Below are 57,671 nucleotides of genomic sequence, written 5' to 3'. Positions count from 1 at the left end.
TCGGCCTGATGTCCGACGCCGGCTGTCCGGCAGTCGCCGACCCCGGAGCCAAATTGGTCGCGCGTGCACATGCGCTTGGCATTCAGGTGATGCCATTGATTGGCCCCTCATCGATCCTGCTCGGACTCATGGGCTCGGGACTCAATGGACAGAGTTTCTGCTTCCATGGCTACCTGCCGGTCGGCGAGCAGGAGCGCGACAGCGCGCTACGCAACCTCGAAGACGAATCCCGCCGCTGCGGGCGCACGCAGATCTTCATCGAAACCCCCTACCGCAATGAGCGCATCTTTGATGCTTTGCTCAAGCTGCTCAAGCCAGACACCCGCCTGTGCATCGGCTGCGACCTCGGCACGCCGGAAGCCTGGCTGCTCACCCACAGCATCCGGGACTGGCGCAAGACCGCGCGCCCGGCAATCGCCCGCCGGCCTGCGATCTACCTTCTACTCGGCTGAATGACGGGGCGCCAGCCTCACGCCCCAAGCCTCAAATCTCACGTCTCACGAAGCAACCAATCGACCAGCTCGCGGGGGGAATCAAGGCACGACAGCGGCGTCTCGGCCTGCAGTGCCGCGCGCGGATGCGCACCGAAACTCACGGCGAGCGCCGCCGTGCCAGCATTCCTCGCCATCTGCAGATCATGCGTGGTATCGCCCACCATCAGGGTCCGCTCGGGCAGTACACCGAGCTCGCTCATGATCTCCTCGAGCATGGCAGGATGCGGCTTGGAGAAACACTCGTCCGCACAGCGGGTGCTATGGAAATACGCCCCCAGCCCGGTCCGCCCAAGGACGCGGTCGAGACCCAGGCGGCTCTTGCCGGTCGCCACTCCGAGCAGGTGTCCGCGCTCAGAAAGCGCCCCCAGAACGTCGCCAACCCCGTCGAAAAGTACCAGTTCATGATCCCGCGACAGGTAATGGTGACGGTAACGCTCGACCATGCGCGCATAGTCTTCCGGCGCCAACTCCGGCACGGCATGCTGTAGCGCATCGACCAGCCCGAGCCCGATCACGTAGCGCGCCCGATCCTCCGCCGGCTCAGGCAGACCGAGGTCACGCGCAGCGGCCTGCATTGCGCGCACGATCGCCCCGGCAGAGTCCATCAGGGTTCCGTCCCAGTCAAAGACAATGAGATCGAAGCGCTCAGCCATGCCCCCTCTCCTGAATGTCGAGATGCGTCAGAAACGCCTGTAGCTCTACAGGCAGCGCCGCCTCGAAGGACAGCACCTCGCCCGTAAGCGGATGCGCGAAGCTCAGCATTGCCGCATGCAGGAACATGCGCTTCAACCCTTCGGCCTCGAGACGCTTGTTGAGAGCGAAATCGCCGTATTTGTCGTCTCCACACAACGGGAAACCGAGATGAGCAAGATGAACGCGGATCTGATGCGTCCGCCCGGTCTTGAGTTCGACCTCGAGCAGACTGTAATCACGCCAGCGTCGCACCAGACGCATGACACTGTGCGCCGGCTTGCCGTCCTCGCTGACGCGCACCCTGCGCTCACCCTCGGCGGTGAGATACTTGTGCAATGGAGCCTTCACATGTTGCAACGCGTTAGCCCAGCGCCCGGGCACCAGCGTCAGGTAACGCTTTTCCACCCTACCCTCGCGCATCATGTCGTGCAGTGCGGTAAGTGCAGAGCGCTTCTTCGCAACGATGAGCAGCCCCGAGGTCTCGCGATCCAGCCTGTGCGCCAGTTCGAGCATACGCAACTCCGGACGCTGCACGCGTAGCTGCTCGATCACGCCGTAGCTCACCCCGCTGCCGCCATGTACCGCCTTGCCCGACGGCTTGTCGATCACCAGCAGCGCATCGTCCTCGTAGACGACCGGAAGCGGCTTGCCGGCAGGCGCCGGTGCGCTGCGCTCGGCCTGAGCGACGCGCAGCGGCGGAATGCGCACCTCGTCACCCTCGGCCAGGCGGTAGGTCTGTTGGACCCGGCGGCCATTGACCCTGACCTCACCACTGCGCAGGATCCGATAGACGTGGCTCTTTGGCACGCCCTTCGCTATCCGCATCAGGTAGTTATCGATCCGCTGGCCAGCCGCCGCATCGTCGATGCGTTCGTGCCGGACTGCGATCGCTTTGCCATCAATCATCGTCATGAAATATACTTCTGCACGGTTAACCCGGTCGCTGCCACCCAAGTGCGGCGCGTCGACGTCAAAAGCAGGTCGAAACATCTGCACCGGCGATGCGCGCAGACTGCTGGCAATGAGCCCTGAAGAGCGCTCCCGGCTTGACCGTTGCAAGCCATCCAAGGCCCAAAAGGCGCCGATGGTAACGCAACAGACCCACTTCGACATACCCATCCAGCCCACGGGTTGGATTTTGACGTGCAAGACGCACACGCAGGATCAAATGATCCGCCCGCCTGGCCTCAACGGCCTGGCGGGCGGGGTCAAGAGAATATCGACCAGCCGACCCATCACAGCCCTGAACACACACCGGATGAAAGCAGCAGTCCTCAAGAATCGCTCCTGATCCCGGAAAGCGCGATGGTGCGCGCCGTTCGTCCTGCCCGTGTGAATTGCGCGGGAGAACGATCCCAATGAAACGCATGCTTTTCAATGCGACGCAGGCCGAAGAACTGCGCGTCGCGATCGTAGACGGTCAGAAACTGATCGACCTCGATATCGAATCGGCCGCAAAAGAAGAACGCAAGAGCAACATCTACAAGGCGGTGATCACCCGCATCGAGCCTAGCCTCGAGGCGGCCTTCGTAGACTATGGCGCCGAGCGCCATGGCTTCCTGCCCTTCAAGGAAATCTCGCGCGCCTACTTCCAGCCCGGCGTGGACGCGAGCAAGGCCACCATCCGTGAAGCCCTGCGCGAAGGCCAGGAACTCATCGTCCAGGTCGAAAAGGACGAGCGCGGCAACAAGGGTGCGGCGCTGACCACCTACATCTCGCTGGCCGGCCGCTATCTGGTGCTCATGCCCAACAACCCGCGCGGCGGCGGCGTGTCGCGTCGCGTCGAGGGCGACGAGCGAGCCGAACTGCGCGAGAACATGGACCAGCTGGAAGTGCCCGGCGGCATGAGCCTGATCGCTCGCACCGCAGCCATCGGCCGTAGTGCCGAAGAGCTGCAGTGGGACCTCAACTACCTGCTGCAACTGTGGCGCGCCATCGAGGGTGCGGCCCAGGGCCAGGCCGGCGCTTTCCTGATCTATCAGGAAGGCAGCCTCGTCATCCGCGCCATCCGCGACTACTTCCAGCCCGACATCGGCGAGATCCTGATCGACACCGACGACATCTACGAACAGGCCACGCAGTTCATGGCCCATGTGATGCCGGGCAATGTCGCCCGCGTGAAGCGCTACAGCGACGACGTGCCGCTGTTCTCGCGCTTCCAGATCGAACATCAGATCGAGTCGGCCTACTCTCGCCAGGTCAATCTGCCCTCGGGCGGCGCAGTGGTCATCGACCACACCGAAGCCCTGGTATCGATCGACGTCAACTCCGGCCGCGCCACCAAGGGCTCGGACATCGAGGAAACCGCCTTCCGTACCAACTGCGAGGCCGCCGACGAGATCGCCCGCCAGCTGCGCCTGCGCGACCTGGGCGGCCTCATCGTCATCGACTTCATCGACATGGAGTCGGCGAAGAACCAGCGCGAGGTCGAAAACCGCCTGCGTGACGCCCTGCGCCACGACCGCGCGCGCGTGCAGACCGGCAAGATCAGCCGCTTCGGCCTGCTCGAACTGTCGCGCCAGCGCCTGCGTCCGGCACTGGCCGAGACCAGCTACATCACCTGCCCGCGCTGTAACGGCACTGGCCATATCCGCAGCACCGAATCGTCGGCGCTGCATATCGTCCGCATCCTCGAAGAGGAAGCGATGAAGGAAAACACCGGCGCGGTGCACCTGCAGGTGCCCGTCGACGTGGCCACCTTCCTTCTCAACGAGAAGCGCGTGGATATCGCCCGCATCGAGATGCGCCACAAGGTGCAGCTCATCATCGTGCCGAACCGCCACCTCGAAACGCCGGCGCACGAGATCATCCGCCTGCGTCACGACCAGCTCAACGCCGAGGACATCGCCTTGGCGAGCTACCAGATGGTGCAGAAGCCCAGCGAGGACGACGAGCGCCTGCCCTCAAAGGCAAACGACCGCCCGGCACGTCCCGAAGCGGCCGTGAAGGGTATCGCTCCTGCGCAGCCGGCGCCGGTGGCACCGGTTGCCGCCGAGGCCCCCACAGCCCCGGCCGCCGTCGAGAGCAAGGGCCTCATCGCCCGCATCCTCGGCTGGTTTGCCGGCAGCAAGCCGGCACCGGCCGCCGAGCCCGTGGCTGAAGCTGAAACACCTGCGAAGCGCGAGCCGCGCCCGCGCGGCGAGCGCAGCAATGGTGGTGACGGCCGTCGTAGCAACGGCAGTCGCGGCCGTCGTAGCGAGCGTGACGGCGAAAGCCAGAACGGCCGCAACAGCCGCAGCGAACGCAGCGAAAGCGACAAGCCGCAGCGCAGCACGGCGCCCACAGAGAAGTCCGAGCGTAGCGACAGTGGCCGTGGCCGCGGACGTGGGCGCGGCCAACGGACGGAGGACGCAGCCGAACGTACTGATAAGGCTGTAGATCAGCGCACGGGCGCACCTGACGACGACAAGCTGAAGCTCGCGGCTGGCCTTGCCGCTGCAGTGGTGAGCGAAGAGCGCGTACAGGTTGCCGAAGCAGCCGGCACGGTGGTCGCAGACACGCCTGCCGGCGAGGACGGCGCCCCCAGCGAGAAGCGTCGCCGCCGCGGTCGCGGTCGCGGCCGCCGCTCGGGCGAAGGGCAAGCCGCCGACCTCCAGGACGGAGTCGAAACCAGCGAAGCCGGCGAGTCCAGCGCAGACGCTGCTCAGTTCGCTTCCGGCACCACCGACGAACCTGCAACCGCTACGCCTGCAGCCGTGGGGGAGACCGTCGAGAGCGTGGCAAGCGAGACCACCGAAGCGCAGGCCATGACGCCCGTCAGCGCTGCAGCCGAGTCGGCTGCGTCCGCTGCGGATGCGACTCCGGCCGAACTCCCGGTTGCCGTTTCCGAACCGGAGACCATCGAGCCGCAGGCTCAGGATCGCTTCGCGGAAAACGCAGCAGCCCCCTTGCCTGTCAGGGTAGCGATGCAGGCCGAAGCAGAGGCTGAAGTCGCAGCCGCCGAACCAGCCGCGCCGGCCACCGAGACGGCCCCTGAGGCTGCAGCTCAGGCCGAACCGCAGGCTGCAGTTCAGGCCGACTCCGCAGCAAGGACTGAGATCGACCCTGATGTACCGACCTTGGTGGTGAGCGAGCAGGCCGAGCCTGTTGCGACCAACGAGCCGCATCGGGCGGAAGCGCCTGCGGCAGCCGTCGAGGGGCAGCCAGTGTCAGTCGCATCCGCTGTCGAAGCCGCTGAGCCGGAAGTCGTGCAAACTGCCACGGCTCAAGCGCAAGCCCCTGCAACGCCGGCGGAAACGGCCCCGATCACGCTACCTGCAGCCACGGCTGAAGGCGGCCTGATCAAGATCGAAACCGATCCGGCCAAGCGCGCCCAGTTCGGCACCGGCGCTGTAGAAGCCCCGGTTCGCCTGGGCCGCAAGCCTCGTGCAGCCGCATTCGTCGCACAGGAGCCGCTGCAGCAGGTGGAAACGCGCAAGTAAGCGCACGCGCACCCGCCCGAGCAAAGCGGGCTTGAGCGACAAGGCCATCCCACGGGATGGCCTTGTCGTTTCCGAAGACTGCTCAGGCCCTGGCCACGACGGCCTCGAGCAGCCCCCTCACGCCGTGTTCGCACATGTCGAGCACGACATCGAAGCCACGCGGCCCACCGTAGTACGGATCAGGCACCTCATCATCGAGCCGTTCGGGACCTGCGTAAGGCATGAACAACCCGAGCCGCGGACGATACACCTCGGGACACTGACGCTGCATGATCTCGAGGTGGCCACGGTCCATCGCCAGCAGCAGGTCGAACTCCTGGAAATCGCGCGCCTCGAGCTTGCGCGCGCGCAGCGCGGACAAGTCGTAGCCGCGCAGCTTCGCTGCCTTCTGAGTGCGCGGATCCGGCGCCTCGCCGGCGTGATAGCCATGGGTCCCAGCCGAATCGACCTCGACGAGCTCGCTCAAGCCGGCGGTCTCGATGAAATGGCGCGCCACGCCCTCGGCTGTCGGCGAACGACAGATGTTGCCGGTGCACACGAACAGGATCCTGGTCATGTCATCCCCTCCTCTCATTTTTGTTATTCAAACACTGCCATGCTGGTCGGCACCGAACGCTCGCTGGCGAAGCTTGAACAGCTCGTCACGCGCCGCCGCCGCCTTCTCGAACTCCAGATTGCGGGCATGCTCCTGCATCTCCTTCTCCAGGCGCTTGATCGCCCGCGCCAGCGCCTTCTCGTCCATCACCGCATAGTCTGCGTCCTTTTCCGCCACGCGTGCGGCATCGCGCTTGGCGCCATCCGAATCATAGACCCCATCGATGATGTCCTTGATACGCTTGCTCACCGACTTGGGCACAATGCCGTTGGCCTCGTTGAAGGCGATCTGCTTCTGGCGACGGCGCTCGGTCTCACCGATGGCTGCCTTCATCGAATCGGTCATGCGGTCCGCATAGAGAATGGCCGTACCATGGAGATGGCGCGCCGCGCGGCCAATGGTCTGGATCAGCGAGCGCTCCGAGCGCAGGAATCCCTCCTTGTCCGCATCGAGGATCGTCACCAGCGACACCTCCGGGATGTCCAGACCCTCGCGCAGCAGGTTGATGCCCACCAGTACGTCGAACTCTCCCAGGCGCAGGTCACGGATGATCTCCACCCGCTCCACGGTGTCGATGTCCGAGTGCAGGTAACGCACACGGATCGCGTTGTCGGCGAGGTAGTCAGTCAGGTCCTCGGCCATGCGCTTGGTGAGCACGGTGACCAATACACGCTCATTCACCGCCAGGCGCTTCTTGATTTCGCCGAGCAGGTCGTCCACTTGTGTCATCGCCGGACGCACCTCAACCACCGGATCGACCAGCCCGGTCGGGCGCACCACCTGTTCCACAACCTGCCCCTGGTGCTCGGCCTCGTACTTCGCCGGTGTTGCAGAGACGAAGACGGTCTGCGGCATCAGGCGCTCGAACTCGTCGAACTTGAGCGGGCGGTTGTCCAGCGCCGAGGGCAGGCGAAAGCCGTAGCCGACCAGGTTCTCCTTGCGCGAGCGGTCGCCCTTGTACATGCCGCCCACCTGGCCGATGGCAACGTGCGACTCGTCGATGAAGAGCAGCGCGTCCTGCGGCAGGTAGTCGATCAGGGTGGGCGGCGGCTCGCCGGGGCCTCGGCCGGAGAGGTGGCGCGAATAGTTCTCGATGCCCTTGCAGAAGCCCATCTCGTTCAACATCTCGAGATCGAAGCGGGTGCGCTGCTCGATGCGCTGCGCCTCCACCAGCTTGCCCTCGCGCTGAAAGGTCTCGATACGCTCGCGCAATTCATCCTTGATCGCCTCGATCGCCTGCAGCACGGTGGCGCGTGGCGTCACGTAGTGGCTCGACGGATACACCGTGAAGCGCGCCAGCTTGTGCTTGAGGTGCCCGGTAAGCGGGTCGAACAGGGTCAGGTGCTCGATCTCGTCATCGAACATCTCGATACGCACCGCCAGTTCGGCGTTCTCTGCCGGGAACACATCAATGACGTCGCCGCGCACGCGGAAGGTGCCGCGGCGGAAGTCGATGTCGGCACGGGTGTATTGCATCGCCACCAGGCGCTGGATGAGGTCGCGGTGCGCCATGCGCTCACCCTCGCGCAGATGCAGGATCATGGCGTGGTAGTCGACCGGGTCGCCAATGCCGTAAATGCATGACACGGTAGCGACGATGACTACGTCGCGCCGCTCCATCAGGCTCTTCGTCGCCGACAGGCGCATCTGCTCGATGTGCTCGTTGATCGACGAATCCTTCTCGATGAAGAGGTCGCGCGAAGGCACATAGGCCTCCGGCTGATAGTAATCGTAGTAGCTCACGAAGTACTCGACCGCGTTCTCGGGCAGGAACTCCTTGAACTCGGCGTACAACTGCGCCGCCAGCGTCTTGTTGGGCGCCAGCACCAGCGCCGGGCGCCCCATGCGGGCAATGACGTTGGCCATGGTGTAGGTCTTGCCCGAGCCGGTCACGCCCAGCAAGGTCTGGTACATGAGGCCGTCTTCCACCCCTTCGCACAACAGGCGGATCGCCTCGGGCTGGTCACCCGCGGGCGGAAAAGGCTGATGCAGGCGGAAGGGGCTGCCCTCGAAACCGATCACCTTGCCGCCTTGCTGCGGCGCATCGTTTCCGGCGCTATTGCCTTGACTCGTCATGCTAAAATCCCGCTCCATTCCGGTGCATCGCCACCCGGCGAGACCGGACTAAAACACCGATTATTTCCCAAATCGCGTGACAAGGCACGGCCCGGCGCCGTTCCCGCCACGCGCACCCACCGCTGCCCTACTGGAACGACTGGAGTCCTCATGTCCGCTTCGATCTTCGCCGCCGTCGAGATGGCGCCCCGTGACCCGATCCTTGGCCTGAACGAGGCCTTCGCCGCCGACACCCGCGCCGAGAAGGTCAACCTCGGCGTTGGCGTGTACTACGACGACAACGGCAAGATCCCGCTGCTCGCCGCCGTGCGCGCTGCCGAGAAGGCCCGCCTCGAAGCCATGCCGCCGCGCGGCTATCAACCGATCGAAGGCCCTGCCGCCTACAACAACGCGGTGCAAGGCCTGCTGTTCGGCAAGGACTCGCAACTCGCCACCAGCGGCCAGACCGTCACCATCGAAGCCCTGGGCGGCACTGGCGCCCTCAAGGTCGGTGCCGACTACCTCAAGCGTCTGGTGCCCGGCGCCACCGTCTATATCTCCGACCCAAGCTGGGAAAACCACCGCGCACTGTTCGAATCCGCCGGCTTCCCGGTCGAGAACTACCCCTACTACGACGCCGCCTCCCGTGGCGTGAACTTCGCCGCCATGAAGGCCAAGCTCGACAGCCTGCAGCCCGGCTCGGTCATCGTGCTGCACGCCTGCTGCCACAACCCGACCGGCGCCGACCTGTCGGACGCGCAGTGGGACGAAGTCGTGGCGGTATGTCGTGAGCGCGGCCTGATTCCCTTCCTCGACATGGCCTACCAGGGCTTCGCCGAAGGCATCGACGCCGACGCCGTGGCCGTGCGCGCCCTGTCGTCCAGCGGCCTGCAGTTCTTCGTGTCGAGCTCGTTCTCGAAGAGCTTCTCGCTCTACGGCGAGCGCGTTGGCGCGCTCTCAATCGTCACCGCCAGCAAGGAAGAGGCGGGCCGCGTGCTGTCGCAGGTCAAGCGCGTGATCCGCACCAACTACTCCAACCCGCCGATCCATGGTGGCGCCATCGTCGCCGCGGTGCTGTCCTCGCCCGAGCTGCGCCAGATGTGGGAAGACGAGCTCGGCGGCATGCGCGAGCGCATCCGCGCGATGCGCACCGGCCTCGTCGACCAACTCAAGGCCGAAGGCGTGGCGCAGGACTTCTCGTTCGTGATCAAGCAGCGCGGCATGTTCTCGTACACTGGCCTGACTGCAGCCCAGGTCGAGACGCTCAAGGCCGACTTCGGTATCTACGCCGTATCGACCGGCCGCATCTGCCTGGCCGCGCTCAACTCGAAGAACATCGGCTACGTCGCCAAGGCGATCGCACAGGTGGTCAAGGGCTGAGCCCAATCGCACCAAGGCGACGGAGCAGCAAAAAAACGCTTCTTCGCCTTGACGAAGGCGCGCCCTATGCCTAAAATGCGCGCCTCTGTTCCCCGATAGCTCAGTCGGTAGAGCGCCGGACTGTTAATCCGTAGGTCCCTGGTTCGAGCCCAGGTCGGGGAGCCAAGTTTTAGGACTTGGTGTTTCTCCAAGGAACAGCAGGTCGCAGCAGTAGGCTGCAAAAGGTAATTCCCCGATAGCTCAGTCGGTAGAGCGCCGGACTGTTAATCCGTAGGTCCCTGGTTCGAGCCCAGGTCGGGGAGCCAGCATCAAGCAAAAAAGCCAATCCTTCGGGGTTGGCTTTTTTGCTTGCTTTTCCAACCCCGAAGGTCAGTGACTTCGAGGCAACAACACCGACCAGCTGAACGCCTGGGCCTCGGGGCCTGGGTGAGCCGAGTAAGGCTCACGGGACTCGCGACGAGCCCCGGTCGGGGAGCGAGCCCCCCTCCAATCACACCCCGTGTCGCCGCCGATGCTGGCGCGAACCCGCGGAACCCTCGCCGTCTGCATAAGCATGGCGGGCCGCAGTCATTTCGGCCAGTACCGTCGCAACCTTGTGGTTGAGGGTACCCTTGGGGATCACGCCCTTTGCGTCCGGCTCGCCCGCCTCGACACCGGTCAGTACGGTCATCGCCTCGTCCACCGTCGACACGGCGTGGATGTGGAACCGGCCTGCGGCAGCCGCCTGCACGACGTCCTCGCGCAACATCAGGTGGCGTACGCTGGCCGCGGGGATCACCACCCCGTGCGAGCCATCCAGGCCGCGGGCACTGCACAGGTCGAAAAAGCCCTCGATCTTCTCGTTGACGCCACCAATTACCTGCACCTCACCAAACTGGTTCACCGAGCCAGTGATCGCGAAGCGCTGCTGGATCGGAATCTGCGTCAGCGCCGACAATAGCGCGCACAACTCGGCAAGCGAGGCAGAGTCGCCCTCGACCGGCGCGTAGGACTGCTCGAATACCAGGCTCGCCGACAGCGACAAGGGCTGGTGACGGGCGTAACGTGCGGCGAGAAAGGCGGACAGGATGAGCACCCCCTTGGAGTGGATGGCGCCGCCGAGTTCGGTCTCACGTTCAATATCGACCACGTCGCCCTCGCCCATACGCACCGTGGCAGTGATGCGCACCGGATGGCCGAAGCGTTCGCCGGCGAGTTCGACAACGACCAATCCGTTGATCTGGCCGGCACGCTCGCCATCGGTGGAAATCAGCGTCGTACCGTCAAGGATGGATTCGCGCACCCGGGTCGGATAACGGCTGCAGCGACGCACGCGCGCCGCCAGTGCATCCTCCACCTCGACGCGCGTGCTCGTGTCTCGCCGCTTGAGCCGGGCATGGTGGTCGGCCTCGCGCATCAGATCCGACAGCGAACGGGTGTTCAGCGACAGGCGGCCGGAATCTTCGGCGAGGCGAGAGGCCTCCTCGACAAGGCGGGCGACACCGCTGCTGTCGAAGGGCAGCAGGCCGGCGCTGCGTACGAGCAGCGCGATCAGGCGCGCATACTCGCGCTCGTTCTCCGGCGTACGCGGGAGATCGTCGTTGAAATCGGCTGCGACCTTGAACAGGTCGGCAAACTCGGGATCGTGCTCCATGAGCAGGTAATACACGTCACGATCGCCGATCAGCACGACCTTGAGTGCGCTCGGCACTGCCTGCGGCTCCAAGGTCAGCGCACCACTCCAGCCTTGCGCCTCGGCAGGCGGCTCGATGCGGATCTCTCCCGCACGCAGGCAGCGCTTGAGCCCCTCCCATGCGAATGGCTGCGACAGCAGGCGCTCGGCGTCGAGAACCAGGTAACCGCCATTCGCGCGGTGCAGCGCCCCGGCACGGATCAGGTTGAAGTGGCTGACCTGGTTGCCCTGCTGCACCACATGCTCGATCCGGCCGATCAGGTTGCCATAGCCAGGATTGTTCTCGAACACCACCGGCGCCCCTTGCGAGGCCGAATGATCGACCAGCAGCTTGACCTGGTAGCGGTGGTAACGCGTGCTCTCCTCCGGCTCGGAGACATCGTCCTCATCCTCTTCGAGCATGGTGCCCTTGATCGCGCTGTCGAGCACATCGTGCTGCACGGCATCGACGAAGGCCAGCACCTCGGGCAAGTCGGCATGCGCCTCGCGCACCTCACGCAGCAGGTGGGACACGGCAGGCCCCAAGACCTCGTGCTCGGCGCGCTCGATCGACTCGCGCACCGCCTTGCGCCAGCCCGGGAAGTCGTTGAGCAGGTCCTCGAGCTTCTCGCTCCAGGCCGTCACGCGCGCTTCGATCTGGTCACGCTCGGCCTCGGGCAAGGCCTCGAAGGCTTCTGGCGACATCACCTCGCCGTCGCGGATCGGCGCGAAGACAAAGCCTTCCGGGGTCTGCAACAACGATATCTGCTCCGCGGCACAGGCCTGCCCCAGCTCGCGCAGAGCCCCCTCCTCGCGTGCCTTGTGCGCGTTCTGCAGGGCCTCGACACGCTCGCTGTGCGCATCGCTGTCCAGCGCTGCAGCAAGCGCCGGGCCGAGATCGCGAATGAAGGTCTGCATGTGCGCCCGCAGCGCTGCGCCCCGCCCGGCGGGCAGGGTGAGCAGGCGCGGCTTGAGCGATTCGTCGAAGTTGTGCAGATAGCACAGGTCGGGCGGTACCGGCTCGCTCGCCGCACGTTCGCGCAGCAGGCGAAAGGTGGTTGCATGCTTGCCACTGCCCGCCTCGCCGAGCACGAACACGTGGTATCCGGTGTGTCCCATCGCCAGCCCGAAGCGAATCGCCTCCACGGCGCGCTCCTGGCCAAGGTCGCCGGCATGGTCGGCGAGCGCCTCGGTGGTATCGAAACCAAGTGAATCGGGGGTGCAGTGCTTACGCAGTGCCGTTGCCGGCAGTGGCACGAGGTCGGCCATGTTCGAGTATTCTCCAGATGCCGCAAGTCGCGTCGGCGCGCCATGATACACCCTGGCTCCGCCGGCTCATTGAGCGCGGCCCGCTGCCCGTGGAGGTCGCATGTGGCACCAGCCCTCCCAACCAGCCTTGCACCCCCGCGCCAGCGTGCCGATAATCCAGTCACACCACTGCGCAACGACCATGAAAGTCATCCCGATCCAGCACGCAGCGGCGGCGCCCTCGCCTGCCGACCCTGCAAACAGGCCCGCTCCCGGTCTTGCCCTGTTCGACCGGCGCGGGCGCAATGTGCGTGATCTGCGCATCTCGGTCACAGATCGCTGCAACTTCCGCTGCGTGTACTGCATGCCGCGCGAGGTGTTCGGTGATGACTACCCCTTTCTGCCACGGGCAGACTTGCTGTCGTTCGAGGAGATCGTTCGCGTGGCGCAGCTGTTCGTTGCCCGCGGCGTGCGCAAGATCCGCATCACCGGTGGCGAACCGCTGCTGCGCAAGGACATCGACCGTCTGATCGGCATGCTGGCCAGGCTCGACGGCGTCGAGATCACACTGACTACCAACGGCGTGCTGCTGCCCAAGCTGGCGCAAAGGCTCAGGAACGCGGGTCTGCACAGGGTCACGGTCAGCCTTGATGCACTGGACGACACGCTGTTCCGGCGCATGAACGACGCCGACTACCCGGTAGAGAAGGTTCTCGAAGGTATCGAGGCCGCGCGTACGGCCGGTCTCGGGCCGATCAAGGTCAACATGGTGGTCAAGCGCGGCACCAACGACAGCGATATCGAGGCAATGGCGACCCACTTCCGCCACAGTGGGCACATCCTGCGCTTCATCGAGTTCATGGACGTCGGCGCGTCGAACGGCTGGAAGATGGACGAAGTGCTGCCCTCGCGGGACGTGATCGGGCGCATCGACCGCGTCCATCCGCTCGAGCCGATCGACCCCAACTACGAGGGCGAAGTTGCCGAGCGCTGGCGCTACAAGGATGGAGCGGGCGAGATCGGCGTGATTTCCTCGGTCACCCAGGCCTTCTGCTCCACCTGTACGCGCATCCGCCTGTCGACCGAGGGCAAGCTCTACACCTGCCTGTTCGCGCAGGCGGGGCATGACCTGCGCGCCCTGTTGCGCAGCGCGGACGAGGCGGCAAGCGTCGACGCCCGCCTCGATGCCGCGATCGCCCAGGTGTGGCAGCAGCGCGACGACCGCTACTCGGAGATCCGCACGGCCGAGACCGCAGCCCTGCGCAAGATCGAGATGTCCTACATAGGCGGCTGAGACGCCCCCGTCCGCCGCCCAAGCCCGCTCACTCGCGGATCGCCTCCAGTTCGAACAGCAGTTCGACCTCGTCGCCGACCATGCCGCGCTCGATGCCGTAGGTCATGCCCCACTGGCTGCGCAGCAGCGTGGTGCGCGCCGAGATGCCCAACGTATGCTTGCGGTGCCCGAACGGATACACCGCTGCCTTGTTCAGCGCCACCTCGAGGGTCACCGGGTGGGTCTGGCCGAGCAGGGTCAGCTTGCCGCTGAGCTTGCCGGTGTTGTCTGCGTTGGGCTCGAACGCGGTCGCCTCGAAGACGATCTCGGGGAAGCGCTTGGCGTCGAGGAAATCGCTGTCGCGAACATGGCGATCGCGTGCGCCGTGGTTGCTGAACACGCTATCGGCGCTCACCACGACACGCCCCGAACTCAGCGCACGGGTTTGCTCGTCGTAGACGAAGTTGCCACTGGCTTTCTGAAACAGGCCTATCACCTTGGCGTAGCCGATGTGATCGACCTTGAAGGCGATCGCAAAGTGGTCGGGGTCGATACGGTAACTGTGCGACTGCGCCCATGCAGGGCTCGCTAACGCCGCGGCGAGCAGCGTCGCGGCGCCGATCAGGGCGTTGCGGGCACAGCGGATCGGTTCGGTCTTCATCCTTCTCTCCTCCGGTTGTCAGCGGTCCCGCCCCGGACTGCGCGGTGCAGCCAGTGCACATCGACCGCGAAGGACCACGCCAGCAACGCCAGCGCGGGCAACAGCAAGGCCGTCGCCAACGAGGCGTCGACCAGCGGCAGCAGGCATAGAAGCAGGCTCGCGACCTGCACGACGCACACCAGCTTGCGCCTGTCGCTGTCGGGCAAGGGAGCGCCCAACCACGGCCAGCGCAGCATGGCGGCGACGAAGCCGTAACGCATCAGTCCGATCGCGAGCACCCAGGACCCGGCCTTGCCCATCTGCAACAGGTGCGCACAAAGGACGAGGATCAGCAGGGCATCGAGTTCCATGTCGAAGCGTGCCCCGTACGCACTGGCGCAGCGCCAGCGTCGTGCCACCCAGCCGTCGACGCCATCCAGCACCAGCGCCAGCATACTGATGGCGGCCAGCAGCCACGCCCATTGTGCCCCCCAGGCAGGCGCGAACAGCGCCCCGACCAGCATGCACACCAGCACTGCGCGCACCAGCGTGACCTGATTGGCGGGCCCCAGACTGCGCTGGGGATCCCCCCAGAAGCGGGCGAGCAGCAGGACGATGACTGCGAGCGCCACCGTCGCACCCACCAGCGCTTGCACCGGCATGGCAGCGAAGACGCAAGCCACGATGCCTCCGCCCAGCAACATCAGCAGTGCGAGCCCCAACTCCTGCCAGAGCCTTGGCATGTACCCCCTCCCGCTCGACACCTCGCCGAGGCCACCACGCTGCACGCTTCACCTCCCACTTGTCGCCACGACTGACCGCTCCCGACACCGTCGCCCGCTGGCCCGCGAGGACCCGCGAGCCGCCTGCTAACATACCGCTTTCGATCACCAGATTACGCATCGGGTTCGCCCGCGCGACCAATTTACGCATGCCCGTTCCCAACCTCGCGTTCTGGAGCCTGCCACCGGATCGGGGCGAGCTTCGCCCCGCGCCACTGCCGCCGCTCGCCGACGGCGACGTTCTGGTGCGCGCGCTGTACAGCGCGATCAGCCGCGGCACCGAAAGCCTGGTGTTCCGTGGCGAGGTTCCGCGCTCGGAATACCAGCGCATGCGTGCGCCTTTCCAGGAGGGCGAGTTTCCCGGGCCAGTCAAGTACGGTTACATCAGTGTCGGCATCGTCGAGGACGGCATCGGCTCCCAGGCCGCCGCGCTCCGGGGGCAGACCGTTTTCTGCCTGCACCCCCATCAGCAGCGCTACATCGTCCCTGCCAGCGCCGTGCTGGCGCTCCCCCCCGGAGTGCCACCCGCGCGTGCGGTACTTGCCGCAAACATGGAGACGGCGATCAACGCCTGTTGGGACGGCAGCCCAGCCGTCGGCGACCGTATCGCGGTGATCGGCGCCGGCGTGGTCGGCACCTTGATCGCCTGGCTGTGTGCACGCATCCCCGGCACCGAGGTAGAACTGATCGATGTCGACGCCGAGCGTGCAGCGCTCGCCACGGCGCTCGGCCTCGTCCATCGCGCACCCGGGGCGGCGCGCCCGGAATGCGACCTTGTCTTTCACGCCAGCGGCAATCCAGCCGGCCTCGCGCAAGCGCTCGAACTCGCCGGCCAGGAGGCCAGCATCATCGAGGTGAGCTGGTACGGCCAGCGCAACGCCACGCTCGCCCTCGGCGCCGCCTTTCATTCGCGCCGGCTCGTCCTGCGCGCCAGCCAGGTCGGCCATATCACTGCGCCGCGCGCGCCGCGCTGGGACTACCGCCGCCGCCTGGAACTCGCGCTCGCGCTACTCGTCGACGATCGGCTCGATGCACTGATCAGCGGCGAGCACCCTTTCGCAGCCCTGCCCGCACTCATGGCACGCCTGGCGCACACGCCGGCTGGCGCCCTGTGCGAGCGCATCCGCTATGACTGACCAACCGGAGCACCTGCATGTACAGCCTCAGCGTCCGCGATCACATCATGATCGCCCACAGTTTCCAGGGCGAGGTTTTCGGCCCCGCCCAGCGCGTCCACGGTGCCACCTATGTCGTTGATGCATGCTTTCAGCGCCCCGAGCTCGACGCCGATGGCCTGGTGGTCGACATCGGTCTCGCCAGCGATACGCTAAAGGCGGTGCTCGCCGAACTCAATTACCGCAATCTCGACGATGAGCCGGCCTTCAGCGGCCGCAACACCACCACCGAGTTCATGGCACGGGTGATCTTCGAGCGCATGGCCGCAGCCGTCCGCAGCGGCCGCCTTGGCGAGGGCGCGCGCGGGCTCGAGCGGCTGAAGGTCACCCTGCACGAATCGCACATCGCCTGGGCAGCCTATGAGGGCGGGCTTTGAACCAGACGCCAGCCTTGACATGGGACCGATCTCCATGAGCCGCCGCGTCGATCTCGTCGTCCCGGGCGACCCCGCCCAGCTCACCGGCGGCTACCTGTACGACGCAAACATCGCTGCCTCGCTGCGCGCACAGGGCTGGACGGTCACCGTGCACGGGCTGCCCGGGCGCTTCCCCGACGCCGATGCCCAAGCGCGCGAAGCCTTCGATGCCACATTGTCGGCGCTGCCTGCGGGCCGCCAGGTGGTCATCGACGGACTTGCTCTGGGTGGGCTACCTGAGCTTGCGCATGCCCACGCCGGTCGCCTGGACCTCATCGCCCTCATCCACCACCCGCTGGCCGACGAAGGCGGACTATGCACCACGCTGCAACGCTGCCTTCTGGCCTCGGAGCGCGCAGCCCTGGCCGCAGCCCGTACCATCATCACTACCAGCCGCCACACCGCACGGCGGCTTGCGCATTTCGGCGTGCGACCCAACCGCCTGCAGGTGGTCGAGCCGGGGGTACGCGCCTTGCCCCTCGCCGCGGCTGATGCCGACATACCCAAGCTCCTGTGCGTAGCCAGCCTGACCCCGCGCAAGGGCCACGGGCTGCTGGTGGCGGCACTCGCGCGTGTTGCCGACCTCGACTGGCAGTGCGACTGCATCGGCAGCCTCGCACGCGACCCCGTGCATGCGGGCACGATCGCCGCTCAGATCGCCGCTGCCGGCCTCGACGGGCGCGTCCGGCTAAGCGGCGAATGTACGGATGATGCGCTCTGCGCAGCCTACGCCGCAGCCGACCTTTTCGTGTTGCCCTCGCGTTACGAGGGCTACGGCATGGTCATCACCGAGGCAGTCGCCGCCGGACTGCCGGTACTGACCACTTCGGGTGGCGCTCTGGGCGAAACCCTGCCGCATGGAGCCGGGCTGGCGATGCCGGTCGATGACGTCGATGCCTTCGCCAGCGCGCTGCGTGCCTTGCTCAGCAACCGCGAGCACAGGCTGCAACTTCGCGATGGCGCCCGCCGCGCCCGTTCCGGCCTGCGCGACTGGACGCGTGCAGGCTTCGAGTTCGCCACCGCACTCGACCGCCACGCAGCTACGAACCACCTAGCGCAAGGACGCCATGCATAGCGACCAAGCCAAAGCCGGCGATCGCCACGGACAAGAGGGCATGCATACCGATGCGGTTTTCAGCATCGACTGGCTTGCGCTGCGACGCCCGGCCGATACCGCCGCCCGCGCACATGCGCTCGAAGCGCGCGCCTGCGCCTGGCTCGACGCTCGCCGCGGCGGCAGCCCGCGTGCGCTGCATCTCGTGGACCTGGGCAGCGGCAGCGGCGCCAACCCTGCGCACCTTGCCCCCCGACTGCCTGGCCTCCAACGGTGGACCTTGGTAGACCGCGACAACGCACTGCTCGTACATGCGCGACATGCTTGCGCCTCACTATGTGACGCCGAAGGCAAGCCGGTGAGCGTACACACCCGGCTGCAGGACCTCGCTACGCTGGATGAACTCACGATCGGCGAGGCCGACCTGGTGTGCGCCTCGGCGCTGCTCGACCTGGTCGACGCAACCTGGATCGAGCGTCTTGCCGCCGCCTGCGACGCTCACGGCAGCGCGGTGTTCGTCACCCTGAGCGTGGATGGCAGCTGGCGCTTCGAGCGCCTGTGCACCCCCGAGTCCAGCGCAGCCGGCGTGCCGGTGTGGGAGGCGGACACGGACGTGGACGACCCCGTGGTGAACGAAGCCTTCAATGCGCACCAGCGTGGCAACAAGGGCATCGGGGCCGCACTCGGGCCGGACGCTGCGGCCTGCCTCGCCACCGCATTGCGCACTCGCGGCTTTGACGTCGAGCTTGCAGCCAGCCCTTGGCAACTGCAGCTCGATGACTCAAGGCAGTCACAGCTGGCCCGCACCCTCATCGATGGCTGGCGTGAGGCCGCATGTGCGCAGTTGCCGGCCATGGCCGAGCGCATCCGGCGCTGGCATGCGCGTCGCCAAGCCTGGTGTGCCGGAAACAGTGGTCGCCTCGTCGTCGGCCACGTCGACCTGTTCGCAAGCCCGCCGCGGTCAAGCACTTGAGCCAGGCCAGGGCGATGGATACGCAGCGAAGGGGCGCCGGCGCGGCGGCGGACGGCGGACTACCCGGATTACCGATACACGAACGCACTGCCAAGCCCACGCACCGCCGCCTCGTCCGCCTGTTGCCTGCGCTGCGCGTTGCCTTCAGTTGCGGCCTGCTGGTCGCGCTCGTGCTGTGGCTGAAGCCCTCTACCCTGCTGGCTGCACTTTCCGCCCCTCACCCCGGCTGGCTGGCGCTGGCGCTGGCGCTGAGCCTGCCCCAGGTTGCGCTGTCGGCCTGGCGCTGGCAGCTGACGGCACAGCAGCTTGGCGTGCCGCTCGGTTTCAGGACGGCACTCGCCGAGTACTACCTGGCCACCCTCCTCAACCAGCTGCTGCCCGGAGGCGTCATGGGCGATGCCAACCGCGCGTGGCGACACGCACGTACGACCACCGGCACAGCAGGGCGCGGCACCTCGGCCTGGCACGCGGTGCTGATCGAGCGCGTTTCCGGTCAGTTCGCGCTGCTTCTGGTCGCCTTGCTGGCGCTCGTCACCGCACCGAGCCTGCGCGCCGCACTGGCTCACGTGCTTGACTCGGACAGCAGCGCGGCGCGCTCGATGACGACGTTCGCCATGACGACACTCATTGCGGCGCTCATGGCATTTACACTCGGCTGGCTGTGGCGTCGACGCCCCGCCGTGCTTGCGAGCCTGACCACCGCGCTCAGGCAGGCACTGTTTGCACGCAAGGTGTTGCTCAAGCAGCTGCTCGCATCGCTCCTGATCGTTGTCAGCTATGTGGCTGTGTACCTGTGCTGCCTGCTCATGCTTGGCTCAGCCACCCACCCCGGCGAGGCCCTGCCGCTGATCCCCTGGGTGTTGCTGGCGATGGCGCTGCCGCTGTCGATTGCCGGCTGGGGCGTGCGTGAAGGTGCTGCGGCCCTGCTATGGTCGGCCGCCGGACTGGACCCCGCGCAGGGCGTCGCGATTGCGATCGCCTATGGCGTGGTCGTGCTGCTGTCCAGCCTGCCAGGCGCGCTGGTGCTGTTCCGGCAGCGCCGCTAAATACCGCGCTCGTCGCCGAAGTCGAGGTCGAACAGCACGTCATCGCCGCAGGCAAAGTAGCGGCAGCGCGGCCGCAACGCGCCTTCGAGCGTATCGATGACCGGCAGGCTGAGCCCTGGCCGGCCCGAGCCGATGAGCATCGGCGCCACCAGCACATGCAGGCGGTCGAGCACGCCTGCCTCCAGGAAGCCCGATACCGTCAAGCCGCCGCCCTCGACCAGCACACGCCTGCATCCCTCGGCATGGAGCGCCTGCACCACTTCAGCCGGGGCAAAGCGTCCCTCTCGGGTCGGCAAACGCAGCATACGGACTTGACCCTCTGCCCTCACCTCACCCGCGCCCTCGCCCCGAATCAGCAGGCAGGCTCCGCTACCATCGGCAAACATGCGCGCCTGCGGCGCGGCGCGGCCGCTGGGATCGAGCACTACCCGCAGCGGCTGTGGGCCGCTGACATGGCGCACCGTAAGCAGTGGGTCATCCGCATTGAGCGTGCCCACACCGACCACCACCGCATCAGCCACGGCGCGCAGGCGGTGCAGGTGTGTGCGGGCCTCGATTCCGTTGATATAGTGCGAGGCTCCGCTTTGAGTGGCGATGCGTCCATCCAGGCTCTGGCCGATCTGGGCGACCGTCCACGGCCGGCAGCTGGCGACCAGCGGCAGGAAGGTGTCGAGCAAGGCCTCCGTCACCGCATCGACCACGGTGTCGAACCGCCAGCCACCACCCGCGACCACACGGAGCCAGGCGCCGCCCGCCTGGAAACTTGTCTCGGGCTGCGCGGACCAATCGTGCGTGCACGCTTGAAGAATGCAGGACCAGCCCCAATCTTGAGAGCGTTGTAAGCTCGCCATACAGAATCCATTGAACAAAGCGGTTCGCGCCTACAGTCTGTTGCCATGTCCGGCAGTTGCGCAATGATGAACCCGATAACCCGAACGGAGAACACCGAATGCGCCAAGCCGAGCGTGCCATTTTCGACCTGCGACGCGGACTTCCCATCGTGTTGCGCCACCAGGGCGCGCAGACGCTCGTGCTCGCGGTCGAAGGCCTGTGCGACGCCACGCTCTCTGCAGCCGGCACACTCACGGGCGCCTCAGCCGCACTCGTGCTGAGCCGCCACCGCATGGCTGCCCTCGGCCATGTCGTCACGGCCGAGGCGGTGAGCCTCGTCTTCGATCAGCAGCCTATGGAAGGTGAGCTGCGTGCCCTGGCGTGGACGCGCGGGGCGGCACTGCCCCACGGCGTCCAGGTAGTGGACGCCGACCAAACCAATCTTGCGGCACTGCGTCTTCTTGCCCGTGCCCAGCTTGTCCCTGCCGCACTGGCATTTGCCGTGCCGGAGGCTGCGCGTAGTGCGGTCGAGCACGAGCTGGCCGGCGGCCAGTTGCTGGCGGTAGAGGCCGACGAGGCGCTGCGCCTGTGCAGAAGTGGGCCTGGCCTGCTGACCCGAGTCAGCGAAGCCCGCGTTCCGCTCGCCGAGGCCGAGAACAGCCGCTTCGTGCTTTTCCGCGAAGCCGATGGGGTGCATGAGCATGTGGCAATCGTCATCGGTGACCCGGGCCGATGGCCGCAGGCCGTGCCCGTACGCCTGCATTCATCCTGCCTCACCGGCGACCTTTTCGGCAGCCTGCGCTGCGACTGTGGCGAACAGCTGCGCCGCGGCGTGGCCGCGATCAACGAACAGGGCGGCGGCGTCCTGCTCTATCTCTCTCAGGAGGGGCGTGGTATCGGGCTCGCCAACAAGCTGCGCGCCTACGGCCTGCAGGACGAGGGCCTGGATACGATCGATGCGGACCAGGTCATCGGCTTCTCCAAGGACGAGCGCGATTTCCGAGTCGCGCACGAGATGCTCGATCAGCTCGGGATTGCCAAGGTGATGTTGCTGACCAATAACCCAAGCAAGGTGGAGGCGCTGCAACGCGCCGGCATCAACGTCGTCGAGCGCCAGGCGATCTACGGCGACGTCACCCGCCAGAACGAGCGCTACCTGCAGACCAAGGCAGATCGGCACGGTCACTGGCTGCACGACCTGCTCAGTGAGCAGGACGAGCCGGCATCAGCCGAACCCGAACGTCTGCCCGCGCCCGGCACGGCTGGCGGCGCCTGAGGCACATCTTTCGTATGCGGGTTGCGGCGCGGTGAATCGGGGACTGCACGCCGCCCATCCGCCGCAGCCGCGGGCCTTAACCGCCCCGGCTCAGGCACTCGAGATCAAAGGCCGCGGCGTCCTCGATCACGCGTACGAGCGCAGCGGCAAAGTGCTCGACCAGGCGCGACCCCAGCGTCGCATCGGCGAGCGTTGCGTTGCCGGTCACCCCATGCGGGTTGAGATCCTGCGCCATCCAGGCAAAGCCAGCCTCGCCCTCGGGCCCGAGCAGGCTGCCTTTGGCGTCCATGGCCTGGCCGAGCGAGGCATGGTTCGCCAGCACCTCGCACCTGACCTTGTGCGGTGCAAGGTGAAGCATCATCGCGGTTTCCAGCGCGCCGCCATGCAGGCCGTGGCGCAACTCGGCCGCTGGCAGCGCGTCCTCCGGGGGCGCGAAGCGGAAGTAGTTTGCGCGTACAACCAGCATGCCATGCGCAGCTCGCAGCTTGAGCGCAGCCATATCCACAACAGCCTTGTTGCCGCCGTGGGTGTTGAACAACACCAATCGCCGCAGCCCCGCGCGCGCCACGCTATCGCCCAGTTCGCAAACGGTGGTCAGCGCACACTCCGGGCTCAGGCTCAGCGTACCCGCGAATGCAGTGTGCTCCAGGCTCAAGCCCACGGCGAGGGCAGGCAGCACGCAGACCCGCCGCTGCGGGTCAAGCTGCGGCAGGGCTGCACGCAGCAAGCCCTCGGCAATATCGAGATCGGTCGACAGAGGCAGATGCTCGCCATGCTGCTCGACCGCTGCCAACGGCAGCACCGCCACCGCATCCTCGGCTGCAAGGCAACGGATCTGTTGCGGGGTGAGGTCGAGCCAGTTCGAAACCGCAGCGATTTTGTCCATGTCGGCAAAGTTGGGGGGAAGAGATCGGTTGCGTCCGATCATAGCCGGATCGGGGCGGCCTCGGTGAGCAGGTGCCGGTGATGACCAGGCAATCGCATGAAGCGCCGCGGCAAGGTGAGTACGGGCGGGGGGACAACGAAGACCTCACGGTCCGCACCGCAGCTGCAACCGCGTTCGCCGCTGGTGCGCGTGCGCTTGGCCTCGTCGTGCTGCCGCTGTTCGTGCTCAACCTCCTGCTCACCTTTGGCAACGAGTGGCCCACCCTGTGGCCGCGGCTCGAGTGGCGGCTATCCACTGAGCTTGCCGCCTTGCTGGTGGCGCTCGCCATCTGGATCGGCTGGCGCGGCGCACTCGGGCAACGCATGCTTGGCGCACTTGCAGCGCTCGGCAGTACCTGGGTGGTGATGCACTACATCAACGTCACGGTGCCATCGATCTTCGGCCGCCGACTCAACGCCTACTGGGACAGCCAGCACCTATGGGCCGTCATCAGGATGAGCGTCGAGAACAAGGCCTTCGCCACTGCTCTCACGCTGATCGTCGCCGGACTCGCGTTGGCGCTGCTATACGCGATCGTGAGGCTGTGCATGCTCCCACTTGTCCGCGCAGCGGAACACGACCTCACCCGGCGCCTGCTGCTCTTTCTCGGGCTCGCGGTGTGCGCGCTGTCGGTCGCCCAGCCATGGCAGCCCGAGCGGCTGCGCCCATTGCTCGCTCCACCGGTCAGTGCCCTGCTCGCCGAACAGTCGCGCCTGCTTGTGCTTGCGCTGTCCGCCGACGCCCAGGGCTGGCGCCTCGGCCCGGGGCCGGTTTTCTCGGGCACTGTCGATGCGCTCGGTGGAGCGGACGTGCTGATCGTGTTTGCCGAGGCCTACGGCGCAATAACGTTCGACAAGCCGGACATTGCCGAGGCGCTGGCGCCGTCACGGGCACAACTCGCCGCTGCGATCGCCGCCGGCGACCGCCATGTCGTGTCCGCCCGGCTAGTCGCGCCAACCTTCGGCGGCGCGTCCTGGCTTTCCCATGCCAGCCTGCTGGCGGGCATGGATACTCGTGATCCGCGCAACTACCAACAGCTGCTCGCCAGCAGCCGGCCGAGTCTTGTGAGCCACTTCGCCGCCCATGGTTACCGCAGCGTAGGCTGGCTGCCTGGCATTCAGCGCGCCTGGCCGGAAGGCGAGTTCTACGGTTTCGACCGCTATGCCGACGCCGAGCGCATCGGCTACGAGGGACCACACTTCGGCTTCTGGCGCATTCCCGACCAGGCCTCGATGGCTCTCATCCACCACCAGGAGTTCGGCAAGGATTTCTCGGCGCTCCCGGCGTCTCAACAAGAAGCCGGCCCCCGCCACCGGCAGCCGCGTCTGGTGGTGTTTCCCACCGTGACCACGCACGCGCCCTTCCGCGCACTGCCGCCCTTCACCGCTGACTGGTCACGCCTGCTGGGCGCGGACGCCTATACCATCGACGAGCGCGATGCCGCCGAAGGCGTAGCCGTGGCATGGTCCAACCCCACGCCAGCCTACCTGGCCTCGATGCGCTACCAGTTCGACTGGCTGGCGGACTACCTCGGCCGCCACGCGCCTGCCGATCTATTCACGATCATCGTCGGCGACCACCAGCCGATCGGCTCGGTCACCGGCCCGAATCAGCCATGGGACGTGCCCATCCACATCGTCAGCCACAATCGCAGGCTGTTGGCGCATTTCGAGGCCGCCGGCTTTGTCCCCGGCCTGGTGCCGCCAGCGACGCCTTTCGGCCCCATGCACGCCATCACGCCGCTGCTCATCGAGGCGTTTGCAAGCCCGCCCTGACACAGCCAAAGCGCAAGCCAGCCGCATGCATATACGCACCAGGCGCTGGCCGCTCAGCCCGCGACCGGCCTGACCCTGCCCGCTGCCCGCTTGGCGCGCACACGCGCCTCCTCGACGTCCGCGCCGTTGGCGACTGCGACGCCCATGCGGCGCTTGACGAAGGACTCGGGCTTGCCGAACAGGCGCAGGTCGCTGCGCGGCACGGCGAGCGCCTCGGCGACGCCCTCGTAGCGCAGCGACCCGGCATCGACGCCGCCGTAGATCACCGCCGACGCACCCGGCTCGCGCAGCGCGGTATCCACCGGCAAGCCGAGGATGGCACGTGCGTGGAGCTCGAACTCGGAGAAGCGCTGCGAGCACAGCGTGACCAGGCCGGTATCGTGCGGCCGTGGGCTCACTTCGGAGAACCACACCTGATCGCCGCGCACGAACAACTCGACGCCAAACAGCCCGCGTCCGCCCAGGTTGCCCGTGACCGCAGCGGCGATCTCCTGTGAGCGCGCCAGCGCCGCCGGGCTCATCGCCTGCGGCTGCCACGACTCGACGTAGTCGCCCGCCACCTGCACATGGCCGATCGGCTCGCAGAAGTAGGTGCGGACCTCGCCGTCGGCATCACGGGCACGCACCGTGAGCAGGGTGATCTCGTACTCGAAGTCGATGAAGCCTTCGACGATGACGCGCCCCTGATTGACCCTACCGCCGGCCGCGGCATGGTCCCAGGCCTTCTTCACGTCGTCCGGCCCGCGCAGCAGCGACTGCCCCTTACCCGAGGACGACATCACCGGCTTGACGATGCAGGGATAGCCGATGCCGCCGTCGATTGCAGCCCGCAACTCGTCGAGCGAATCGGCGAAGCGGTAAGGCGAGGTGGGCAGGCCCAGGGTCTCGGCAGCCAGGCGGCGGATGCCCTCGCGGTTCATGGTGAGCTGGGTGGCGCGCGCCGTGGGAATGACCTCGGCGAGGCCGGCGGCCTCGATCTCGGCGAGCATGTCGGTCGCGATGGCCTCGATCTCCGGTACGACCAAGTGCGGGCGCTCCTGCTCGATCAGCGCACGCAGGGCCGCGCCGTCGGTCATCGGGATCACATGGGCACGATGGGCGACCTGATGGCCGGGTGCGTTGGCGTAGCGATCGACGGCGATGACTTCGACGCCCAGGCGCTGCAGGGCGATGATCACCTCCTTGCCAAGCTCGCCGGCGCCGAGCAGCATCACGCGCAACGCGGAGGGTGAAAGCGGGGTACCGAGGTCCATGCGAGCTCTCCTTGTCGGTATGGGGAACGCCGCATGTTAATACGCCACGCGTTCAGGCACGTGGAATCTGCACCGGCTGCGAGGCTCTGCAGCAGAGGCGCCGCGCTCGAAAGCTCGCGGCTTACGCCGCTTCTAAACGGGACGCAGCGTGCATTTGGCTTTGCTGTGGGAGCGGCGCGAGCCGCGAGGGGTTAAAGGCGACGCAGCGCATACCCAGCGCAAAATACGACCCTGCGCGCTGCGATTGCCCTACTCGCGACGCTCGGCCGAATCGAGCGGCCGCCAGTGGGCATCGACGGGCACAGCTTCCTCGGCAGCCTGTGGGCGCTCGAAGCGGTACAGCAGGGCCTTGCACTTGGCGCAGGACACGAAGCGCTGGCTGTCCTTGCCGTGGCTAAGGCCTTCCTCCTTGAGCTCGACAGCCCCGCAGGCATGACACGAGGGCTCCGCCTGGCCGTGCGCCTGCAGGTAAACGTCAAGCGCGGGGAGCGCGCGCTTGGCTTTCTCGTGCTTGTGAAAAACGCGCATGATCATCCACATGGAGAAGAACACAGCCATGATGAAGAGGACCGGCAGAGGGAAGTCAGACATCGTGGGGGCAATCCGGGCGGGTTCTTGACCCCGCCGACCTTAACGGAAGGCTGCTCCGCATTCCCTGTTCGAGGTCAAGTTTGGCGGCCCCCGCGAGCCTCCCCAGTCTCGCCGTCTTCGAGCTGCACCGACTCGATCTTCTGGAAGTGCGCGCTGATCTTGCGGCTGGAGGTCTGCACGTCCTGCACGTCGCGGCTGGCCTGCTCGATGTGGCGGGCGAGCGCCGCCATGCGCTCGTCGAAGCGGTGAAAATCCTTCGCCAGCTTGCCGAGCGCGTCCTGGATGACGTGGATCTGCTTGCGCGTCTCGACGTCCTTGAGCACGGCACGCGCGGTGTTGAGGACCGCCATCAGCGTGGTCGGCGACACGATCCACACCCGGCGCTGCTGGGCGTGGGCGACGAGCTCGGGGTGGTAGGCATGGATCTCGGCGAACACTGCCTCGGCCGGCAGGAACATCACCGCACCGTCCGAGGTCACCCCGGGCAGGATGTATTTGTCGGCAATGGCGTCGATATGGCGACGCACATCGGCGCGGAAGGCGGTCTGCGCGGCGCGGCGCTCCAGCCCGCCCGCATCTGCATCGAACATGCGCTGGTAGTTCTCGAGCGGGAACTTGGCATCCACCGCTACATCCCCGGTCGGCGCCGGCAGGCTGAGCAGGCAATCGACACGGCTGCCATTGGGCAGCGCTGCCTGGAAGGCAAAGGCATCGGGCGGCAGGATGTTCTGCACCAGGGCCTCGAGCTGGACCTCGCCGAAGGCGCCGCGGGCGCGCTTGTCGCCGAGCAGCGCCTGCAGGCTGACCACGTTGGTGGTCAGGCCGTCGATCTTCTTCTGCGCCTCGTCGATGGTGGCCAGGCGCGCCATCACGCTGGCGAAGGTCTCATTGGTCTTTCGAAAGCCCTCGTCCAGGCGCTGGCTGACCTGGCCCGACAAGGTGTCGAGGCGGCCGTCGACGCTCTGCGTCAACGCCTGCATGCCGCGCGACAGCTGCATGGAGGCGGCTGTAAGCCCGCGCTGCAGCAGTTCGCGGTCGGCACGGGCGTGGTCGCCGATGCGATCGGTCTGGCGCGCCAGACCCTCATGCAGATCACGCAGGATCTCGCGGTGCTGCGCGCCAAGGCGCTGCTCGAGCTGTTCGGCAAGCACCTCGGACAGCTCGCCCTGCAAACGGCGCTCGCTGCCGAAGCTGCGCGCCAGCAACCACGCCAGCGCAATCAGCGCCAGCAGCAACAAACCACCCAGCAGCATCTCCGCCTGGGTCAGCGTCAACGTCCCGATCTGCAAGCCGGCGCTCCTCAGGCCAGCGCACGCAGGCTGGCCAGCGGCGGGCGCGACAGCAGCTTGCGCGTGCCCAGCCAGCCGCCGGCCACCACGCCAGCCGTGCCCAGCAGCACGGCCACCACGACCGGCGCCAGCGCAGGGACATAGGCCATGCGGAAAACCTGCTCGGCGAGCAGCCAGCCGATCGCGCTCGCCCCCACGCCCGCGAGTACGCCCGCCACGCTGCCGAGCACGAGGAACTCGGCGAGCAAGGCCTGGCGAACCTGGCGGTTGCGCGCGCCCAGCGTGCGCAGCATGGCGAGCTCGTACTCGCGCTCGTCGTGGGTCGACTGCAGGGCCGCATACAGCACCACCAGTCCCGCCAGCACCGCAAAGCCGAACACGAACTGCACGATCAGGATCAGCTTGTCAGTCATCGACTGCACCTGGGCGACCACCGCGGCGATGTCGATCACGGTGAGGTTGGGGAAGGCGCTGATCAGCCGGGTGGAGAAATCGTGGCGCTCGGCGGGCAGATGGAAGCTGGTGATCAGGCTGGCGGGATACGTCTCGAGCAGCCCCTCGGAGGCGATGAAGAAGAAATTGACCCGCATCGAATCCCACTCCAGCGTGCGCACGCTGGTGATCGGAGCCTCGACGCGCTCACCGGCAATCTCGAAGGTCACGCGGTCGCCGAGCTTGAGCCCGAAGGTCTGCGCCAGGCCGACTTCGACCGAGAACTGCGGCTCGCGCGCAGCGCCATGCCAGCGCCCGGCGCTGACCACGTTGGCGTCCGGCAGCGCGGCAGCATAGGACAGGTTGAACTCGCGCTCTGCCAGCCGCCGGGTGCGCTGGTCCTCAAACGCCTCGGGCGCGATCGGCGTGCCGTTGATGGCGACCATGCGGCCACGGATCATCGGCTGAATCGCCGGCTCGGGCAGCCCCTCGGCACCGAACAACGCGGCCACGCCCTGACGCTGGTCGGGCTGGATGTTGATGACGAAGCGGTTGGGCGCATCCGCCGGCGCCATGGCGCGCCAGTTGTCGAGCAGGTCGCCGCGCACCAGGGTCAGCAGCAGCAGCGCCGTCATGCCCAGGCCGAGCGCCGCCGCCTGCACGACGCTGCCGCCCATGCGCCGGCCGAGCGCAGCCACGCCGTAACGCCAGCCGCCGCCCCGCAGGCTGCCCTGCCCCTTCAGCCGCCCGGCCAGGTGCAGCACCCACCACGCCGCCAGCGCGAACACGCCGAGCGCGAGCGCAAAACCGAGTGCGACCATCAGGCCAAGCCGCATATCGGCGGCGATCCAGAAGATCAACCCGAGCAAGGCCGCCAGCCCGAAGGCCCAGGCCGCGCCCGACAGCGGTTCGGCGATGTCGAACTCGCGGCGCAGCACCCTCAGTGTGCTGACCTTGTGCAGACGCAGCAGCTGAGGCAGCACGAAGCCCGCCAGCAGCGCCATGCCGACCACCAGTCCATGCGCGATCGGCAGCAAGGAGGGGGCTGGCAGCTCGGTAGCGAGGATCTCGCGCAGGCCGCCCGCCAGCCCCCATTGCACGCTCCAACCCAAGGCGGTACCGGCCAGCGCTGCAGCCAGGCCGAAGATCAGGAACTCGCCGACAACGATGCCAAGCACCTGTGCCTGGCGCGCGCCGAGCACGCGCATTACCGCGCAGCCATCGAGGTGGCGTGCCATGAAGCGGCGCGCAGACAAGCCGACTGCTACCGCGGCGAGGATCACTGCCAGCAAGGCCGCGAGGCGCAGGAAGCGCTGCGCCTGGTCGAGTGCCGCGCGCACTTCGGGGCGGGCGTTCTCCACCGTCTCCACCGCCTGCCCGCGCCCCAGGTTGTCGCGCGCCCAGCGTTCATAGGCGTCGACCGTGGCCTGCTCGCCAGCAACGTGCAGGCGCCAGGTGGCACGGCTGCCCTCGGCGATCAGGCCGGTGCGCTCGAGCTCGTCCAGGTTGAAGATCGCCCGCGGCAGCAGGCTGAAGAAGTTGGCGCCACGGTCGGACTCGAAGCTCACCATGGCGCCGACGCGGAACGCCAGCTCGCCCATGCCGACCACGTCACCGACCTTGACCCCAAGCTCGGCGAACAGGCGCTCATCCAGCCACAGCTCGCCCGGCGCCGGCACCCTGCCCGCGACGGCATCGTCCTGGTTGGGACCCGCTGCGATACGGATGGCGCCACGCAGCGGGTAGCCATCCTCCACCACCTTGACGCCGGCCAGCGCCGCGGTTTCCTCTGTGCTCGCCATGCTGGTGAACAGCACGGTGGTGGCGACCTGCAAGCCACGGTCGCGCGCCTCGTCGGCAAACGCCGCCGGCCACGGCCGGTCGGCACGCAGCAGGAGATCGCCGCCGAGCAACTGGTTGGCCTCGCGGTCGAGCGCACGACCGACGCGGTCGGCCAGGAAGCCAACGCTGGTCAGGCTTGCCACCGCGATCACGATCGCCAGCCCGAGCAGGTGCAGTTCGCCTGCGCGCAGGTCGCGCAGCATCATGCGAGCAGCGAGCAGCAGGGAACGCATCATGTCGCCGGCCTCACTTCGCGTTGCCGAGCAGACGCCGCGCCAGCTCGCACCAATAGGCAACGCCCGCCGGCATCACCTCGTCGTTGAAGTCGTAATGCGGGTTGTGCAGCATGCAGCCACCCTCACCCGGGCCGTTACCGATCCACACGTAGGCACCCGGCTTCTCCTGCAGGAAGTAGGCGAAATCCTCCGCACCCATGCTCGGGCGGCGGTCGGTGAACACGCGCTCTGGCCCCGCCACCGCACGCGCAGCCTCGGCGCACAGCGCGGCCTCGGCGGCGGTGTTGATCGTCGGCGGGTAACCGCGGCGGAACTGGAAATCCACCTCCACGCCATGGCTGCGCGCGATGCCCTCGGCCACCTGGCGCAACCCCTGCTCCAGGCGGTCGCGCACCGCGGCGGAGAACGTGCGTACCGTACCGCACAGCTCGGCGCGGTCGGGAATCACGTTGTAGGCCTCGCCGGCGTGGAACTGCGTGACCGACACCACGCCGGCATCGATCGGGTCGAGCACCCGGCTGACCAGGGTCTGCGCGGCCTGCACGAAGGCTGCACCCGCCACTACGGGGTCGACCCCCAGATGCGGCATGGCCGCATGTGCGCCCACACCGGTGAAGCGAATGTCGAAGCGGTCTGCGCTCGCCATCACCGGACCGCTGTGGATGGCGAAGCTTCCCGCCTCCATGCCCGGCCAGTTGTGCATGCCGAACACGGCCTCCATCGGGAAGCGCTCGAAGAGGCCGTCGGCGATCATCGCCGGCGCCCCGCCCTCGCCCTCCTCCGCCGGCTGGAAGATCAGGTACACCGTGCCATCGAAATCCCGCCGCGCAGCCAGCGCCTCGGCCGCGCCGAGCAGCATCGTGGTGTGGCCGTCATGGCCGCAGGCGTGCATGCAGCCCTGTACGGTTGACTTGTGTGCGAACTCGTTACGCTCGGTGATCGGCAGGGCGTCCATGTCGGCACGCAGGCCGATCGCGCGCAGACCACGCCCGCCACGCACCACGCCGACCACACCCGTACCCCCGATGCCACGATGAACCTCTATGCCGAGCGCCTCGAGCTGGCGCGCGACGAGCTCGGCCGTGCGGTGCTCCTCGAAGGCGAGCTCGGGATGGGCATGGATATCGCGCCGGATGGCGGTCAGCTTGTCCTGAAGGGGGCGGGCACTTTCGATGAGGCTCATGGCTGCACCGTATCGTTGTGGGTCGTTGCGGGTGTCCGAGTGTATTACAGGCGGACGGGACGGCGGCTTGCGCAGCGCGCACTTTGTCTTGCTTTCGCGGTCTGAAGCCGGCGCGCAGGCGAAGTTCCCGCACCTGCAGCAACCACGGCTGCAGACTGGCGACCCGGCAACTTTTCTGCTGACTATCGCGCTTCAGGACCGATAATTGCGCATGAACGAGATGACCACCCCTTCCGCCGGGCTCCCCGCCGCGGCCTCCGACCTGCCCTTCGACAGCCTCCCACTCGCCCCAGCGATGCTGGACACCCTCCGCCAGCTCGACTACCGCACGATGACCCCGATCCAGGCCGCCAGCCTGCCGCTTGCGCTTGCCGGGCACGACCTCATCGCCCAGGCCAAGACCGGCAGCGGCAAGACCGCAGCCTTCGCCCTGCCGCTGCTGGCCCGGCTGGACGTGCGCAAGCTCGCCGTGCAGGCCATGGTACTGTGCCCGACGCGCGAGCTGGCCGACCAGGTCACGCAGGAGATCCGCCGCCTGGCGCGCTTCGAAGCCAACATAAAGGTGTTGCCGCTGTGCGGCGGCACGCCGATGCGGCCCCAGCGCGACAGCCTGGAGCACGGCGCCCATGTTGTTGTCGGCACGCCCGGACGAATCATGGACCACCTTCAACGCGGCAGCCTCGTGCTTGACGAGCTCAGCACCCTGGTGCTGGACGAGGCCGACCGCATGCTGGACATGGGCTTCCACGACGACATCGCCTTCATCGCCAGCCGCTGCCCCTCGGCACGGCAGACTCTGCTGTTCTCCGCCACCTACCCCGAAGGCATCGCCACCCTGGCCGCACGCTTCCTGCGCACGCCGCAGGAGGTGAAACTGCTCGAACAGCATGCGGGCAACAAGATCCGCCAACGCTTCTACGAGATCGAGCATCCGGCGCGCCTGCAGGCGGTCGCCCGCCTGCTGCACCACTACCGCCCCGCCAGCGCGCTGGCTTTCTGCAACACGCGACAGCAATGCCGCGAGTTGGTCGATCTGCTGCGCGCCCAAGGCTTCGCCGCCCTGGCCCTGAACGGCGAACTCGAGCAGCGCGAGCGCGATCAGGTGCTGATCCAGTTCGCCAACCGGAGTTGCTCGGTGCTGGTCGCCACCGACGTCGCCGCACGCGGGCTGGACATTGCCCAGCTCGAAGCGGTGATCAACGTCGATGTTACCCCCGACCCCGAGATCCACATCCACCGTATCGGCCGCACCGGCCGCGGCGACGAGGACGGCTGGGCGCTGAGCCTGTGCAGCAGCGCGGACAAGCGCCGCATCACAGGCATTGCACAGGCCATGGGCTTCGAACCCGAGTGGCACGCGCTTGACGAGCTGCCCGAGGACGAAAGCCTGCCCGTGCCGGCGCCGATGGTGACGCTACTGATCCTGGGCGGACGTAAGGACAAGATCCGCCCCGCCGACGTGCTCGGCGCGCTCACCGGCGAGGCTGGCTTCAGCCGCGAGCAGGTGGGCAAGATCACCGTCACCGACCAGACGACCTATGTCGCCGTCGAGCGCGCGATCGCAGGCGAGGCGGTCCGTCGCCTGTCGGCCGGCAAGCTCAAGGGAAAGAAGGTGAAGGTGCGCGCACTCGAGATCTGAACCCTTCAGCCGGACGCCAGTCATCTTGAAGCTCTACTACGCGGATCATTTCGTCCTGCCCTTGCCCGACGGGCACCGCTTTCCGATGGAGAAATACGCACTGCTGCGCCAACGACTGCGCGACAGCGGTTTTTTTGCCGAAGACGACTTCCGCGTGCCCGCCGCGGCGAGCGACACCGAGATCTTGCGCGCCCACGACGCCGGCTACCTGGCGAGGGTTGCAGCTGGCACGCTGGACGCGGCCGAGGTGCGGCGCATCGGCTTTCCGTGGACTGCCGCGATGGTCGAGCGCTCGCGCCGCTCGGCCGGGGCCACGCTCGCTGCTTGCCGCAGCGCGCTCGATGGCGAGGGCGGCAGCGCCTGCGCCGCCAACCTGGCCGGCGGCACCCACCACGCACACCGCGACTTTGGCTCGGGCTTCTGCGTGTTCAACGACGCCGCCATCGCCGCACTGGCGATGCGCGCCGAAGGCCGCGTCCGCCGCGTCGCCATCGTTGACTGCGACGTTCATCAGGGCGACGGCACCGCCACCATCCTCGCCGACTCACCCGAGATCTTCACTTGCAGCCTGCATGGCGCGAAGAACTTCCCTTTCCGCAAGCAGGCGAGCGACCTCGATATCGAACTGGCCGACGACACCGGCGACGAGGACTACCTCGCCGCGCTCGACGATGCGCTCGACACCGTGTTCAACCACGCGCGCCCCGAACTGGTGATCTACCTCGCCGGCGCCGACCCCTACGCAGGCGACCGCCTGGGCCGCCTGGCGCTCAGCATCGAAGGGCTGAAGACCCGCGACGAACGCGTACTCGGCACCTGCCGGGCAGCCGGCGTGCCGGTTGCGGTGGCGATGGCAGGCGGCTATGCGCAGCCGATCGAGGACACGGTGACGGTACATTTCAACACCGTGCACACCGCGGCGCGCATCTTCGGCGGGCGCCGCTGAGCCGGTCCGGGCCCTTGCGTCAGCCATAGCCATGGCTTCAACCCGGCCGACCAGTCTGCACACTCAACAGGAAACTGCCCGTGACACTACCTGCGCTCAGGCTGCTCGGCGTCGACTTCACCTCCGCGCCCCGCCGGGCCAAGCCGATCACTGTCGCCCACGGCCACCTGGCCGGTGCGCGTGTGACGCTCGACCATTTCGAATGGTGCGAGGACTGGCCCTCCTTCGAAGCCGTGCTGGCGCGCCCTGGTCCCTGGCTGGGCGCCTTCGACTTTCCCTTCGGCCTGCCACGCGAAGCCGTGATCGACCTCGGCTGGCCGCAGGTCTGGCCGGCACTGGTACGCCACTGTGCAGACCTCGGCAAGCCAGGCTTTCGCGCCGCACTGGACGCTTACCGCGAGTCACGCCCCGTCGGCCAGCGCTACGCCCACCGTGCCACCGACCTGCCTGCGCGTTCCCACAGCCCACTCAAGCTGGTCAACCCACCGGTGGGGCTGATGTTCCTGGAAGGCGCAGCCCGCCTGCTCGCCGCAGGCGTACATCTGCCCGGCCTGCATGACGGCGACCCACACCGCGTGGCCATCGAGGCCTACCCCGGACTGCTCGCCCGGCGCACCACCACTGCGCCGTACAAGAGCGACGAGCGCCGCAAGCAGACCGCAGAGCGGCGCGCGGCACGGGAGGGCATCGTCGATGCGCTGAGTTCTCGACCAGCAGGCGTTGCCGGCAATGACGATGCCGGCGGCCTGCATGCGACAAGGACACAGCGCGAAGCCTTGATCGATGACGCCAGCGGCGATCTGCTCGATGCCGCACTCGCCCTGATGCAGGCAGCCGCCGCAGCGCGCGCGGGCCCGCCGCTGTTCGGCCTACCCGCCGGGATGGACCCGCTGGAAGGATGGATCGCCGGCTGCTAGCCGCTTGCGTTTGCCCAGTCAGACCTTGAACCGGCTCACCGCCTCGTGCAGCTTGCCAGCCAGACCGTCCAGCTGTCTCGCGGTCTCGGCTGCAGAGCCCGCCGCCAGGGTGTTTTCCTGCGTCATCTGGGCAATCTGTTCCATACGCTGAGCGACCTCAAGGACCGCTACGTCCTGCTCGCGGACGGCGAGCGCGATGCTGCGCACCGATTCGGTCACCTGCGCCGTGTTGGCGCTCGCGGCGTCGAGCCGGCCAGTGGAGGCGACGACACCATCGCGCGTCGTCCCCGCCCGCTTGTTCGCCTGCTGCATGCGCGCCACCGCGCGATCGACCTCGGACTGAACGCGGCCGATCAGGTTGGAGATCTCGTCGGTAGCCTTGGTGGTGTTCTCGGCAAGCTTGCGCACCTCATCGGCAACAACCGCAAAACCGCGCCCCTGTTCGCCTGCGCGCGCAGCCTCGATCGCTGCGTTCAAGGCGAGCAGATTGGTCTGGTCGGCGATTTCCTTGATCGTATTGACGATACCGTCGATCTTTCGCGAGCTCTCGGCCAGATGAGCGATATCGCTGCTTGCCTCCTCGATCATGCCCGCCAACGTGTCAACGTTCTGGGTGGCCTCGCGAACAGCGGCCAGCGTCGTGTCGATATCCGAGCGTGCCGTCGTCGCGGTTTCGTCCGCGTTGCGCGCGTTGCTGGCAGTTTCCGAGATGCTGACCGAGGTCTGTTCAACGGCAGCTGCAATGGCAGAAACGGCCTCCGACTGCGCTCCCGAGCGCTTCTCCACCTGGGCTCCGACGGTAGCCATGGACTGTGCAGCCGCGGCAATTGCATCGGCGGTTTGCCGCATGTCGCCGACGAGGGGGGCGATCTTCATCATCATCTTGTCGAAGGCGGCCGCAGTGCGACCGACTTCATCCTTCCCGGCCGCACCGACTCGCAGGGTGAGATCGCCACCGTACTCAACGTTGACGATCGTGTCCTGCAGCTTGGCCAGGGGCAACGTGATCGAGCGGACGATCCACAAGGCCAGGCCTATTCCGGCCACAAGACCAATGACGATGATGGCGATGTTGGCATTCCGCGTCGCCTTGTAGCTTGCCGCCGATTGCTGGTACTCCCGGCCGGCCACATCGAGTTGAATATCGATGAGTTGCGAGAATTTCTCGCTGATCGGATCGATGGTTGGATAGAGCGGGCCAGCCGAGAAGGCGGCAATTGCCGCCCTATCTTCCTTGATGAGAATGTCCTTGAGACGGCCTAGCACGGCAGCCGAGTCCTTCAGCATCGGTTCGATCTCCGCAACCAGCCGCCGCTCCTCGTCCACCAGGTAAGTCGCGGTGTACTCCCGCCACTTCTGTTCGATCGTGGTATTGGCCTCATCAAGGTTCCTTCGCGCCTGCGGCCAAGTGATGATGCCGTCGCGCACCTTGTGGGCAGTATCGACAATATTGACCGCGTACACGTCGGCGATCACCTTCAGATCGCGCAAGGGCACGACTCGATCCTGATACACCGTCTCAAGGCCGGTGTTGCTTTGCGACATACCGCGGATACCGAGCGCACCAACGACAAGCAGCGCCGCGACAAGCGCCGCGACCAGCAGGAGAAGGCGCGCGCTAACGCTGCGATCGAATGTTCCGATCATCCATTGCCTCACGATCGGGCGTCAGCCCGAAGAGTTGATATGGCGAAGACTCTCATTCAAGGGCCTCCGCACTCGGAACCTCGAAGGGCACAGAAAGCACCCTTCCTTGATTCGGGTCAAAAGCTTAATTCTATTACTTTCCGCTTATGTGAAGGCGGAGCGAGTCGCTGCCATGCCTAATCCGTGGCCCCGGCAGCCCGGCCGCAGCCGCGACCACCCGACGTCGATCCGCAAGCGCTGCACGTGTGCCAGCAACGACCGGGCACCGGTGCATGACTTTCGCTCAGTCTACTGAAAGCGCCTGCAGCGCCTCGTCGTACCATGCGATCCAGTTCTGTTCGTACTGGATGCCGGCCTTGAGGATGAGATGGTGGATGCGGCGCTGGCGCGTGGGCTCGGCTTCGGGCGGAAAATCACGCGTTTCGATGGCACGGTAGGCGTGCAGTTTGTCGGCGTGAAGCGAACGACGGCGCTCGAGCTCGGGGCGCAAGCCAAACGGTCCGGCCACGGCATCGGCGCGCAGGCGCACCATGAACTCGTCGCGCAACTCAGGCAGGGGCGCAGCCTCGCCGGCCCATCGGGTCAGCTCCTCGCGACCAGCGGGCAGCACGGTGTAACTGCGCTTGCGGGTGCGGCCGGCGTCGGGGTCGGCGTCGGATCGGATCCAGCCTGCCTTTTCCATCCGACCCAGCTCACGGTAGATCTGCTGGTGCGTCGCCTGCCAGAAATGGCCGATGGACTTGTCGAAGCGCCGTGCCAGTTCATAGCCGGACGAGGGCTGTTCGAGCAGCGAAGTGAGCAGTGCGTGGCAGAGCGACATGGCGCGAGTCTAAACGCCGCATCGCAAACCATGCAACGCGTTGCATGGTTAAGCAGGATCTTCTACATTAATGCAACTGGTTGCATAGGCGTACCGTGACACCTCCGCGGTCCGCACGCTTCTCCCTCCCCTCTGGCGGGCGGGCCATTCACGACGCGCCCATGCAACCAGCCCCACCCATAAAGAATGCGAGCGAGACGATGGCCACCTACACGAACCTGTTCCGCCCCCTGGACCTCGGCTTTACCACGCTGCCCAACCGCTTCCTGATGGGCTCGATGCACGTCGGCCTGGAAGAGACCGAGGGTGGCTTCGAGCGCATGGCTGCCTTCTATGGCGAGCGCGTGCGCGGCGGCGTAGCCCTGATCGTGACCGGCGGCATCGCCCCCAACGCCGAGGGCCGGCCATGGAGCGGCGGCGCCACACTGACCACGTCGGAAGAAGCCACCCGCCACCGCGTGGTGACCGATGCAGTCCATCGCGAGGGCGGCAAGATCGCCATGCAGATCCTGCACTTCGGCCGTTACGCCTACCACCCGGAGCTGGTCGCACCCAGCCCGATCCAGGCGCCGATCTCACCGTTCGTACCGCGCGAGCTGTCCGCCGCCGATGTCGAGCGCACGATCGAGGATTTCGTTCGCTGCGCCGAGCTCGCCCGCGAGGCCGGCTACGACGGCGTGGAGATCATGGGCTCCGAGGGTTATCTGATCAACGAGTTCATCGTCGCTCACACCAACAAGCGCAGTGACGAATGGGGCGGCCCCTACGAGAACCGCATTCGCTTCGCCACCGAGATCGTTCGTCGAACGCGCGCGCGCCTCGGGCGCGACTTCATCATCATCTACCGGCTGTCGATGCTGGACCTGATCGAGGACGGCTCGAACTTCGAGGAGGTCGTTCAGCTCGCACAGGCAATCGAGGCAGCCGGTGCCACGCTCATCAACAGCGGCATCGGCTGGCACGAGGCGCGCATCCCCACCATCGCAACCTGTGTGCCACGCGCTGGCTTCGCCTGGGTGACGCAGAAGCTGAAGGACCACGTCCGCATTCCGTTGATCGCCACTAACCGCATCAACACACCCGAGATTGCCGAAGGCATTCTTGCCGAGGGTAAGGCGGACATGGTGTCGATGGCCCGCCCCTTCCTCGCCGACCCCGATTTTGTGAACAAGGCGGCCGCTGGGCGCGGCGCCGACATCAACACCTGCATAGCCTGCAATCAGGCCTGCCTGGACCACACGTTCAACGGCAAGGTCACTTCCTGCCTGGTCAATCCGCGTGCCTGCCACGAGACCGAACTGGTGATCGAGCCCACCAGCTCGTCGCGCAGCATCGCGGTAGTCGGTGCCGGCCCGGCGGGCCTGGCCTTCGCCACCACCGCAGCCGAACGTGGCCACAAGGTCACCCTGTTCGAGGCCGGGGCACGCATCGGCGGGCAGTTCAATATCGCGATGCAGATCCCCGGCAAGGAGGAGTTCGCGGAGACGCTGCGCTACTTCGGCCGTCGCATCGAGCAGACCGGCGTCGTGCTCAAGCTCAACACCCGTGTCTCCACCGCCGAGCTGGCCGGGAAGTTCGACGAAGTGGTGCTCGCCACCGGCATCGTTCCCCGCCAGCCCGACATCGAGGGCGTGGACCATCCCAAGGTGCTCGGCTACCTCGACGTACTCAGGGACAAGAAGCCCGTCGGCCGCCGCGTGGCCATCCTCGGGGCAGGCGGCATCGGTTTCGACGTCGCCGAGTACCTCAGCCACGCAGGCGTGAGCCCGAGCCTGGAGGCATCGAAGTTCTTTGCCGAATGGGGCATCGATGCACGTTACGCGCGCCGCGGCGGGCTCATGACGCCCCAACTCGAAGCCGCCCCGCGTGAGATCGTGCTGCTGCAGCGCAAGACCAGCAAGGTCGGCGAGGGCCTGGGCAAGACCACCGGCTGGATCCACCGCACCGCGCTGAAGAACCGCGGCGTGAAGATGATCCCAGGCGTCACCTACCGCCGCATCGACGACGCTGGCCTGCATGTGACGATCGGCGGCAAGGACGAGATCTTTCCGGTCGACAACGTGATCCTGTGCACCGGACAGGAACCCCAACGCGAACTTCAGGCAACCCTGCTCGAGGCCGGCATGCGGGTGCACCTGATCGGTGGCGCCGATGTCGCCGCCGAACTCGACGCCAAGCGCGCAATCAAGCAGGGGACGGAACTGGCCGCGACGATCGAGAACAGCTCCGCACTCACCCCTGCAGCGTCAACGCCTGGCCAACTTGCTGCTGCAGCCACCCGCAGCATCCCCCTGCCCCAGCTCGATACCCTGCGCATCGCCATCGAAGGCAAGGTGGCCGTACTAACCCTGAACCGCCCCGACAAGGCGAACGCGATGAACCTGCAGATGTGGCACGACATCCGCACCGCGATGCAATGGGTCGACCGCACGACCGCGGTACGTGTGGCGATGGTGCATGGTGCAGGCGACAACTTCTGCGCGGGGATCGACCTGCAGATGATGATGAGCATCCTGCCCAGCGTGAAGGATGCTTGCGAGGCCCGTACGCGCGAGAACCTGCGCAATCTCATCATCGACCTCCAGGACACACTGAGCAGTCTTGAGCGCTGCCGCAAACCGATACTCGCCGCCATCCACGGCGCCTGCATCGGTGGCGGGGTGGACCTGGTCGCCTGCGCCGACATGCGTTACTGCTCGGCAGACGCGAAGTTCTCGGTCAAGGAGATCGACCTCGGCATGGTCGCCGACGTCGGCAGCCTGCAGCGCCTGCCACGTCTGATAGGCGACGGCATGGTGCGCGAACTTGCCTACACCGGACGCAAGGTGGACGGCGCGGAGGCTGCGCGCATCGGCTTGGTCAATCGGGTCTTCGACAACCCTTCTGCCCTGCTGGAGGGGGTGCTGCAGATCGCCCACGCAATCGCCAGCAAGTCACCATTGGCGATCCGCGGCACCAAGGACATGCTCAACTACGCCCGCGACCATAGCGTCGCCGACGGTCTCGACCGTGTTGCAACCTGGAACGCCGCAATGCTGATGTCCGAAGACCTGCAGGCTGCGATCCGCGCCGGGATGACACGTCAGGCACCGACGTTCAGGGACTGAGCGCGCCGAAGCCGAAGCCGAAAATGGCAGGGCCCGGGGGATACCCGGGCCCTGCAAGTTCTGGTGGGTGCTGACGGGGTCGAACCGCCGACATTCGCCTTGTAAGGGCGACGCTCTACCAACTGAGCTAAGCACCCGCGCTGTCGCCATCGAGCAGATAGCGAAGCTGCAAAGCCTGCTAGTTTACAGCATCTTTGAGCCCTTTGCCAGCGCGGAATTTAGGTACCTTGGCTGCCTTGATCTTGATGTTCTTGCCAGTGCGTGGGTTGCGTCCGGTTCTTGCTGCGCGGTCACCGACATAAAACGAACCGAAACCGACCAAGGTCACGGTATCGCCTTGTTCGAGTGCCTCGGACACCGAGGCGAGCGTGGCATCGAGTGCGCGCGCGGCATCCGCCTTGGTCATCGACGCCTTATCCGCAATGCTTGTGATGAGTTCTTGTTTATTCACTTGGACCCTCCGAATGGATGCTGCGATCAGGTACTGCGATGGACTCGAACCGACAGCCCGTCGGGCAGCATGACGCACTGATGCACGGCAGGGCTTGCAAACCTGCGATCGTTATAGCGCGCGCAATTCCACGCTGTCAACGACGAAGCCGCAAGGCCCTCGCGGACATTGCGGCTTCGAAGACGCGGGCCTGAGCGGCCCGCGACCACCCCTCGAAGGGGCCTCAGTGCGCGCGCAGATTCGCTGCGGCCGATCCACCCGCTGCATGCTCGCCGGTCACGCCGGCCTGCGCCACCGGCTCATCGCTTTCCGGCAGCGGCTCGGGCTTGCGCTCGAGCGCCAGTTCGAGCACACGGTCGATCCACTTGACCGGAACGATCTCGATCGCGTTCTTGATGATGTCCGGAATCTCGGCGAGATCCTTCACGTTCTCCTCCGGAATCAGCGCGGTGCGGATACCCCCGCGGACGGCAGCCAGAAGTTTCTCTTTCAGGCCTCCGATCGCAAGGACCTCGCCACGCAGCGTGATCTCACCCGTCATGGCAACGTCGCAACGCACCGGAATCCCAGTCAGCACGGACACGAGCGCCGTCGAGATCGCAATACCTGCAGACGGACCGTCCTTCGGGATCGCCCCTTCCGGCAGGTGGATGTGAATGTCGCTCTTCTGGTAGAAATCGGGATCGATCCCGAGCGACCGAGCGCGCTTGCGCACCACCGACAAGGCCGCCTGGATCGACTCCTGCATGACCTCACCCAGTTTGCCGGTGGTGACCACCTTGCCCTTGCCCGGCAGCTGGACGGCCTCGACGGTCAGCAGTTCGCCGCCAACCTCGGTCCAGGCCAGGCCGGTAACCTGGCCGATCTGGTTCTCTTTCTCCGCCATGCCAAAGCTGTACTTGCGCACGCCGAGGAACTTGTCGAGGTTCTTGGCATTGACCACGACCTTCGTGCTGCGACTACGCAGCACCAACTGCTTGACCACCTTGCGGCACACCTTGGAAATCTCGCGCTCGAGACTACGCACACCCGCTTCGCGCGTGTAGTAACGCACGATATCGCGTACTGCTTCCTCGGTGACCGACAGCTCGTCACGCTTGAGCCCATTGTTCTTCATCTGCTTGGGCAGCAAATAACGCTGGGCGATGTTCACCTTCTCATCCTCGGTGTAACCCGAAAGACGAATGACCTCCATACGGTCGAGCAGCGCCGCAGGAATGTTCAAGGTGTTTGCCGTGGCAACGAACATCACGTCGGACAGGTCGAAATCGACCTCGACATAGTGATCCTGGAAAGTGTGGTTCTGCTCCGGGTCCAGCACTTCGAGCAGCGCGGAACTCGGATCGCCACGGAAATCCATGCCGAGCTTATCGACCTCGTCGAGCAGGAACAGCGGGTTCTTCACCCCGACCTTGCTCATGTTCTGCAGGATCTTGCCCGGCATCGAGCCGATGTAGGTACGGCGATGGCCGCGGATCTCGGCCTCGTCGCGCACGCCACCGAGCGCCATGCGAATGAACTTGCGGTTGGTGGCCTTCGCAATCGACTGCCCAAGCGAGGTCTTGCCCACTCCGGGCGGTCCGACCAGGCACAGGATGGGCGCCTTGACCTTGTCCACGCGCTGTTGCACGGCAAGGTACTCGAGGATGCGTTCCTTTACGCGCTCGAGGCCATAATGGTCCTTGTCGAGCACCGTTTCGGCCTCGGCCAGGTCCTTGCTGACGCGCGACTTCTTCTTCCAGGGCAGACCGACAAGCGTGTCGATGTAGTTCCGTACCACCGTGGCCTCGGCCGACATCGGCGACATCAGACGCAGCTTCTTGAACTCGGCCTCGGCCTTGGCGAGCGCCTCCTTGGGCATGCCCGCGGCCTTGATCTTCTTGTCCATTTCCTCGAAGTCGGCACCTTCCTCGCCTTCCCCGAGTTCCTTCTGGATCGCCTTGACCTGTTCGTTCAGGTAGTACTCGCGCTGGCTCTTCTCCATCTGGCGCTTGACGCGTCCACGGATGCGCTTCTCGACCTGCAGGATGTCGAGTTCGCCCTCCAACTGGGAAAGCAGGCGCTCGAGGCGCTCGGCGGTATCGAACATCTCCAGCACTTCCTGCTTCTGCTCGAGCTTGAGCGGCAGATGTGCGGCAATGGTGTCGGCAAGCCTGCCGGCTTCGTCGATGCCAGCCAGCGAGCTGAGGATCTCCGGCGGAATCTTCTTGTTGAGCTTAACGTACTGGTCGAACTGCGCGATGATCGCGCGCCGCATGGCCTCGAGCTCGTTGTTGCCGGCCTCGACCGGCACGACCGGACGCGCGGTGGCGACGAACACGGTGCGCAGGTCGCTAACCGAATCGATATGGGCACGCTGCACGCCTTCGACAAGCACCTTGATGGTGCCATCAGGCAACTTGAGCATCTGCAGGATGTTGGCGATGCAGCCGATCGAATACAGGTCCTCGACCGCAGGCTCGTCCTTGGCGGCCGACTTTTGTGCGACGAGGAGGATGCTCTTGCCGTCCTCCATCGCGTTCTCGAGTGCCTTGATGCTCTTCGGACGACCGACGAAGAGCGGAATCACCATGTGCGGGAACACCACCACGTCGCGCAAGGGCAACAGCGGCAATTCAATCGCTTCTTTGGGGAGGTCAGCAGGACCCGGCATTTTTTATTTCCTTCATGAAAGGGTTCCGCTCATGTATGGGCGGACCCCAGGAATTCAAGTGGCGGGCTGCAACAAAGGCCCCGCGCTCAAGGCGCGGGGCATCAAGCCTCAGTTGGCTCCCGACACCTTCTGCTGATCAGCATAGATCAGGAGCGGCTTGCCACCTTCCTCGATCGTCGATTCGTCCACGACAACCTTCTCCACACCGTCCAGCGTCGGCAGGTCGTACATGATGTCGAGCAGGGCCGCCTCGAGGATGGAGCGCAGACCGCGTGCCCCCGTCTTGCGCTTGATGGCCTTGCGCGCCACTGCGTGCAGTGCTGCGGGGCGGATCTCGAGCTCCACGCCTTCCATCGAGAACAGCTTCTGGTACTGCTTGACCAGTGCGTTCTTCGGCTCGACGAGGATCTGGATCAGTGCCTCTTCATCCAGCTCCTGGAGTGTCGCCACCACCGGAAGGCGGCCGATCAGCTCGGGAATGAGACCGAACTTGATGAGATCTTCCGGCTCCACCTGACGGAAGGTGTCGGTAAGGCTCTTGGTGTCCTTGCTCTTCACCTCGGCACCGAAACCGATCCCGACCTTCTCGGTACGGTTGCGGATCACCTTCTCGAGCCCGTCGAAGGCGCCACCGCAGATGAACAACACGTTGGTGGTATCGACCTGGATGAAATCCTGGTTCGGGTGCTTGCGCCCGCCTTGCGGCGGAATCGAAGCCACCGTGCCCTCGACGAGCTTGAGCAGAGCCTGCTGCACGCCTTCGCCCGAAACGTCACGGGTGATCGAAGGGTTGTCGGCCTTGCGCGAGATCTTGTCGATCTCATCGATGTAGATGATGCCCTGCTGCGCCTTGTCTACGTCGTAGTCGCACTTCTGCAGCAGCTTCTGGATGATGTTCTCGACGTCCTCACCGACATAGCCAGCTTCGGTCAGGGTCGTGGCGTCGGCCATCACGAAGGGCACGTCGAGCAGGCGGGCAAGTGTCTGCGCGAGCAGCGTCTTGCCCGAACCCGTCGGCCCGATCAGCAGGATGTTGCTCTTGGCCAGCTCGACGTCATCCTGCTTGGCCTCGACATGGCGCAGGCGCTTGTAATGGTTGTATACCGCCACCGCGAGGTTGCGCTTCGCCTGCCCCTGCCCGATCACGTACTGATCGAGGATCTGGCAGATCTCGCGCGGCGTCGGCAGCGAGCCCTTGACGCCCTCGGGGTCGGACTTGCCAACGATCTCGTCGCGGATGATGTCGTTGCAGAGCTCGATGCACTCGTCGCAGATGAAGACCGAGGGGCCTGCGATGAGTTTGCGGACCTCGTGCTGGCTCTTGCCGCAGAACGAGCAGTACAACAGCTTCTCGCTGCCTGCCTTCTTGTCCGACATTGGGAAAATCTCCTGAATCAGGTGTCGTCGCGGCTGGTGAGGATCTTGTCGACCAGGCCGTACTCCACCGCGGCCGCGGCGGACATGAAGTTGTCGCGGTCGGTATCCTTCTCGATGCGCTCCATGCTCTGGCCGGTGTGCTTGGCCAGCATGCCGTTCAGGCGCTCGCGCAGGTAGAGGATCTCGCGCGCATGGATCTCGATGTCCGAGGCCTGGCCCTGGAAGCCGCCGAGCGGCTGGTGGATCATCACGCGCGAATTGGGCAGGCAGTAGCGCTTGCCCTTCTCGCCCGCCGCCAGCAGGAACGCACCCATGCTCGCCGCCTGACCGATGCACAGTGTGCTGACGTTCGGCTTGATGAACTGCATCGTGTCGTAGATCGCCATGCCGGCGGTGACCGAACCGCCGGGCGAGTTGATATAGAAGTAGATGTCCTTGTCCGGATTCTCGGACTCGAGGAACAGCAACTGCGCAACGATCAGGTTGGCGGTGACGTCATTCACCGGGCCGACGAGGAACACCACCCGCTCCTTCAGAAGGCGCGAATAGATGTCGTAGGCGCGCTCGCCGCGACCACTCTGCTCGACCACCATCGGGACCAGGCCGAGACCGACCGGGTTCCAGTCGCTGCTGTGCTGGGGTGTTCCTTGCATCATTCGTCAGACCCTTTGCGACTTTAAGCCGCGTTGCCCATCAATTCGTCGAACGCCACTTCCTTGTCGGTGGCATCAGCCTTGCTGCTGACCCAGGCGACGACGTTGTCTTCGATGACCACCGCCTCGGCCTGAGCCAGACGCTCGGGTTGAGCGTAATACCAGCGCATGAGTTCCGCGGGATCCTCGTAGCTTTGCGCCATTTCCTCGACCAGCGCGCGCACCTGCTCGGGCTTGGCATGCAGTTCGTTGACCTTGACCAACTCGGCCATGATCAGGCCCAGCTTGACGCGGCGCTCGGCCTGCTCACCGAACCAGGACGGATCCACCGGGATGTCCTTGGTCTTGAGGCCGCGCATCTCGAGGTCGCGACGTGCGTTCTCAGCGAGTTGCTGCGCCTCGGCCTGCACCAGCGCCTTGGGCACTTCGATCGGCGTCACAGCGATCAGCGCTTCCATCACCTGCTCCTTGACGCGAGCCTGGATGCGGCGCTTGACCTCGCGCTCGAGATTGGCCTTGACCTCCTCGCGCAGCTTGGCAACCTCGCCATCGGCAACGCCAAGCGACTTGGCGAAGTCGGCATCGACCACCGGCAGCACGGCCTCTTCAACCGCCTTGACGGTCACTTCGAACTGAACCGCCTGGCCGGCCAGGTGCTGGGCATGGTAGTCGGCAGGGAAGCTCATGTCGAAGGTCTTGCTCTCGCCCGCCTTGAGACCGAGCACAGCGGTCTCGAAATCCTTGAGCATGGCGCCAGCACCGATCACGAACGGGAAGTCCTGGGCCTGACCACCCTCGAACACTTCGCCGTCCTTGCGACCGGTGAAGTCGATAAGAACGCGGTCACCGTCAGCGGCTGCACGATCGACCGCGCTGAAGGTGGTGCGCTGCTTGCGCAGCACATCGATCGTCTTGTCGACCTCGGCATCGCCGACGGCAAGCACCGGACGCTCGATCTTCTGGCCGGTCAGTTCGCCGATGGTGACTTCGGGGTACACCTCGAACACGGCGCTGAACTCGAGCGCGCCCTCGCCCTGCGCCGCCTTGGGCTCGATGCGCGGGTAGCCCGCCACACGCAGCCCTTGTTCGCGCACCTTGTCACCGAACGCCTTCTCGACCGCCGCACCGACGGCCTCACCGCGGGCCTGGCCGCCATGCGTCTGCGCCACGATCTTCATCGGCACCTTGCCCGGCCGGAACCCCGGCATCTTCACCGTGCGCGCCATGCGCTTGAGGCGTGCATCCACCTCCTTCTCGATGTCAGCCAGCGCGACGGTGATGTCGATACGGCGCTCCAGCGCGCTCGGGTTTTCCTGGTTCTGCTCCATTAAATCGATCCTGAGAAGTCAATAAGTGCCAATGAATGCGTCACGGCCGTCGCGCTTGCGCACCCGCAAAGTCTTGCGTTCGCAACGTCGCCAGCATGAACACGATGAACGAAGAGCGGAATTCTAGCACAGCCCCTGCGGCGCACCGGAGGCGTGATCGCGAGTGAGAAAAGCGACACACTTCCTGCGAAAAAAAGCCGCTCACAGACTGGAACTCACCCCCGCCGAACTGTTCTCATCTACTGACCCGGTCGGCATGTCCAATGCCCCGGCGAAGGCCGCGCAGACGGCCCCCTGCTGAACCATCCGAAATGGCGGCCGGACCTTGTATACGCGCCGCCCTGGCTCGCACAGGAGAGACGCCATGACCATCTTCAATGCCTACCAGGCGCGCTATGAGGCTGCACGCGAGGAAGAGATGTCCCTCCAGGACTACCTCGAACTCTGCCGCGCCGACCGCATGGCTTACGCGACCGCTGCCGAGCGCATGCTCACGGCCATCGGCGAACCCGAGCTTGTCGATACGCGGCTCGACCCCCGCCTGTCGCGCATATTTTCCAACAAGATCATCAAGCTCTACCCCGCCTTCCGCGATTTCTACGGCATGGAAGAGGTCATCGAGAACATCGTGTCCTACTTCCGCCACGCCGCCCAGGGCCTGGAGGAGAAGAAGCAGATCCTCTACCTGCTCGGCCCTGTTGGCGGCGGAAAATCCTCACTCGCCGAGAAGCTCAAGAGCCTGATCGAAAAGGTGCCCTTCTATGCCATCAAGGGCTCGCCGGTCAATGAGTCGCCACTCGGGCTGTTCAACGCCGCCGAGGACGCGCACATCCTCGAGGGCGACTTCGGCATCCCGCGCCGCTACCTCAATACCATCATGAGCCCGTGGGCCGTCAAGCGCCTGCACGAGTTCAACGGCGACATTACCCGCTTCCGTGTGGTCAAGCTCAACCCCTCGGTGCTGCGCCAGACCGCCGTCGCCAAGACCGAGCCGGGCGACGAGAACAACCAGGACATCTCATCGCTTGTCGGCAAGATCGACATCCGCAAGCTCGAGCAGTACTCGCAGGACGACCCGGATGCCTACAGCTACTCGGGCGGCCTGTGCCTGGCCAACCGCGGACTGCTCGAGTTCGTGGAGATGTTCAAGGCGCCGATCAAGGTACTGCACCCACTGCTTACCGCCACCCAGGAAGGCAACTACAAGGGCACGGAAGGATTCGGCGCGATCCCGTTCGACGGCATCGTAATGGCCCACTCGAACGAATCCGAGTGGGTGGCATTCAAGAACAACAAGAACAACGAAGCCTTCCTCGACCGCATCTACACCGTCAAGGTGCCCTACAGCCTGCGGGTGTCGGACGAGATGCGCATCTACGAGAAGTTGCTGGCGCACAGTTCGTTGTCCGAAGCGCCGTGCGCGCCCGACACCCTGAAGATGATGGCCCAGTTCGCCGTGCTCTCGCGCCTCAAGGAACCCGAGAACTCGAGCATCTTCTCCAAGATGCGCGTCTATGATGGCGAGAACCTCAAGGACACCGACCCCAAGGCAAAGAGCTACCAGGAGTACCGCGACTATGCGGGCGTCGACGAGGGCATGACCGGGCTGTCCACCCGCTTTGCCTTCAAGGCGCTGTCGAAGATCTTCAACTTCGACCACCGCGAGGTCGCCGCCAACCCGGTGCACCTGATGTACGTGCTCGAACAGCAGATCGAGGCCGAGCAGTTTCCTGCCGAGACCGAGGCGCGCTATCTCGGCTACATCAAGGAATACCTCGCGCCGCGCTACGCCGAGTTCATCGGCAAGGAGATCCAGACAGCCTACCTCGAGAGCTACTCCGAATACGGCCAGAACATCTTCGATCGCTATGTGATCTACGCGGACTTCTGGATTCAGGATCAGGAGTTCCGCGACCCCAACACCGGCGAGATCCTCGACCGCGCCGCGCTCAACGAAGAGCTGGAGAAGATCGAGAAGCCGGCCGGCATCAGCAACCCGAAGGACTTCCGCAACGAGGTGGTGAACTTCGTGCTGCGCGCCCGCGCCAAGCACGACGGCCGCAACCCGAGCTGGACCTCCTACGAGAAGCTGCGCGCGGTGATCGAGAAGAAGATGTTCTCCAACACCGAGGACCTGCTGCCCGTGATCAGCTTCAACGCCAAGGCCAGCGCCGACGAGCAGAAGAAGCACCAGGACTTTGTCGACCGCATGATCGACAAGGGGTACACCGAGAAGCAGGTGCGCTTGCTGTGCGAATGGTACCTGCGCGTTCGCAAGTCATCCTGACGTTGCCGGCCGGGCGGAGCGGGGCTTGACGCCCCGCCCGCCTCTTGCGTGATACGGGGAGGAGACATGGTCCGCATCATCGATCGACGCTTCGACAGCAAGAACAAGAGCGCGGTCAACCGCCAGCGCTTCATGCGCCGTTTCAAGCAACAGATTCGCAAGGCGGTGAGCGGTGCCATCCAGGGGCGCTCCATCCGCGATCTCGACAACGGCGAAGAGGTCTCGATCCCCGCACGCGACCTGGCCGAGCCGTCACTTCATCACGGCCGTGGCGGTGTCTGGGAGCAGATCTTCCCGGGCAATGACCAGTTCAGCAGCGGCGACCGCATCAACAGGCCGCTCGGTGGGGGCGGAGACGGCTCGGGCAAGGGCAAGGCCAGCAACGAGGGCGAACATGAGGACGACTTCGTGTTCCAGCTCTCGCGCGAGGAGTTCCTCGAACTCTTCTTCGAGGACCTCGAGTTGCCACGCCTGATCCGCACGCAGCTTGCCAAGGTCACCGACTACAAGACACAGCGCGCCGGCTTCAAGTCCGACGGCGTGCCTGCCAACATCAACATCATCCGCTCGATGCGCGGCGCGCTTGGCCGCAGGCTTGCGCTCGGCTCGCCCTACGCCGCACGCATTCGCCAGCTTCAGGAGGCCCTCGACGATGCACTGGCCCGCCAGGAGGCAGATGAGGACAGCGACGAAGACACGCTGCGCGCCCTGCGCGAGGAACTCGCCGCGCTACGCGCCAAGGTCGAACGCATCCCCTTCATCGACAGCTTCGACCTGCGCTACAACAACCGCATCAAGGTGCCACGCCCCACCACCCAGGCGGTGATGTTCTGCGTGATGGACGTGTCGGGCTCCATGGACGAGGAGCGCAAGTCCATAGGCAAGCGCTTCTTCATGCTGCTCTACCTGTTCCTTACCCGGACCTACGAGCACATCGAAGTCGTCTTCATCCGCCACCACACCGTCGCCAAGGAAGTCGACGAGGACGAATTCTTCCACTCCCGCGAGTCCGGCGGCACGGTGGTATCGAGTGCACTGGTGATGATGCGCGACATCGTGCGCGAGCGGTATGCCAACGGGCAGTGGAACATCTACGGTGCGCAAGCCTCGGACGGTGACAACTGGGACAACGACTCTCCAGTGTGCGGCCGGCTGCTGGCAAATGAGATCCTGCCCTGGTGCCAGTACTTTGCCTACGTCGAAATCACCGCTGGCGAGCCGCAGAACCTGTGGCGCGAGTATGCCCGCCTCGGTGCCGAGCACGACAACTTCGCCATGCAGCGCATTGAGTCGCCGGCTGACATCTACCCGGTGTTTCGCGAACTGTTCAAGAAGACGATCGCATGACCACCATGACCTCCAGAGCGAAAGCGCCCGCACGCAAGCCCCCCCTGCCCTCCGGCTCCGAATGGACCGCGGAAGCAATCGAGCGCTACAACGCGGAGATCGCGCGCGTGGCGGCCGCCTACCGGCTCGATCTGTACCCGGTGCAGATCGAGATCATTACCGCCGAACAGATGATGGATGCCTACGCCTCGGTGGGTATGCCGGTCAACTACCACCACTGGTCCTTCGGTAAGCACTTCCTCTCCACCGAGAAGGGCTACAAGCGCGGCCAGATGGGTCTGGCCTACGAGATCGTCATCAACTCCAACCCCTGCATCGCCTACCTCATGGAGGAGAACACGCTGACGATGCAGGGCCTGGTGATCGCTCACGCGGCCTACGGCCACAACAGCTTCTTCAAGGGCAACTACCTGTTCCGCACATGGACCAACGCCGACGCGATCATCGACTACCTGGTGTTTGCGCGGAACTACATCAGCGAATGCGAGCAGCGCCATGGCGAAGAGGAAGTGGAACTGCTGCTGGACTCCTGCCACGCGCTGATGAACCTCGGCGTGGACCGATACAAGCGCCCGCCCAAGCTGTCGCTGGCCAAGGAAAAGCTGCGCCAGCAGGAGCGCGAGGAATACCTCCAGGGTCAGGTCAATGACCTCTGGCGCACGCTGCCTGCCCATGACACCCGCAGCGGCCCGCGCGAAGCACCCCGCTTTCCGCCCGAGCCGGAGGAGAACCTGCTCTACTTCATCGAGAAGAACGCACCGCTGCTCGAACCCTGGCAGCGCGAGGTCGTACGCATCGTGCGCAAGATCGCGCAGTACTTCTTCCCGCAGCGCCAGACCCAGGTCATGAACGAGGGCTGGGCCACATTCTGGCATTACACCCTGCTCAACCACCTCTACGACGAAGGCCTGCTGGCGGACAGCTTCATGCTGGAATTCCTGCAGTCGCACACCAACGTCGTGTACCAGCCGCCCTACAACAGTCGCTGGTTCAACGGCATCAACCCGTATGCGCTCGGCTTTGCGATGTGGCAGGACATCCGCCGCATGTGCGAGAAGCCGGACGACGAGGACAGGCGCTGGTTCCCCGAAATCGCGGGCAGCGACTGGCTGGACACCTTCGACTTTGCGATGCGCAACTTCAAGGACGAGAGCTTCATCGCCCAGTACCTGTCGCCGAAGGTGATGCGCGATTTCCGCATGTTCGCGGTGCTCGACGACGACCGCCAGGACAAGCTGGAAGTCTCGGCCATCCATGACGACAGCGGCTTCCGCCGTGTGCGCGAGATCCTCTCCGACCAGTACAACCTTGGCGCACGCGAGCCCAACGTCCAGGCCTGGAACGTCGATCTGCGCGGCGACCGTTCGCTCACCCTGCGCCACCAGCCTCACCGCCGCCGGCCGCTGGGAGGCAGCACCGACGAGGTCATGCGCCACCTGGCTCGGCTCTGGGGCTTCACCGTGCGCCTGGAATCCGTGGACGAGGACGGCAACATCGAACTCAAACATGAGATCCGCGCCGAGCGGCGCCGCAATGGCAACTGAGCGCGGCTGCATGCGGCCGCGAACGGCGTAGAATCCGGGCAACTTTCCGGGAGTCTTCGCATGTTCAGCCCCTTGCGCCCCATTTACCCGGTCGCCGGCATCCGCGCGATCGAGAACAAGCTCATTCCGAGCGCACGCCCACCCTTGATGGAACGCGCCGGACGCGCCGCTGCAGAGGATGCGGTGCGCCTGATCATGGACCGACCGGGCCCGATCCTGATCGCCTGCGGCCCCGGCAACAACGGCGGTGACGGGTTCGTCATGGCACGCCAGCTCGCGCAGGCGGGGCGAGAGATCATCGTCGCCTTCGCCGGCCCCGCCGACAAACTCCCGGCCGAGGCCGCCAAAGCGCATGCCGACTACCTCGCAGCAGGTGGCACGGTTGTCTCCGACCTCCCCGCTGCGCCCGCCAATGGCTGGGCCCTGGTGGTCGATGCCTTGTTCGGCATCGGTCTCGGCCGCCCGATCGAAGGCCGTTACTCGAGCTGGATCAACACGCTCAACGCCCAGCCCGGCCCGCGCATGGCACTAGACGTGCCGAGCGGACTTGACGCCGACACCGGCCAGCCCCTGGGCACCACTTTCTGCGCCACGCACACCACCACCTTCATCGCCCTCAAGCCCGGCCTGCTCACACTCGATGGCCCCGACTACTGCGGCGAGATCAGCGTACAGCGCATCGACATCGACGCCCCGGCCTGGCTCCAACCACACGGCCACGCCATCGCCCCCTCGTTGTTCCGCCACATGCTGAGGCCGCGGCCGCGCAACTCGCACAAGGGCCTCTACGGCGATGCCGCCATCGTCGGCGGCAACACCGGCATGGTGGGTGCCGCACTGCTCGCCGGCCGTGCCGCGCTCTGGCTGGGAACCGGCCGGGTCTATGTGGGCCTGGCGGATCCGGACGGCCCTGCCGTCGACCTCGTACACCCCGAGCTGATGCTGCGCCAGGCCACAGAGGTGCCCGAGCGCCTGAGCGCCATGGCAGTGGGCCCCGGCCTTGGCACCGACACCACCTCCACCGCCCTGCTGGCAGCGGCGCTGCGGCGCGACATACCACTCGTACTCGACGCCGATGCGCTCAACCTCGTCGGCGCAGACCCCGCGCTGGCGAAGGCGCTCGGCACGCGCGCCGCGCCCACCGTGCTCACCCCGCACCCGGCCGAGGCTGCGCGCATGCTCGGCTGCGACACAGCCAGCGTGCAGGCAAACCGCCTCAGCGCCGCCATCGAGCTCGCCCGCCGCCACCAGGCGATGGTCGTGCTCAAGGGCTGCGGCAGCATCATCGCCACCGCAGACGGGCGCTGGTTCATCAACGGCAGCGGTCACTCGGGCATGGCCAGCGCCGGCATGGGCGACGTCCTTACCGGACTGACTGTCGGCCTGCTTGCCCAGGGCTGGCCCACCGAAGCAGGCCTGATGGCCGCGGTGCATCTGCACGGTGCCGCCGCCGACCGCCTCGCGCGCGAAGGCATCGGTCCGGTTGGGCTTACCGCGAGCGAGACCATCGACGCCGCACGCGGCGTCTTCAACGGTTGGCTCATCGAGGCACAGCGCGACCCGCGCCAGGCAGCCGTGCGCCCGCTGCGCTGACTTGGCAAGGCATCGGCGGCCCGTCTGCCGGTGCTAGAATTTTCACCCGTTTCCAGTCTTGGTCGATCACATGCTTTCTGAACAACTCCGCGTCGAAATCCAGCGCAACGTTGCCGCCTCGCTCGCCGAGGATATCGGCACTGGCGACCTCACCGCGCGCCTGATCGCCCCCGACACCGAGGCCCGCGGGCGAGTGATCACCCGCGAGCATGCCATCGTCTGCGGTACGGCATGGTTCGATGCCGCCTTCGCCGCACTCAGCCCGGCGGCCGTGGTGCACTGGCATGTGCGCGATGGTGACCGCGTCGAGCCCGGCCAGACGCTGTGCGAGATCATCGCGCGAGCACGCGTCCTTCTCACCGCGGAGCGCACCGCACTCAACTTCCTGCAGCTGCTGTCGGGCACGGCAACGGTGACACGCCGCTTCGTCGATGCCATCGAGGGCACGCAGGCGAAGATCGTCGATACGCGCAAGACGCTACCCGGGCTGCGGCTCGCGCAGAAATACGCGGTCGCAATCGGTGGCGGCACCAATCACCGCGTCGGCCTCTACGACGGCATCCTGATCAAGGAAAACCACATCATTGCGGCCGGTGGCATCCGCGAGGTGGTCGAGCAAGCACGCAGCATCGCGCCCTCGAACGTCTTCATCGAGGTCGAGGTCGAGACCCTTGAGCAGCTGGAGGAAGCCCTCGGCGCTGGGGTGAACATGATCCTGCTCGACAACATGAGCCTCGACGACATGCGCACTGCCGTGGCGATCAATGCCGGCCGTGCCGAACTCGAAGCTTCCGGCGGTGTCAGCCTGGAGCGCGTGCGCGCGATCGCGGAGACGGGCGTCGACCGTATCTCGATCGGGGCGCTGACCAAGGACGTGCGCGCACTCGACCTGTCGCTGCGCCACATCGAGGACTGAACACCAGGTTGAGACCGGACGACGAGGCGCCCATGCCTGCCCCCGCTACCGACGCTCTGCACTGGCCATCCGTTCCAGCCTGCTACGGATGGCTTGCGCTCGACGCCCGCGGGCAATGGCGCTTGCGCGACGAGCGCGTCACCCACCCCGGACTCAACGCATTCCTCAACGCCAACTACACCTGCGACGCAACGGGCAACTGGCTTGTAAACAACGGCCCACAGCGCGTTTACGTCCGTCTCGAGCGCGCACCGCTGGTGCTGCGCCTGGAACGAGACGGCAGCATGATCGACCACACCGGGCGCCGAGTGCAGGCGCAGCCACCTGTCTGCATCGACGAGGAAGGCCACATCGTCCTCACCACCGATGCCGGCCCCGGTACCGTTGACGATCGCGACCTCGCCGCCTTCATCGCCGAGATGCTCGATGCAGACAGCAGGCTTCCCAGCGAGGACGCGCTGCTTGCCTGCATCGGTGGCGACACCCGCATTGCGCTGACCTGGCGCGGTCTGCCTGTCGAGCCCTGCAGCTGCACGGAGCTGCCCGCCCGCTTCGGCTTTCGACTCGATCCGCAGCCCGGCAGCGACGAACGATCGGCCTGTTGACGTCGCCCGGGCATCAAGGCTATAGTCCGCGCCCTCGTACAGCAGCGCTTGCAGCATCCCTCGAACAAGACCCGCTGCTGATCACGAATGCCTTGGTGGTGAAATTGGTAGACACGCTATCTTGAGGGGGTAGTGGCGAAAGCCGTGCGAGTTCGAGTCTCGCCCAAGGCACCATCTCCCGGCCGTTCGGCCGCGAGTCTCTCAGCCAGAAAGTCGATCAGCATCCTTACGCGGTGCGGGATGTGGCGGTTGCTTGGCAATACCGCGAATACCCCCAGCTCGGGCGGCGCGTAGTCTTCCAGCACGCATTCGACGGCACCGGCCGAAAGTGCCTCATCGGCGATGAAATCCGGCTGTACCGAGATGCCCAGCCCTCTTACCGTCGCCGCCATCACCGCGTCGCCGTTGTTGGCATTGATGCGGCAGCGCGGCGTGTGCGTCTCGGCACGACCATCGACGGTAAAGCGCCACAGCTGGCTGCCCAGCCGTGTCATGTAGCCCAGGCACTCATGATGGGCGAGCTCGCCCGGATGCCTTGGCCTGCCGTGACGCGCCAGGTAATCCGGTGCGGCGACCACGTAGAGGCGGCAGCTGGCAAGTCTGCGCACGATATCGCCCGGCTCGAGCTGCGCAGTGATGCGTACGGCAAGATCGAATCCTTCCTCGATCAGGTTCACCCGACGGTCGGCGTACTCCATGTCCAGCCCCACCTCGGGAAACTGCTGTGAGAAATCGAGCAGCAGCGGCGCAAGCCGGCGCAGGCCATAGCTCAGCGGCAGGCTCAGACGGATGCGCCCGCGCGGCGTCGCAAGCTCCTGCGCAACGCCAGCCTCGGCAACTTCGACCATGTTCAGGATGACACGGCAGCGCTCAAGAAAGGCCGTACCCGCCGTCGTCAGCGTCAGGCGGCGGGTGCTGCGTTCCATGAGCTTGGCACCAAGATGCGACTCCAGGGCCGCCACCTTGCGTGTCACCACTGAACGCGCCACGCCGAGTTGCTGGGCTACGGTCGAAAAACTGCCGGTCTCGGCCACACGCACGAAGAGCTGCATCGCTTCCAACCGATCCATTGTTGTCATTCCTGCAACAGAAATAACTTGATTGTGCGGTATATGTGACGGTGCCGGAAGCCTATAGTGCATTCAACGCACACGTGAGAATGGTTTCCAACATGCACGCACGACAGACCAGCCCTCGGCAGCCTGCCCTCTTCGTCCCCCACGGCTCGCCCCTGTTCGCGCTTGCGCCGGGCGCGGCCGGCGCGGCGATGGCGGGTCTCGCAAACGTCATGGTTCAACCCCGCGCGGTGGTCATCGTGAGTGCGCACTGGGACACCACCATCCCGACCGTCGGTTTTGCCGAGCGACCTGAAACCATCCACGACTATTACGGTTTCCCGCCCGAACTCTACCGCCTGAACTACCCCGCCACGGGTTGCAGCGAGGTCGCCGAGGAGCTTGTACAAGCGATCGGCGCCGCCGGCCTGCCGGTCGCACGATCGGCGACCCGCGGCCTTGACCATGGCGCCTGGATACCGCTGCGCATCATGTTCCCGGACGCGGACATCGCCGTCGTACCGCTCTCGATTCAAAGCCGTGGCGGACCAAAGGCGGCCTGGCAGCTTGGGCGAAGCCTTGCACCGCTGACGGCCCGCGGCATCCTCGTCGTCGGCTCGGGCAACCTCACCCACAACCTCACCGATTTCCGCTTCGGCGCCAGCAGCGGCGCGACCGACGTGCCCGCCTACGTGCGCCGCTTTGCCGACTGGTTCGGCGACCGCCTGGCCGCGGGTGATACCGCGGCCTTACTGGACTACCGCCGGCAGGCACCCGAAGCCATGCGCGCCCACCCGAGCGAAGAGCACCTGCTGCCCCTGTTCGTCGCCCTCGGTGCCGCAGGCGATGAACCCTACGCAAGTCGGCTGCACGCCGGCATCGACGATCACGCGCTGGCGATGGACATCTTCGCCTTCGAGCCAGGAGCCCCCGCATGACCCCGAAGCCCCCCGCCCCCCAGGACCGCTCACCCCGACGTGCCGATACCTCCTACACGAGCACGGCCAAAGTGATGCATTGGTTGATGGCCGTACTGATCCCGGCAACGATGGCCCTTGGCATGTACGTGGAAGGCCTGCCCTTTTCGCCCGAAAAACTCAAGTTGATCGCGTGGCACAAGTGGGCCGGCGTCAGCCTCTTCCTGCTCGTGGCACTGCGGCTGACGTGGCGCCTGTTCCATCCACCGCCGCCGCTTCCCGCAAGCATGGCGCCCGCATTGCGCATGGCGGCGCATGCCGGGCACGCCCTGCTGTACGT

General features: G+C 65.9%; 44 protein-coding genes, 4 tRNA genes and 1 pseudogene (2 of these 49 running past the window's edge). 26 read left to right on the top strand and 23 right to left on the bottom strand.

What is annotated here, in order from left to right:
- Positions 1-452, top strand: the 3' portion of a protein-coding gene (locus tag P7F68_RS08630) for an SAM-dependent methyltransferase (protein ID WP_277832331.1). 289 nt of this gene lie to the left of the window's left edge; the window shows 452 of its 741 coding nt (coding positions 290-741); the start codon falls outside the window, past its left edge; the stop codon is at positions 450-452.
- A gap of 38 nt (positions 453-490) precedes the next feature.
- Here P7F68_RS08630 and P7F68_RS08625 read toward each other — a convergent pair whose 3' ends face one another.
- Both P7F68_RS08625 and P7F68_RS08620 read right to left on the bottom strand, forming a co-directional pair.
- Positions 491-1,147, bottom strand: a complete 657-nt coding sequence (locus P7F68_RS08625; protein ID WP_002940511.1) for an HAD-IA family hydrolase — start codon at positions 1,145-1,147, stop codon at positions 491-493.
- The gene (locus tag P7F68_RS08620; RefSeq protein WP_277832409.1) at positions 1,140-2,099 is read right to left on the bottom strand and encodes an RluA family pseudouridine synthase; all 960 of its coding nucleotides are present in this window, start codon (positions 2,097-2,099) and stop codon (positions 1,140-1,142) included. Before P7F68_RS08620 ends, P7F68_RS08625 begins: the two co-directional genes overlap by 8 nt.
- A 446-nt stretch (positions 2,100-2,545) precedes the next feature.
- Between P7F68_RS08620 and P7F68_RS08615 the strand changes: the two genes are divergently transcribed.
- Positions 2,546-5,608, top strand: a complete 3,063-nt coding sequence (locus tag P7F68_RS08615) for an Rne/Rng family ribonuclease (protein WP_277832329.1) — start codon at positions 2,546-2,548, stop codon at positions 5,606-5,608.
- 82 nt (positions 5,609-5,690) lie between these two features.
- Here P7F68_RS08615 and P7F68_RS08610 read toward each other — a convergent pair whose 3' ends face one another.
- Complete coding sequence (locus P7F68_RS08610) at positions 5,691-6,164, bottom strand: low molecular weight protein-tyrosine-phosphatase (RefSeq protein WP_002930073.1); 474 nt, start codon at positions 6,162-6,164, stop codon at positions 5,691-5,693.
- Between the two features lie 27 nt (positions 6,165-6,191).
- Positions 6,192-8,279 carry an excinuclease ABC subunit UvrB gene (gene uvrB, locus P7F68_RS08605; protein ID WP_002930074.1) on the bottom strand — a complete coding sequence of 696 codons (2,088 nt, stop codon included), beginning with the start codon at positions 8,277-8,279 and terminating at the stop codon, positions 6,192-6,194.
- A 150-nt stretch (positions 8,280-8,429) separates the two neighbouring features.
- On the opposite strand from uvrB, the gene P7F68_RS08600 reads away from it, so the two are divergent.
- The 3 genes from P7F68_RS08600 (at position 8,430) to P7F68_RS08590 (ending at position 9,943) form a co-directional block, all read left to right on the top strand.
- Positions 8,430-9,638 (top strand): amino acid aminotransferase, encoded by a 1,209-nt coding sequence (locus tag P7F68_RS08600; RefSeq protein WP_002930075.1) that lies wholly within the window; start codon positions 8,430-8,432, stop codon positions 9,636-9,638.
- 89 nt (positions 9,639-9,727) lie between these two features.
- Positions 9,728-9,803 (top strand) — tRNA-Asn (locus P7F68_RS08595).
- A 64-nt stretch (positions 9,804-9,867) separates the two neighbouring features.
- Positions 9,868-9,943, top strand: a tRNA-Asn gene (locus P7F68_RS08590).
- 185 nt (positions 9,944-10,128) lie between these two features.
- Here the strand turns inward: P7F68_RS08590 and P7F68_RS08585 are convergent.
- The gene (locus P7F68_RS08585; RefSeq protein ID WP_277832324.1) at positions 10,129-12,558 is read right to left on the bottom strand and encodes a Lon protease family protein; all 2,430 of its coding nucleotides are present in this window, start codon (positions 12,556-12,558) and stop codon (positions 10,129-10,131) included.
- Between the two features lie 181 nt (positions 12,559-12,739).
- Here P7F68_RS08585 and moaA point away from each other — a divergent pair, with 181 nt between their 5' ends.
- A complete protein-coding gene (moaA, locus tag P7F68_RS08580; protein WP_277832322.1) occupies positions 12,740-13,831 on the top strand; it encodes a GTP 3',8-cyclase MoaA in 1,092 nt (363 codons plus the stop codon).
- A gap of 28 nt (positions 13,832-13,859) precedes the next feature.
- On the opposite strand, the gene P7F68_RS08575 is transcribed toward moaA, so the two are convergent.
- Together P7F68_RS08575 and P7F68_RS08570 are read right to left on the bottom strand one after the other, a co-directional pair.
- Positions 13,860-14,471, bottom strand: a complete 612-nt coding sequence (locus tag P7F68_RS08575; RefSeq protein WP_277832320.1) for a YceI family protein — start codon at positions 14,469-14,471, stop codon at positions 13,860-13,862.
- Positions 14,468-15,193, bottom strand: coding sequence for a CDP-alcohol phosphatidyltransferase family protein (locus tag P7F68_RS08570; RefSeq protein ID WP_270067991.1), 726 nt, complete (start codon positions 15,191-15,193; stop codon positions 14,468-14,470). The genes P7F68_RS08575 and P7F68_RS08570 overlap by 4 nt, the downstream gene beginning before the upstream one ends.
- A gap of 188 nt (positions 15,194-15,381) precedes the next feature.
- Between P7F68_RS08570 and P7F68_RS08565 the strand changes: the two genes are divergently transcribed.
- Genes P7F68_RS08565 through P7F68_RS08545 form a run of 5 tightly spaced genes read left to right on the top strand, consistent with a single transcriptional unit; the run spans position 15,382 to position 19,896 of the window.
- On the top strand, positions 15,382-16,368 hold the full coding sequence (locus P7F68_RS08565) for a zinc-dependent alcohol dehydrogenase (protein ID WP_277832318.1): 987 nt from the start codon (positions 15,382-15,384) through the stop codon (positions 16,366-16,368).
- A gap of 17 nt (positions 16,369-16,385) precedes the next feature.
- Positions 16,386-16,784, top strand: coding sequence for a 6-pyruvoyl trahydropterin synthase family protein (locus P7F68_RS08560; protein WP_002940494.1), 399 nt, complete (start codon positions 16,386-16,388; stop codon positions 16,782-16,784).
- A gap of 34 nt (positions 16,785-16,818) precedes the next feature.
- Positions 16,819-17,898 (top strand): glycosyltransferase family 4 protein, encoded by a 1,080-nt coding sequence (locus P7F68_RS08555; protein ID WP_277832314.1) that lies wholly within the window; start codon positions 16,819-16,821, stop codon positions 17,896-17,898.
- Between the two features lie 40 nt (positions 17,899-17,938).
- A complete protein-coding gene (locus P7F68_RS08550; RefSeq protein WP_277832312.1) occupies positions 17,939-18,850 on the top strand; it encodes a class I SAM-dependent methyltransferase in 912 nt (303 codons plus the stop codon).
- A 14-nt stretch (positions 18,851-18,864) separates the two neighbouring features.
- A complete protein-coding gene (locus P7F68_RS08545) occupies positions 18,865-19,896 on the top strand; it encodes a lysylphosphatidylglycerol synthase transmembrane domain-containing protein (protein WP_277832310.1) in 1,032 nt (343 codons plus the stop codon).
- Here P7F68_RS08545 and P7F68_RS08540 read toward each other — a convergent pair.
- A complete protein-coding gene (locus P7F68_RS08540; RefSeq protein ID WP_277832308.1) occupies positions 19,893-20,630 on the bottom strand; it encodes a RibD family protein in 738 nt (245 codons plus the stop codon). The two genes, P7F68_RS08545 and P7F68_RS08540, sit on opposite strands and share 4 nt — an antisense overlap.
- Before the next feature lie 215 nt (positions 20,631-20,845).
- Here P7F68_RS08540 and ribA point away from each other — a divergent pair, with 215 nt between their 5' ends.
- Positions 20,846-22,003 (top strand): GTP cyclohydrolase II, encoded by a 1,158-nt coding sequence (gene ribA, locus P7F68_RS08535; protein WP_277832306.1) that lies wholly within the window; start codon positions 20,846-20,848, stop codon positions 22,001-22,003.
- A gap of 76 nt (positions 22,004-22,079) precedes the next feature.
- On the opposite strand, the gene P7F68_RS08530 is transcribed toward ribA, so the two are convergent.
- A complete protein-coding gene (locus P7F68_RS08530; protein ID WP_277832304.1) occupies positions 22,080-22,889 on the bottom strand; it encodes a creatininase family protein in 810 nt (269 codons plus the stop codon).
- A gap of 80 nt (positions 22,890-22,969) precedes the next feature.
- Between P7F68_RS08530 and P7F68_RS08525 the strand changes: the two genes are divergently transcribed.
- Entirely contained in the window at positions 22,970-24,703 is a 1,734-nt protein-coding gene (locus P7F68_RS08525; protein WP_277832303.1) for an alkaline phosphatase family protein, read from the top strand.
- Positions 24,704-24,756: 53 nt separating this feature from the next.
- Here P7F68_RS08525 and purT read toward each other — a convergent pair whose 3' ends face one another.
- The 5 genes from purT to P7F68_RS08500 form a co-directional block, all read right to left on the bottom strand.
- Positions 24,757-25,956: a formate-dependent phosphoribosylglycinamide formyltransferase gene (purT, locus tag P7F68_RS08520; RefSeq protein ID WP_277832301.1), complete on the bottom strand. Its 1,200-nt coding sequence runs from the start codon at positions 25,954-25,956 to the stop codon at positions 24,757-24,759.
- Between the two features lie 249 nt (positions 25,957-26,205).
- The gene (locus tag P7F68_RS08515; RefSeq protein WP_277832299.1) at positions 26,206-26,547 is read right to left on the bottom strand and encodes a hypothetical protein; all 342 of its coding nucleotides are present in this window, start codon (positions 26,545-26,547) and stop codon (positions 26,206-26,208) included.
- A 74-nt stretch (positions 26,548-26,621) separates the two neighbouring features.
- Positions 26,622-27,830, bottom strand: a complete 1,209-nt coding sequence (locus P7F68_RS08510; protein ID WP_277832407.1) for a DNA recombination protein RmuC — start codon at positions 27,828-27,830, stop codon at positions 26,622-26,624.
- A 17-nt stretch (positions 27,831-27,847) separates the two neighbouring features.
- Entirely contained in the window at positions 27,848-30,346 is a 2,499-nt protein-coding gene (locus P7F68_RS08505) for an ABC transporter permease (protein WP_277832296.1), read from the bottom strand.
- Positions 30,347-30,356: 10 nt separating this feature from the next.
- On the bottom strand, positions 30,357-31,529 hold the full coding sequence (locus P7F68_RS08500) for a M20 aminoacylase family protein (protein WP_277832294.1): 1,173 nt from the start codon (positions 31,527-31,529) through the stop codon (positions 30,357-30,359).
- A 220-nt stretch (positions 31,530-31,749) separates the two neighbouring features.
- Between P7F68_RS08500 and dbpA the strand changes: the two genes are divergently transcribed.
- The 3 genes from dbpA (at position 31,750) to P7F68_RS08485 (ending at position 35,031) form a co-directional block, all read left to right on the top strand.
- Positions 31,750-33,168, top strand: a complete 1,419-nt coding sequence (gene dbpA, locus P7F68_RS08495) for an ATP-dependent RNA helicase DbpA (RefSeq protein ID WP_277832405.1) — start codon at positions 31,750-31,752, stop codon at positions 33,166-33,168.
- Between the two features lie 25 nt (positions 33,169-33,193).
- A complete protein-coding gene (locus tag P7F68_RS08490) occupies positions 33,194-34,114 on the top strand; it encodes a histone deacetylase family protein (protein WP_277832292.1) in 921 nt (306 codons plus the stop codon).
- An 80-nt stretch (positions 34,115-34,194) separates the two neighbouring features.
- Positions 34,195-35,031, top strand: coding sequence for a cytidine/deoxycytidylate deaminase family protein (locus tag P7F68_RS08485; RefSeq protein WP_277832290.1), 837 nt, complete (start codon positions 34,195-34,197; stop codon positions 35,029-35,031).
- An 18-nt stretch (positions 35,032-35,049) separates the two neighbouring features.
- Here the strand turns inward: P7F68_RS08485 and P7F68_RS08480 are convergent, their stop codons facing one another.
- Positions 35,050-36,678 carry a methyl-accepting chemotaxis protein gene (locus P7F68_RS08480; protein WP_277832288.1) on the bottom strand — a complete coding sequence of 543 codons (1,629 nt, stop codon included), beginning with the start codon at positions 36,676-36,678 and terminating at the stop codon, positions 35,050-35,052.
- A 283-nt stretch (positions 36,679-36,961) separates the two neighbouring features.
- Positions 36,962-37,498: a PadR family transcriptional regulator gene (locus P7F68_RS08475; RefSeq protein WP_277832286.1), complete on the bottom strand. Its 537-nt coding sequence runs from the start codon at positions 37,496-37,498 to the stop codon at positions 36,962-36,964.
- A gap of 200 nt (positions 37,499-37,698) precedes the next feature.
- On the opposite strand from P7F68_RS08475, the gene P7F68_RS08470 reads away from it, so the two are divergent.
- The gene (locus tag P7F68_RS08470; RefSeq protein ID WP_277832284.1) at positions 37,699-40,605 is read left to right on the top strand and encodes a crotonase/enoyl-CoA hydratase family protein; all 2,907 of its coding nucleotides are present in this window, start codon (positions 37,699-37,701) and stop codon (positions 40,603-40,605) included.
- Positions 40,606-40,666: 61 nt separating this feature from the next.
- Here the strand turns inward: P7F68_RS08470 and P7F68_RS08465 are convergent.
- The 6 genes from P7F68_RS08465 to tig all read right to left on the bottom strand — a co-directional run bounded on the left by P7F68_RS08465 (position 40,667) and on the right by tig (position 47,067).
- Positions 40,667-40,742 (bottom strand) — tRNA-Val (locus tag P7F68_RS08465).
- Between the two features lie 41 nt (positions 40,743-40,783).
- A complete protein-coding gene (locus P7F68_RS08460; RefSeq protein ID WP_269745231.1) occupies positions 40,784-41,086 on the bottom strand; it encodes an HU family DNA-binding protein in 303 nt (100 codons plus the stop codon).
- Between the two features lie 193 nt (positions 41,087-41,279).
- Positions 41,280-43,709, bottom strand: a complete 2,430-nt coding sequence (lon, locus tag P7F68_RS08455; RefSeq protein ID WP_277832282.1) for an endopeptidase La — start codon at positions 43,707-43,709, stop codon at positions 41,280-41,282.
- Between the two features lie 108 nt (positions 43,710-43,817).
- A complete protein-coding gene (gene clpX, locus P7F68_RS08450; protein ID WP_002927079.1) occupies positions 43,818-45,086 on the bottom strand; it encodes an ATP-dependent Clp protease ATP-binding subunit ClpX in 1,269 nt (422 codons plus the stop codon).
- Positions 45,087-45,103: 17 nt separating this feature from the next.
- A complete protein-coding gene (gene clpP, locus P7F68_RS08445) occupies positions 45,104-45,742 on the bottom strand; it encodes an ATP-dependent Clp endopeptidase proteolytic subunit ClpP (RefSeq protein WP_002927081.1) in 639 nt (212 codons plus the stop codon).
- 20 nt (positions 45,743-45,762) lie between these two features.
- Complete coding sequence (gene tig, locus P7F68_RS08440) at positions 45,763-47,067, bottom strand: trigger factor (protein ID WP_277832278.1); 1,305 nt, start codon at positions 47,065-47,067, stop codon at positions 45,763-45,765.
- 364 nt (positions 47,068-47,431) lie between these two features.
- Here tig and P7F68_RS08435 point away from each other — a divergent pair, with 364 nt between their 5' ends.
- From P7F68_RS08435 to P7F68_RS08405, 7 genes are all read left to right on the top strand, one after another.
- Positions 47,432-49,354 carry a PrkA family serine protein kinase gene (locus tag P7F68_RS08435; protein ID WP_002927085.1) on the top strand — a complete coding sequence of 641 codons (1,923 nt, stop codon included), beginning with the start codon at positions 47,432-47,434 and terminating at the stop codon, positions 49,352-49,354.
- Positions 49,355-49,420: 66 nt separating this feature from the next.
- Positions 49,421-50,701 (top strand): YeaH/YhbH family protein, encoded by a 1,281-nt coding sequence (locus tag P7F68_RS08430; RefSeq protein ID WP_002927087.1) that lies wholly within the window; start codon positions 49,421-49,423, stop codon positions 50,699-50,701.
- Complete coding sequence (locus P7F68_RS08425; protein ID WP_277832270.1) at positions 50,698-52,245, top strand: SpoVR family protein; 1,548 nt, start codon at positions 50,698-50,700, stop codon at positions 52,243-52,245. The genes P7F68_RS08430 and P7F68_RS08425 overlap by 4 nt, the downstream gene beginning before the upstream one ends.
- A 60-nt stretch (positions 52,246-52,305) precedes the next feature.
- Positions 52,306-53,838, top strand: coding sequence for an NAD(P)H-hydrate dehydratase (locus tag P7F68_RS08420; RefSeq protein WP_277832268.1), 1,533 nt, complete (start codon positions 52,306-52,308; stop codon positions 53,836-53,838).
- A 70-nt stretch (positions 53,839-53,908) separates the two neighbouring features.
- Entirely contained in the window at positions 53,909-54,754 is an 846-nt protein-coding gene (nadC, locus tag P7F68_RS08415) for a carboxylating nicotinate-nucleotide diphosphorylase (protein WP_002927095.1), read from the top strand.
- A 32-nt stretch (positions 54,755-54,786) separates the two neighbouring features.
- Complete coding sequence (locus tag P7F68_RS08410; protein ID WP_277832264.1) at positions 54,787-55,359, top strand: DUF2946 family protein; 573 nt, start codon at positions 54,787-54,789, stop codon at positions 55,357-55,359.
- Positions 55,360-55,448: 89 nt separating this feature from the next.
- A tRNA-Leu gene (locus tag P7F68_RS08405) sits at positions 55,449-55,533 on the top strand.
- An 80-nt stretch (positions 55,534-55,613) separates the two neighbouring features.
- Here P7F68_RS08405 and P7F68_RS08400 read toward each other — a convergent pair.
- Positions 55,614-56,411 (bottom strand): annotated as a pseudogene (locus P7F68_RS08400) (LysR family transcriptional regulator); the annotation flags it as partial.
- 119 nt (positions 56,412-56,530) lie between these two features.
- Between P7F68_RS08400 and P7F68_RS08395 the strand changes: the two are divergent.
- Together P7F68_RS08395 and P7F68_RS08390 are read left to right on the top strand one after the other, a co-directional pair.
- Positions 56,531-57,352 carry a DODA-type extradiol aromatic ring-opening family dioxygenase gene (locus P7F68_RS08395; protein ID WP_277832262.1) on the top strand — a complete coding sequence of 274 codons (822 nt, stop codon included), beginning with the start codon at positions 56,531-56,533 and terminating at the stop codon, positions 57,350-57,352.
- Positions 57,349-57,671: the 5' portion of a cytochrome b gene (locus P7F68_RS08390; RefSeq protein ID WP_277832260.1), read on the top strand. The gene runs 271 nt beyond the window's last position; 323 of the gene's 594 nt are visible here — the first part of the coding sequence; the start codon lies at positions 57,349-57,351; its stop codon lies off the right edge, out of view. Before P7F68_RS08395 ends, P7F68_RS08390 begins: the two co-directional genes overlap by 4 nt.

It is taken from the genome of Thauera mechernichensis, from assembly GCF_029588855.1.
GTDB classification, from domain to species: domain Bacteria; phylum Pseudomonadota; class Gammaproteobacteria; order Burkholderiales; family Rhodocyclaceae; genus Thauera; species Thauera mechernichensis.
The sequence above is the reverse complement of the archived record's forward strand: the minus strand, read 5'-3'. Positions and strand labels throughout refer to the sequence as shown.

Excerpts from the sequence above, each read along its gene's own strand:
- P7F68_RS08625 (WP_002940511.1), bottom strand. The coding sequence starts at position 1,147 with ATGGCTGAGCGCTTCGATCTCATTGTCTTTGACTGGGACGGAACCCTG.
- P7F68_RS08620 (WP_277832409.1), bottom strand. The coding sequence starts at position 2,099 with ATGACGATGATTGATGGCAAAGCGATCGCAGTCCGGCACGAACGCATC.
- P7F68_RS08615 (WP_277832329.1), top strand. The coding sequence starts at position 2,546 with ATGAAACGCATGCTTTTCAATGCGACGCAGGCCGAAGAACTGCGCGTC.
- P7F68_RS08610 (WP_002930073.1), bottom strand. The coding sequence starts at position 6,164 with ATGACCAGGATCCTGTTCGTGTGCACCGGCAACATCTGTCGTTCGCCG.
- uvrB (WP_002930074.1), bottom strand. The coding sequence starts at position 8,279 with ATGACGAGTCAAGGCAATAGCGCCGGAAACGATGCGCCGCAGCAAGGC.
- P7F68_RS08600 (WP_002930075.1), top strand. The coding sequence starts at position 8,430 with ATGTCCGCTTCGATCTTCGCCGCCGTCGAGATGGCGCCCCGTGACCCG.
- P7F68_RS08585 (WP_277832324.1), bottom strand. The coding sequence starts at position 12,558 with ATGGCCGACCTCGTGCCACTGCCGGCAACGGCACTGCGTAAGCACTGC.
- moaA (WP_277832322.1), top strand. The coding sequence starts at position 12,740 with ATGAAAGTCATCCCGATCCAGCACGCAGCGGCGGCGCCCTCGCCTGCC.
- P7F68_RS08575 (WP_277832320.1), bottom strand. The coding sequence starts at position 14,471 with ATGAAGACCGAACCGATCCGCTGTGCCCGCAACGCCCTGATCGGCGCC.
- P7F68_RS08570 (WP_270067991.1), bottom strand. The coding sequence starts at position 15,193 with ATGCCAAGGCTCTGGCAGGAGTTGGGGCTCGCACTGCTGATGTTGCTG.
- P7F68_RS08565 (WP_277832318.1), top strand. The coding sequence starts at position 15,382 with ATGCCCGTTCCCAACCTCGCGTTCTGGAGCCTGCCACCGGATCGGGGC.
- P7F68_RS08560 (WP_002940494.1), top strand. The coding sequence starts at position 16,386 with ATGTACAGCCTCAGCGTCCGCGATCACATCATGATCGCCCACAGTTTC.
- P7F68_RS08555 (WP_277832314.1), top strand. The coding sequence starts at position 16,819 with ATGAGCCGCCGCGTCGATCTCGTCGTCCCGGGCGACCCCGCCCAGCTC.
- P7F68_RS08550 (WP_277832312.1), top strand. The coding sequence starts at position 17,939 with ATGCATACCGATGCGGTTTTCAGCATCGACTGGCTTGCGCTGCGACGC.
- P7F68_RS08545 (WP_277832310.1), top strand. The coding sequence starts at position 18,865 with ATGGATACGCAGCGAAGGGGCGCCGGCGCGGCGGCGGACGGCGGACTA.
- ribA (WP_277832306.1), top strand. The coding sequence starts at position 20,846 with ATGCGCCAAGCCGAGCGTGCCATTTTCGACCTGCGACGCGGACTTCCC.
- P7F68_RS08530 (WP_277832304.1), bottom strand. The coding sequence starts at position 22,889 with ATGGACAAAATCGCTGCGGTTTCGAACTGGCTCGACCTCACCCCGCAA.
- P7F68_RS08525 (WP_277832303.1), top strand. The coding sequence starts at position 22,970 with ATGACCAGGCAATCGCATGAAGCGCCGCGGCAAGGTGAGTACGGGCGG.
- purT (WP_277832301.1), bottom strand. The coding sequence starts at position 25,956 with ATGGACCTCGGTACCCCGCTTTCACCCTCCGCGTTGCGCGTGATGCTG.
- P7F68_RS08515 (WP_277832299.1), bottom strand. The coding sequence starts at position 26,547 with ATGTCTGACTTCCCTCTGCCGGTCCTCTTCATCATGGCTGTGTTCTTC.
- P7F68_RS08505 (WP_277832296.1), bottom strand. The coding sequence starts at position 30,346 with ATGATGCGTTCCCTGCTGCTCGCTGCTCGCATGATGCTGCGCGACCTG.
- P7F68_RS08500 (WP_277832294.1), bottom strand. The coding sequence starts at position 31,529 with ATGAGCCTCATCGAAAGTGCCCGCCCCCTTCAGGACAAGCTGACCGCC.
- dbpA (WP_277832405.1), top strand. The coding sequence starts at position 31,750 with ATGACCACCCCTTCCGCCGGGCTCCCCGCCGCGGCCTCCGACCTGCCC.
- P7F68_RS08480 (WP_277832288.1), bottom strand. The coding sequence starts at position 36,678 with ATGATCGGAACATTCGATCGCAGCGTTAGCGCGCGCCTTCTCCTGCTG.
- P7F68_RS08475 (WP_277832286.1), bottom strand. The coding sequence starts at position 37,498 with ATGTCGCTCTGCCACGCACTGCTCACTTCGCTGCTCGAACAGCCCTCG.
- P7F68_RS08470 (WP_277832284.1), top strand. The coding sequence starts at position 37,699 with ATGGCCACCTACACGAACCTGTTCCGCCCCCTGGACCTCGGCTTTACC.
- lon (WP_277832282.1), bottom strand. The coding sequence starts at position 43,709 with ATGCCGGGTCCTGCTGACCTCCCCAAAGAAGCGATTGAATTGCCGCTG.
- clpX (WP_002927079.1), bottom strand. The coding sequence starts at position 45,086 with ATGTCGGACAAGAAGGCAGGCAGCGAGAAGCTGTTGTACTGCTCGTTC.
- clpP (WP_002927081.1), bottom strand. The coding sequence starts at position 45,742 with ATGATGCAAGGAACACCCCAGCACAGCAGCGACTGGAACCCGGTCGGT.
- tig (WP_277832278.1), bottom strand. The coding sequence starts at position 47,067 with ATGGAGCAGAACCAGGAAAACCCGAGCGCGCTGGAGCGCCGTATCGAC.
- P7F68_RS08435 (WP_002927085.1), top strand. The coding sequence starts at position 47,432 with ATGACCATCTTCAATGCCTACCAGGCGCGCTATGAGGCTGCACGCGAG.
- P7F68_RS08430 (WP_002927087.1), top strand. The coding sequence starts at position 49,421 with ATGGTCCGCATCATCGATCGACGCTTCGACAGCAAGAACAAGAGCGCG.
- P7F68_RS08425 (WP_277832270.1), top strand. The coding sequence starts at position 50,698 with ATGACCACCATGACCTCCAGAGCGAAAGCGCCCGCACGCAAGCCCCCC.
- P7F68_RS08420 (WP_277832268.1), top strand. The coding sequence starts at position 52,306 with ATGTTCAGCCCCTTGCGCCCCATTTACCCGGTCGCCGGCATCCGCGCG.
- nadC (WP_002927095.1), top strand. The coding sequence starts at position 53,909 with ATGCTTTCTGAACAACTCCGCGTCGAAATCCAGCGCAACGTTGCCGCC.
- P7F68_RS08410 (WP_277832264.1), top strand. The coding sequence starts at position 54,787 with ATGCCTGCCCCCGCTACCGACGCTCTGCACTGGCCATCCGTTCCAGCC.
- P7F68_RS08395 (WP_277832262.1), top strand. The coding sequence starts at position 56,531 with ATGCACGCACGACAGACCAGCCCTCGGCAGCCTGCCCTCTTCGTCCCC.